This is a genomic window from Gilvimarinus chinensis DSM 19667 (genome assembly GCF_000377745.1).
Taxonomy (GTDB): domain Bacteria; phylum Pseudomonadota; class Gammaproteobacteria; order Pseudomonadales; family Cellvibrionaceae; genus Gilvimarinus; species Gilvimarinus chinensis.
This window is the reverse complement of sequence record NZ_KB898706.1, coordinates 945,298-1,002,968: the sequence shown is the minus strand read 5'-3', so window position 1 is coordinate 1,002,968 and position 57,671 is coordinate 945,298. Positions and strand designations below refer to the sequence as shown.

At 51.1% G+C, this 57,671-nt stretch carries 50 protein-coding genes (2 of these 50 only partly in view); 8 read left to right on the top strand and 42 right to left on the bottom strand.

From position 1 onward, the window contains the following. The 16 genes from D568_RS0104685 to sbcB all read right to left on the bottom strand — a co-directional run. On the bottom strand, positions 1–171 hold the 5' end (the start) of the coding sequence (locus tag D568_RS0104685) for a Spy/CpxP family protein refolding chaperone (protein WP_020208421.1). Its footprint begins 264 nt before the window's first position; only the first 171 of its 435 coding nucleotides appear in the window; its start codon is at positions 169–171; the stop codon falls past the left edge of the window. 85 nt (positions 172–256) lie between these two features. After that, on the bottom strand, positions 257–1,549 hold the full coding sequence (locus tag D568_RS0104680; protein WP_020208420.1) for a DUF945 family protein: 1,293 nt from the start codon (positions 1,547–1,549) through the stop codon (positions 257–259). Between the two features lie 111 nt (positions 1,550–1,660). Next, positions 1,661–2,485: a type 2 periplasmic-binding domain-containing protein gene (locus D568_RS0104675; RefSeq protein WP_020208419.1), complete on the bottom strand. Its 825-nt coding sequence runs from the start codon at positions 2,483–2,485 to the stop codon at positions 1,661–1,663. A 436-nt stretch (positions 2,486–2,921) separates the two neighbouring features. Further along, complete coding sequence (locus D568_RS0104670; protein ID WP_026286853.1) at positions 2,922–3,833, bottom strand: MBL fold metallo-hydrolase; 912 nt, start codon at positions 3,831–3,833, stop codon at positions 2,922–2,924. Between the two features lie 53 nt (positions 3,834–3,886). Continuing rightward, the gene (locus D568_RS0104665; RefSeq protein WP_157497616.1) at positions 3,887–5,554 is read right to left on the bottom strand and encodes a BamA/TamA family outer membrane protein; all 1,668 of its coding nucleotides are present in this window, start codon (positions 5,552–5,554) and stop codon (positions 3,887–3,889) included. A 178-nt stretch (positions 5,555–5,732) separates the two neighbouring features. Beyond that, positions 5,733–6,482 carry a sulfite exporter TauE/SafE family protein gene (locus D568_RS19290; RefSeq protein ID WP_020208416.1) on the bottom strand — a complete coding sequence of 250 codons (750 nt, stop codon included), beginning with the start codon at positions 6,480–6,482 and terminating at the stop codon, positions 5,733–5,735. Further along, a complete protein-coding gene (gene ccoS, locus D568_RS0104655; RefSeq protein ID WP_020208415.1) occupies positions 6,475–6,690 on the bottom strand; it encodes a cbb3-type cytochrome oxidase assembly protein CcoS in 216 nt (71 codons plus the stop codon). The genes D568_RS19290 and ccoS overlap by 8 nt, the downstream gene beginning before the upstream one ends. Positions 6,691–6,704: 14 nt before the next feature. Beyond that, positions 6,705–9,083, bottom strand: coding sequence for a heavy metal translocating P-type ATPase (locus D568_RS0104650; RefSeq protein WP_026286851.1), 2,379 nt, complete (start codon positions 9,081–9,083; stop codon positions 6,705–6,707). Between the two features lie 3 nt (positions 9,084–9,086). Beyond that, positions 9,087–9,611: a FixH family protein gene (locus D568_RS0104645; RefSeq protein ID WP_020208413.1), complete on the bottom strand. Its 525-nt coding sequence runs from the start codon at positions 9,609–9,611 to the stop codon at positions 9,087–9,089. A 4-nt stretch (positions 9,612–9,615) separates the two neighbouring features. After that, complete coding sequence (gene ccoG, locus D568_RS0104640) at positions 9,616–11,028, bottom strand: cytochrome c oxidase accessory protein CcoG (RefSeq protein WP_020208412.1); 1,413 nt, start codon at positions 11,026–11,028, stop codon at positions 9,616–9,618. 60 nt (positions 11,029–11,088) lie between these two features. After that, positions 11,089–11,997, bottom strand: a complete 909-nt coding sequence (gene ccoP / locus D568_RS0104635; protein ID WP_020208411.1) for a cytochrome-c oxidase, cbb3-type subunit III — start codon at positions 11,995–11,997, stop codon at positions 11,089–11,091. A gap of 2 nt (positions 11,998–11,999) precedes the next feature. Further along, positions 12,000–12,203: a CcoQ/FixQ family Cbb3-type cytochrome c oxidase assembly chaperone gene (locus tag D568_RS0104630; RefSeq protein ID WP_020208410.1), complete on the bottom strand. Its 204-nt coding sequence runs from the start codon at positions 12,201–12,203 to the stop codon at positions 12,000–12,002. Beyond that, positions 12,204–12,815: a cytochrome-c oxidase, cbb3-type subunit II gene (gene ccoO, locus D568_RS0104625; RefSeq protein ID WP_020208409.1), complete on the bottom strand. Its 612-nt coding sequence runs from the start codon at positions 12,813–12,815 to the stop codon at positions 12,204–12,206. Positions 12,816–12,826: 11 nt separating this feature from the next. Further along, positions 12,827–14,275, bottom strand: coding sequence for a cytochrome-c oxidase, cbb3-type subunit I (ccoN, locus tag D568_RS0104620; RefSeq protein WP_020208408.1), 1,449 nt, complete (start codon positions 14,273–14,275; stop codon positions 12,827–12,829). Between the two features lie 202 nt (positions 14,276–14,477). After that, positions 14,478–15,698 carry an argininosuccinate synthase gene (locus D568_RS0104615; RefSeq protein WP_020208407.1) on the bottom strand — a complete coding sequence of 407 codons (1,221 nt, stop codon included), beginning with the start codon at positions 15,696–15,698 and terminating at the stop codon, positions 14,478–14,480. 147 nt (positions 15,699–15,845) lie between these two features. After that, the gene (gene sbcB / locus D568_RS0104610; protein ID WP_020208406.1) at positions 15,846–17,309 is read right to left on the bottom strand and encodes an exodeoxyribonuclease I; all 1,464 of its coding nucleotides are present in this window, start codon (positions 17,307–17,309) and stop codon (positions 15,846–15,848) included. Positions 17,310–17,408: 99 nt separating this feature from the next. Here sbcB and can point away from each other — a divergent pair, with 99 nt between their 5' ends. Continuing rightward, on the top strand, positions 17,409–18,038 hold the full coding sequence (can, locus tag D568_RS0104605; protein ID WP_020208405.1) for a carbonate dehydratase: 630 nt from the start codon (positions 17,409–17,411) through the stop codon (positions 18,036–18,038). 31 nt (positions 18,039–18,069) lie between these two features. Here can and D568_RS0104600 read toward each other — a convergent pair whose 3' ends face one another. From D568_RS0104600 to D568_RS0104550, 10 genes are all read right to left on the bottom strand, one after another. Beyond that, complete coding sequence (locus D568_RS0104600) at positions 18,070–18,654, bottom strand: hypothetical protein (RefSeq protein ID WP_040516057.1); 585 nt, start codon at positions 18,652–18,654, stop codon at positions 18,070–18,072. Positions 18,655–18,727: 73 nt separating this feature from the next. Further along, positions 18,728–19,489, bottom strand: coding sequence for a sulfotransferase family 2 domain-containing protein (locus D568_RS0104595; RefSeq protein ID WP_020208403.1), 762 nt, complete (start codon positions 19,487–19,489; stop codon positions 18,728–18,730). Positions 19,490–19,609: 120 nt separating this feature from the next. Further along, a complete protein-coding gene (locus D568_RS0104590; RefSeq protein WP_020208402.1) occupies positions 19,610–19,945 on the bottom strand; it encodes a 4a-hydroxytetrahydrobiopterin dehydratase in 336 nt (111 codons plus the stop codon). 73 nt (positions 19,946–20,018) lie between these two features. Continuing rightward, complete coding sequence (locus tag D568_RS0104585; protein ID WP_020208401.1) at positions 20,019–21,539, bottom strand: fumarate hydratase; 1,521 nt, start codon at positions 21,537–21,539, stop codon at positions 20,019–20,021. A 76-nt stretch (positions 21,540–21,615) separates the two neighbouring features. After that, positions 21,616–22,428, bottom strand: coding sequence for a coiled-coil domain-containing protein (locus D568_RS19285; RefSeq protein ID WP_020208400.1), 813 nt, complete (start codon positions 22,426–22,428; stop codon positions 21,616–21,618). Positions 22,429–22,568: 140 nt separating this feature from the next. Next, positions 22,569–23,150 carry a superoxide dismutase [Fe] gene (gene sodB, locus D568_RS0104575; RefSeq protein ID WP_020208399.1) on the bottom strand — a complete coding sequence of 194 codons (582 nt, stop codon included), beginning with the start codon at positions 23,148–23,150 and terminating at the stop codon, positions 22,569–22,571. A gap of 183 nt (positions 23,151–23,333) precedes the next feature. Further along, on the bottom strand, positions 23,334–24,983 hold the full coding sequence (gene groL, locus D568_RS0104570; RefSeq protein WP_020208398.1) for a chaperonin GroEL: 1,650 nt from the start codon (positions 24,981–24,983) through the stop codon (positions 23,334–23,336). Between the two features lie 50 nt (positions 24,984–25,033). Continuing rightward, a complete protein-coding gene (gene groES / locus D568_RS0104565) occupies positions 25,034–25,324 on the bottom strand; it encodes a co-chaperone GroES (RefSeq protein WP_020208397.1) in 291 nt (96 codons plus the stop codon). 234 nt (positions 25,325–25,558) lie between these two features. Then, positions 25,559–26,050, bottom strand: a complete 492-nt coding sequence (locus D568_RS19280) for an FxsA family protein (RefSeq protein ID WP_020208396.1) — start codon at positions 26,048–26,050, stop codon at positions 25,559–25,561. 4 nt (positions 26,051–26,054) lie between these two features. Next, complete coding sequence (locus D568_RS0104550) at positions 26,055–27,086, bottom strand: DUF481 domain-containing protein (RefSeq protein WP_020208395.1); 1,032 nt, start codon at positions 27,084–27,086, stop codon at positions 26,055–26,057. A 32-nt stretch (positions 27,087–27,118) separates the two neighbouring features. Between D568_RS0104550 and D568_RS0104545 the strand changes: the two genes are divergently transcribed. Continuing rightward, complete coding sequence (locus D568_RS0104545; protein WP_020208394.1) at positions 27,119–27,421, top strand: MGMT family protein; 303 nt, start codon at positions 27,119–27,121, stop codon at positions 27,419–27,421. 8 nt (positions 27,422–27,429) lie between these two features. Here the strand turns inward: D568_RS0104545 and D568_RS0104540 are convergent, their stop codons facing one another. The 13 genes from D568_RS0104540 to urtA form a co-directional block, all read right to left on the bottom strand. Then, positions 27,430–28,782 (bottom strand): AmpG family muropeptide MFS transporter, encoded by a 1,353-nt coding sequence (locus D568_RS0104540; protein WP_020208393.1) that lies wholly within the window; start codon positions 28,780–28,782, stop codon positions 27,430–27,432. A 100-nt stretch (positions 28,783–28,882) separates the two neighbouring features. Beyond that, positions 28,883–30,523, bottom strand: a complete 1,641-nt coding sequence (gene rhlB, locus D568_RS0104535) for an ATP-dependent RNA helicase RhlB (RefSeq protein ID WP_020208392.1) — start codon at positions 30,521–30,523, stop codon at positions 28,883–28,885. Positions 30,524–30,609: 86 nt separating this feature from the next. Continuing rightward, positions 30,610–31,863, bottom strand: coding sequence for an MHYT domain-containing protein (locus tag D568_RS0104530; RefSeq protein ID WP_020208391.1), 1,254 nt, complete (start codon positions 31,861–31,863; stop codon positions 30,610–30,612). A gap of 168 nt (positions 31,864–32,031) precedes the next feature. Beyond that, positions 32,032–32,400 (bottom strand): zinc ribbon domain-containing protein, encoded by a 369-nt coding sequence (locus tag D568_RS0104525; protein ID WP_020208390.1) that lies wholly within the window; start codon positions 32,398–32,400, stop codon positions 32,032–32,034. Positions 32,401–32,406: 6 nt separating this feature from the next. Further along, positions 32,407–33,639 carry a formamidase gene (gene fmdA / locus D568_RS0104520; protein ID WP_020208389.1) on the bottom strand — a complete coding sequence of 411 codons (1,233 nt, stop codon included), beginning with the start codon at positions 33,637–33,639 and terminating at the stop codon, positions 32,407–32,409. Positions 33,640–33,798: 159 nt separating this feature from the next. Next, positions 33,799–34,806 carry a formamidase gene (locus tag D568_RS0104515; RefSeq protein ID WP_020208388.1) on the bottom strand — a complete coding sequence of 336 codons (1,008 nt, stop codon included), beginning with the start codon at positions 34,804–34,806 and terminating at the stop codon, positions 33,799–33,801. Between the two features lie 389 nt (positions 34,807–35,195). Beyond that, positions 35,196–36,245: an AAA family ATPase gene (locus D568_RS19275; RefSeq protein WP_020208387.1), complete on the bottom strand. Its 1,050-nt coding sequence runs from the start codon at positions 36,243–36,245 to the stop codon at positions 35,196–35,198. 1 nt (position 36,246) lies between these two features. Further along, the gene (locus D568_RS0104505; RefSeq protein ID WP_020208386.1) at positions 36,247–37,287 is read right to left on the bottom strand and encodes an aliphatic amidase; all 1,041 of its coding nucleotides are present in this window, start codon (positions 37,285–37,287) and stop codon (positions 36,247–36,249) included. Between the two features lie 27 nt (positions 37,288–37,314). Next, positions 37,315–38,004: an urea ABC transporter ATP-binding subunit UrtE gene (gene urtE, locus D568_RS0104500; RefSeq protein WP_020208385.1), complete on the bottom strand. Its 690-nt coding sequence runs from the start codon at positions 38,002–38,004 to the stop codon at positions 37,315–37,317. Between the two features lie 10 nt (positions 38,005–38,014). Beyond that, entirely contained in the window at positions 38,015–38,764 is a 750-nt protein-coding gene (gene urtD, locus D568_RS0104495) for an urea ABC transporter ATP-binding protein UrtD (RefSeq protein WP_020208384.1), read from the bottom strand. After that, positions 38,751–39,908: an urea ABC transporter permease subunit UrtC gene (gene urtC / locus D568_RS0104490; protein WP_020208383.1), complete on the bottom strand. Its 1,158-nt coding sequence runs from the start codon at positions 39,906–39,908 to the stop codon at positions 38,751–38,753. The genes urtD and urtC overlap by 14 nt, the downstream gene beginning before the upstream one ends. A 12-nt stretch (positions 39,909–39,920) precedes the next feature. Beyond that, positions 39,921–40,847 carry an urea ABC transporter permease subunit UrtB gene (gene urtB, locus D568_RS0104485; RefSeq protein ID WP_020208382.1) on the bottom strand — a complete coding sequence of 309 codons (927 nt, stop codon included), beginning with the start codon at positions 40,845–40,847 and terminating at the stop codon, positions 39,921–39,923. A gap of 88 nt (positions 40,848–40,935) precedes the next feature. Further along, positions 40,936–42,114, bottom strand: coding sequence for an urea ABC transporter substrate-binding protein (gene urtA / locus D568_RS0104480; RefSeq protein WP_245551606.1), 1,179 nt, complete (start codon positions 42,112–42,114; stop codon positions 40,936–40,938). Between the two features lie 469 nt (positions 42,115–42,583). On the opposite strand from urtA, the gene D568_RS0104475 reads away from it, so the two are divergent. Both D568_RS0104475 and D568_RS0104470 read left to right on the top strand, forming a co-directional pair. Next, positions 42,584–45,946, top strand: coding sequence for a hybrid sensor histidine kinase/response regulator (locus D568_RS0104475; protein WP_020208380.1), 3,363 nt, complete (start codon positions 42,584–42,586; stop codon positions 45,944–45,946). Next, a complete protein-coding gene (locus D568_RS0104470; protein ID WP_040516055.1) occupies positions 45,933–46,871 on the top strand; it encodes a response regulator transcription factor in 939 nt (312 codons plus the stop codon). The genes D568_RS0104475 and D568_RS0104470 overlap by 14 nt, the downstream gene beginning before the upstream one ends. 14 nt (positions 46,872–46,885) lie before the next feature. On the opposite strand, the gene D568_RS0104465 is transcribed toward D568_RS0104470, so the two are convergent. Genes D568_RS0104465 through D568_RS19270 form a run of 3 tightly spaced genes read right to left on the bottom strand, consistent with a single transcriptional unit; the run spans position 46,886 to position 51,772 of the window. After that, the gene (locus D568_RS0104465) at positions 46,886–47,416 is read right to left on the bottom strand and encodes an NADPH-dependent FMN reductase (protein ID WP_040516314.1); all 531 of its coding nucleotides are present in this window, start codon (positions 47,414–47,416) and stop codon (positions 46,886–46,888) included. A gap of 13 nt (positions 47,417–47,429) precedes the next feature. Then, positions 47,430–50,591 carry an efflux RND transporter permease subunit gene (locus D568_RS0104460; RefSeq protein WP_020208377.1) on the bottom strand — a complete coding sequence of 1,054 codons (3,162 nt, stop codon included), beginning with the start codon at positions 50,589–50,591 and terminating at the stop codon, positions 47,430–47,432. Further along, entirely contained in the window at positions 50,591–51,772 is a 1,182-nt protein-coding gene (locus D568_RS19270; protein ID WP_020208376.1) for an efflux RND transporter periplasmic adaptor subunit, read from the bottom strand. Before D568_RS19270 ends, D568_RS0104460 begins: the two co-directional genes overlap by 1 nt. A gap of 403 nt (positions 51,773–52,175) precedes the next feature. Here D568_RS19270 and D568_RS0104450 point away from each other — a divergent pair, with 403 nt between their 5' ends. The 4 genes from D568_RS0104450 to D568_RS0104435 form a co-directional block, all read left to right on the top strand. Further along, a complete protein-coding gene (locus D568_RS0104450) occupies positions 52,176–53,144 on the top strand; it encodes a hypothetical protein (RefSeq protein WP_245551593.1) in 969 nt (322 codons plus the stop codon). Between the two features lie 79 nt (positions 53,145–53,223). Then, entirely contained in the window at positions 53,224–54,255 is a 1,032-nt protein-coding gene (locus D568_RS19265) for a phospholipase A (RefSeq protein ID WP_020208374.1), read from the top strand. An 8-nt stretch (positions 54,256–54,263) separates the two neighbouring features. Continuing rightward, complete coding sequence (locus D568_RS0104440; protein ID WP_020208373.1) at positions 54,264–54,791, top strand: DUF3833 domain-containing protein; 528 nt, start codon at positions 54,264–54,266, stop codon at positions 54,789–54,791. A gap of 333 nt (positions 54,792–55,124) precedes the next feature. Further along, on the top strand, positions 55,125–57,671 hold the 5' portion of the coding sequence (locus tag D568_RS0104435; protein WP_020208372.1) for a monovalent cation/H+ antiporter subunit A. It continues 291 nt past the right edge of the window; the window shows 2,547 of its 2,838 coding nt (coding positions 1–2,547); it begins with the start codon at positions 55,125–55,127; its stop codon lies off the right edge, out of view.

Sequence of the window (57,671 nt, the reverse complement as noted above, 5' to 3'; positions counted from 1 at the left end):
CTGGATTTGGCTACGCTGCTCATCCGTCAGAGCAATTTTTTCAGCCATTCGTTCATGCAGTAAAAAAGTGTATTCGGGGCCATGCTTTGGACGCTCACCACGCTCCGCGTGTACCGCAAAGGGGGTGGCCACGACTGCGCAAAGAACTAAAGTAGAAACAAGTTTTTTCATTGGTTTATCTCCTGTCATTAAGGACAGTCTCAGAATAACCCAACCATTGAAAACCTCTGTCGCAATGCGTAAACAAATGAAAACCCTACCAATAACCCTCTGGCAACAACGCAGTGAGGGGGACCAGCTGCCCATTCACCTTTAAATCGCCATTATCTAATGTTGCCTTCATGACATAATTGGGGGGGGCAAGGTGCATATAAGTGGCTATCAGCTCTGCCATAAAGAAAAATAGAGGAGAACGAGTCAATACCTCTTCAGCCACTACCACCTCTCCATGTCCTTTTAAGAGTTTTATGAGATCGTAAGGGGTTGATGACTGCATTGAGGACGTGATGGGCACCTGCTGTGACGTCAGCTTGGCGCTGGCGGCCACATTTCCACGGGCCAGTGTCACCGCCATATCGAACTCTGCTTCTGCATCTGGGTGCAACAATAAACGAGCAGCCTTTAGTGCTTGAGCTTGCAATTGTGCTTTCGGAAGAGCGTTTGCAGCGTCGGATGAAAACGCGGCCCAGGCTCGAATCGCATCAAGCTTGACCTGGCGTAAGGAAAAAGCCAAAGACAGCTGTGTGAAGTTAATAAAACTTTCAGCATCAAGTAGGTTTAGCTCTACACGAGTATCAACTTTCTCGTTAACCAGCTTCTGCATTTGCAGATATTCAATACCCTGAAGCCGGGCTTTATAAGGCCCATCGACCACAACCTCAGCCACGTTCAGATTGATATTGGTCAGGGGAATATCCTCAGCAACAAAGCTCACTTCGGCCGTTAACAATGAGGGTGAAATTGCCACATCCACATCATCCCACTCGGCTTTAAATGCACCAAGGCTCATTCGTTGCTGGGCATCCAAGGAGTTAAACGTACCGTCCATACGTATATGTGATGGCTCCATGCGCAGTGATATGCCTGATTCATGGTAATGAATAAGAGGTATGTGCCAATCAAACTGATAAGCCCCATTAAACTGACCCCATAAATTCAGCGGCCCCAAACCTTGAGCAAAAGCGCGCTCGAACCTCTGTTGGTGCCCGGCATTTTTCAACTCTGGCTCTAAGGTACCGGTAGCGTAGAACCAACCCGGTTTAAACCCCTCAGCAAAAGTGAAGGGACCGTGCCAAAGCACAATATCAGCACCTAGCCGATCAGCCAGCGGCTGCGCCTCAGTTGCTTCATCCACCACCACTTTCAACTGACTCTTAAAAAAGCCCCGTTGATATTCACTTAAGGAAAGACGCAACTGATCCGCCCCAGCTTGTGTATTGTAAAGCGTCAGTTGCTGCTTAATGCTCCGTTCGGCCTCAATACCAGCATAAAAAGTCAGTAACAGATAGCTGCTTACGACCAGCAAAAATAATAAAATCCACTTTTTCATATTGATGTTTACCCGAAGAAATTCCGTGACGGTTAAAGAGTACTAATGCGATTTCAGTAAAGCACAAACTTCGCGCTTTACTGAAATATAGCCTGAGATCAGCGGTACAAACTACTCTGTGTTTGAAGGCATAAACAGTGGCTTATCCAACCCCAATGTAAGTTCAGACTGAGGGTGCTCTAGCACAATCACCTTGTGTGTACCCTTGCGTAGCCGGGCCAAGGTACTTGCGAAATGTTGCTGAAACAATTCTTCCAATTTACCAGAGCTTTGTAGCAATGCCATCCCTGCCTGCAGCTTTTTCGCCAACTGCGGCGCATTACCACTGACATAAAAAATCAATGGCTGAGGATAATAAACCACCAGATTGGGGAGAACTACGAGCGCTTGGCTGAACCCACTGCCAGCAAGAACAGGCTCAGCTTCTATAATCGCCAGAGCCAAAGCATCAAAGCGCCCTCTCGCGAGCATGCCAAGCAAAACACCATACCGGCCACTGTCATCTACAGGCACCTGGTTAAACTCATACACTTGCACATCAAGCCAGCCACTTCCCTGACCTATTGTAAGCTGCTGCAACTGCGCCAAGGTGGTAATACGTTTATAGTTATCAAAGTTATCGCGTTTAATTAACAGCTGACGATACCCAAGTAATCCATTTAGCACCGGTACTGGAAGCGCTATCAACTGTCCGCCAGATACAAGCTCGTCAACTCGATACCCCGACGCGTAAACATTGACCAACTCTCCCCGAGCCACCTCTTGACGCCCCCGCAAGCTACCCAACGATCGCTTAACCAAATTCACTTGCACCACATCACTCGATTGACTTTCTTCTAATGCGGCACGCAGAACGGCCAATTCATAATCAACCCGTCCAGGGACACCTCCCCAGTAATTGAGCTCAAGCGCCATGGCATTTAAAGAGATCGACATTGAAAGCAGGAAAATCAACCGATGCACACTACTTTTAACCCTATATTTTTCAAACACGTAACGTTACATCACCTTATTCAGCACCCTCTACAGCGCCTGGAGCCCCCTTAAAGCATTGGCTTCAATACACAAACACTTAAAGCCAGAGGTAAACATTGTAGATGCTCATTTACATCAACCTCTGCCTGCGACTGTATCAGACTAAAACACTAAAAGCGTGTATCAAAGGGGGATCTTTTAACAGGAATAATACGAGCAAAATACTCTGCTTGGGAGACGTATAAAGCTATCAAAATTATGGTAGGTAAAGTAGCAGCCTAAGTGAAAGTAATGGCCATCTATTTGGCTTAAATTGAACTCCCACCCAGGCTAAAAGAAAAGCCTCTGTCTTATGCTTAATATTCACCACCCCGCACATTTTACGGGATAGTGAAACTCAATGATGGTGATGCTCCCCATGCTGATGGGAGCCGTCCCCGTGCATATGTAAATCACGATGTAGTTGTCTGGTCATTTTTTCCGTCGTAATGAAATCCCAGCTCCAATCATTGTGATAATCCGCTAACGGATTAGCTGCAACAATTTCTTCTTCCTTTTTACCGTTCATAATCATCTTCGCCACTCGTTGTCTCGCATCGATGAGCATTTCATGACTACGGATGAGGTCCCCCCGGCGGGCCAAGGGACCATGGCCAGGTACAATGATGGTTTGCTCATCAGCAAGCTCTAACACACGCATTTGAGCGTCCAGATACCCCTGGACTGACCCACCATTATCCAGATCAATAAAAGGAAACAAGCCGTTAAATAGAATGTCACCCACATGCAGGACATTTGCATCGGGGAAATAGATGATTGAATCACCATCGGTGTGAGCACGAGCCACATGCATTACCTGGGCGCGCTGGCCATTAAGATAAAGTGACACCTCATCGGTAAACGTCAGTAATGGAAGGGATTGAGGATCTCTTTCTTCGTCTTGGGCCATCCGCTCACGAACATTTTTATGACCGATAATATTGGCACCCGTAGACGCAAAGCTCAGATTATTGCCTGTATGGTCATTATGAAGATGGGTATTAATTAAAAACGTTACTTCCTGATCCGTTACTTTTTTTATCGCTTCTCGTAACTTTCCTAACAGCGGTGCAACAGAGTCATCAATCATAACTGTGCCATCGTCACCAGTACTGATTAATACATTACCCCCAGCAAACCCACCTACGCCTGAAATGACGTATAAACCTTTGCCGACTTCGTTGGTTTTAAAATTTACTTCATCTTGCGCGCTGGCCAACAGAGCTAACGCGCCAGACATAATTATCCCGATCAATCCTATTCGCTTCATGCATCCTCCTAGTTATGTTGGTTATAGGCATTATTTTCTGGGCATTGGAGGCTCTAAAACTGTTGCTTTGCTTTAATTAAAAGTTGGTAATCGTCGATTCCATCGTTTTCGATAAGAGGCGTTGCAATATCTACATGCACTACGCTACCTACGCGGACTTTACTGGAACTGAATCGCAATCCGATACCTGCATCCGCCAGCATTGGATTGTCTTGTGCTCCGGGGCCATCCCAGGCTTTACCGGCTTCAATAAACGCTACCGCCCCAACCCTGACCAGGTTAAACCAGTGCCAATCGGAGTAATATCGACGTTCAATTGTCGATATAAAGCGCTTTTTACCTCGTTGGAATGAGGTCGGGTAACCGCGCATTCCGACAATACCACCCACAGTAAGCTCCTCATGCTGAAGCAAATCCTGCCCCACATCGTAACTAATACTGCCGTACCATCGGTTTTTATAATTCTGCATTAAATTGTAAGAAACTTGTGACGACCAGATCGCACTGTCAGCCCCATCAGAATCAAGATGGTCACGCCCATCCACCCCCAACTGAACGGCTAACAGATGCTTGTCATCGACGCTGTAAATGTGCTGATACTGACCAATGTAACGAACAGCATCCCCATGATTGGATAGATCTGCCTCGCCATAACCAACACGAAAACCGAATGTTATCCCTAAAGGCACATCTTCAGTGCGCTGTATTTGATTGAGGTTACGGAACACGGCGTACTTATCTTCCAGATACTGGTATTCCAGCCACGGGTAACTCATCCGGCGGCTGTCAGGAACACCTAAATCCGTAGTGTTTTCGTTGGCGTAGAAGGTATCTTCTTCAACGGTATACCCCCCAATCAAGCGTTGAGTCGCTGTAGGCGTTATGCTTAAGCTATGACCATAAAATATTTCTTGATTGATGTTTTGGTGCTGATATTCGTTAATTTCTTCATCATTAGAGCGAATAATCTCAGCCTCGGTAACATCTTGATAATGGCCACCGGCGGACCAGGGAATATGGCGTGAATAAAACGGACGTTGCAGCTCGAAGATAACATTTTCGCCGTCGGAATTATCCGCATAGGCTATACGCGTAGCCCAGCGGCTATCGAGCAGATGATCCGTACTGAGCGAGTAACGAACGCCTTTACGCTCTTCGTCTTGTTCATAACCGATTGAAAAGCTGGTTCCCGTGCCCAGAATATTGTCGTCACTAATACCAATACCCGTTGAAGAATCACCACCACTATGGCTAAACGAGCCCTCAATTTCCAATGACCAGCTGTCACGGGTGACGACAACCAAGTCCACGGTATCCTGGCAAATTTTCTCCGGGACGATAAAAGCCCCTGCAAAATAATCCCGGCTGCGCAATAAGCGCTCGGTTTCATGAACGACATCTGGATCTAGGGTATCGCCTGCCGCAAAAAGAATTTGCGACGACACTACGTATTCTTTCGTGTTGATGTGTAAGCGATTCAAAAACCGATAAAGAGAGTTATTTTCGTCTGGGTTTGTCTCGTCAAACACCCCCACTCGCATATACCGAATATTGCGTATAACCTTGCCACTAAGATCGTCAATATCCGATGTATCTAAACGGTTACTATCGCGGAAACGCGACAAAGCCGACTGCTCATAATCGAACAGATAGCACGTATCATCTTTGTTCGGCTCTGCCCCTAGTGTAAAAAGTGAGCAACCTGATAATACTGCTGCCAATCCTAATCCAATGACCCTGTTATTCATATAATGTAACCGCACTTTGCGGCTGGGTAACTCCATAGCTGAATGAACGAATAGTATTAAGCAATGCAACTAGCTTGCCACGCATTGATACAAAATACCATGCTCCTAAACTGGTACCGTAAAACTTTGTAATAACGGCTGTAAGCATTCGCTAATGGTGATGGTGGTGGTGCGATTCGGGGGCAGTTTCAGATGCAGGAGAGTGATCACTCGAGGGAGCATGATGATGGCTGTGGCCGCTTCCTAACGCACCATAAGCCGTCCAAGCTGAGAAAATGATCAGCAACAGAGCAGCCGCAATACGAACATAACGTGCCCGCATCAGGCGCATGATGGGTGCAGCGGCCAGGGCCACAAGCACTACGGCCGGCAAGGTTCCAACCCCAAAGGCCAACATAAAACTGGCACCCGCTGCACTGTTCGGTTGCAGCATGGCGTAGGCTAAAGCGGTATACACTAACCCACAGGGTAGCCAACCCCATATAACGCCAAGTAACAGCGCACGGCCTGGAGTTCGCACCGGCAGCAAGCGCTGTCCCCAGGGCTGTAGGAGGCGCCACAACCCCCCGCCTAAGGCTTCTAAGCGAGTTAAGCCGCGCCACCAATCCAATAAATACAACGCCATTGCAAAAAGTAAAAAAGCCGCGGCCAATCGCAGCCACATACCGGCCCCCATGGTAGTCAGCTGTTCACCCGCCAAAGCCACCAAGGCACCCATTAGGCTATAGCTGGCTATACGGCCCAGGTTATAACTGAAAACAATGAAAGCCCGACGTGCAGCAGAAACCTCGCCGACCGCCAAGGTTAAAGCCCCCATAATACCGCCACACATACCCACACAGTGGCTGCTACTGAAAAACCCTAACAGCACTCCAGTGACAATACTTAATGGTTCAGTCACGTCCAACTTGATCCTTTATGGAAGCTTTAGTCTTTTTATCATCAGGGCTGGGTTTGGGTTGAGGGTGGCGCTCATCATCAAACAGAATCCGATGAGCTTCGGTATCTAAATTATCGTACTGCCCAGAATTAATGGCCCAAAAAAACGCACGTATGGCAATGGCTACAAAAATAAGAGCAATGGGAATAAGAAAAAATAAACTATCCACAACCAAACTCCGGTTTACCGAGAAAGGCGCAAAGCATTAACCACCACCACCAGCGAACTGGTTGTCATGCCCAGCGCTGCGGCCCATGGCGCGATCAACCCGGCCGCCGCCAAAGGCAGTGCAAGCAAGTTATAAAGCAGCGATAGCCCCAGGTTTTGTCGTACCACCGTAGCTGTTCGTTTTGCCCTGCGAAGCGCCATAGGTAAAGGTTCAAGACTGTCAGACAACAACAGCGCATCGGCATGAGTTTGCGCCAGATCCGACGCTCTGGCCATAGCCAGGGACACATCAGCGGCCGAAAGCACTGGTACGTCATTAATGCCATCCCCGACCATCAGTACTTTATCACCTGCGCGCTGTCGCTGGCCCAGGTGCGACAGTTTGCCATCTGGCGTCGCCCCCGCACGAAATTCACTAATGCCCAGCAAGCGCGCAACTCTCGCCACATTCGCCTCAGCATCACCACTCAGCAGTTCCACGTTAATTCCTTGTTGCTGCAAGCGAGACACCACATCGGAAGCTTCGGGGCGAATAGGATCGGCTAAGCCGATCCAGGCCAACGGGCCTTTGCTGTCTGCCAATAGCAGCCATAAACAATCGCCAGAGGGGGCGCTGACACCGCTGTCGATGGTATCTGGGCGCCCCAATTGATAGCGCTCTCCCTCAACATACCCACTCACCCCGCGGCCCGTATTCTGTTTGATGGAGTCAGCCACACACTGGCCTCGCCACGAAGAAAAAGCACTGGCAATAGGGTGGGCACTGCCCTCTTCTAAGGCGGCGGCAATCGCCAAACACTTAGATTCCTGAGCACCATCGCACAGTACAATACAGTCCTCTACAGAGAGATGCCCACTGGTCAGGGTACCGGTTTTATCAAAAATCACCCTGTCAATCTGCTCCAGACTCTCCAGCACATGACCTCGGGTCATCAATACCCCCTGGCGACGTAGGTACTCTGTAGATGTCGTTAACGCTGTGGGCATGGCAAGCGCCAGGGCGCAAGGACACGTGACCACCAGTACCGACAACGCGATCCAAAGCGCTCGAGTGGGCTCAGTGCTATGCCAATACCAGTACACAACCGCGCACACCAACAGCACCGTGGCCACAAAATACCGAGCGACACGGTCGGCGATCAAAGCCCGTCTAGGCTTGTCTTTTTGCGCGCGGTCAATCAAACGCTCAATGGATGACAATCGAGTGTCGGTACCCAGAGCCGTTACCTCAAACTCCAGGGGGCTATCGATATTGCCACTGCCGGCGATGACGAAATCTCCAGGCTTTTTTTCCACCGGGCGGGATTCACCAGTCAGCAACGACTCATCAGTGCAGCTACTACCCGAACGCACAATGCCATCGGCACAAAAGCTTTGCCCCGCACTAACCCTTACCCGATCTCCAATGTGCAGCAACCGCACCGGAACTTGTTGCCATATTCCGTCATTTAGCCTTTCCGCCACCGGCGGTAGCAGCTGCGCAACGTTTGCGAGCCCAATACGACTGCGTGTGCGGGAGCGTAACTCCAGATAGCGCCCCACCAGCAGAAAAAAAACAAACATGGCAATGGATTCAAAATAAACATCGCCCACCCCTTTTAATGTTGCCCAGCAGCTGGCGCCGTAGCCGAGGCCAATGGCCAAGGCGACGGGGACATCCATCACCAGGCTTCCGCTTTTAATACTGCGCCAAGCGTTGTTAAAGAACGGCCAAGCACTGTAAAACACCACCGGTGTAGCCAACAGTAAGCTCAGCCAGCGCAATAAGTTCTGCCACTCATCCACCGCGCCCGTATACAGCCCAACCGCCACCATGCCGGCTTGCATCATGCCAAACCCAGCGACCCCCAAGCGCAATAAAGCGCGGCGATTTTCGCGGGCGTCAAGCTGCGCTTGTTGTTCATCGGTGGCAGGGCGCGGTTGGTAGCCGATCGCGGCGAGCTTGCTCATCAAGTCGCTCAGCTTAATTTTTGAGGGATCGTAAACCAGCTGCGCCCGATAACTGGTGACATTCACCCGCACCGACTCCACTCCGGGCAAAGGCTGCAAGTGTTTTTCAATCAGCCAGCTGCACGCAGCGCACGAAATACCCTCCAGCAATAAGCTGGCTTGGTGGCGACTTTCATGCAGAGGAAGAACAAACTCTTCCTGAATCTCAGGAAGGTCATAAATAGAAAAATCACGCCCGTTCTCTCCGGGCCTGTCGCTGAGCTCACTACGATATTGGTAAAACTGTTGAAGCCCACCGTTGACAATGGCAGAAGCCACGGCCTGGCAACCGGGACAACACATATAGCGTATCTCGCCATCGATATCGACAGGGTATTCTGCCCGCTTCGGTAATGGTAACCCGCAATGATAGCAACCAGACACCTCAGAAGAACCCGCGCTCATGAATTAAGGCACCGCAGGTGAGAGCGTCCACTGTTCCCTTTGATCAAAATTAATTTCTCCCCGCAGGCGCCAGGGTGAGTCGGTGCGCCCCTCATCGGCGCTACCTGGAACCAATGTCACATACCATTGATGTTCAAAGCCAGGGCTGTCGGCACGATAACCTGTAGCACTGACTTTTTTCAGCAGTACCCGGGCATCCATAGACTCTTCAAAGGGGTGATCTAACCATAACGTTAATTCTTCCGGCGCAGGGATCACCGGTGAATGGAGTTCAACCTCAACCCGACCTTCAGCACTATCCCAGCTAAGCTGAGCTTGCAGCTGCCAGTTGGCAGCCCGTTTGTCTTGCTCCAGGCTCTGGTTAATCATGCGTCCCTGTTTATAGTAATTATCAATAACCGTATCATCCGCGTGGCGCACCGCGACGGTGACGAAGCTTAATGACACTATCACTACAACTATCAATGGTGTGAGAACAAACCAGGCCCAGGGTTCACGGTACCAGGGGTTGGCAGAGCGATCTTGCATGAGGTTAGTGGTCTCTCAGTTGTGGGCCAATAAACGAGGTATCGTGCTCCGTCACAAGCTCAGGATTATCCTTGGCTTGTAAGGTAAAAGTCACGCTGGTTTTCACCTCGGTAAGCTGGTTGCGCTCAACGGCAACTCGTACCGGCATGGTAAAAACTTCACCGGAATTAACGGTGATAGGTCGAAAACCTTCGACACGAAAATCAAAGTCGCCGTCTACCTCCAATTGATACTGATGCGGCTTAGCGTCCATGTTGTTAATTTTAACAGTGTACACATTTTGGACATCTTTACCGCTGATGCGATACATTCGGACACCGCGATCCCTCAGAACCTCCATACCTAAAGCGGTACGGGTGGACAGGTTGTAAACGAAAACGCTGATCATAACCAGCAAGACCACTAAGTAACCAATAAAACGTGGCCTAAAAACATGTGTTTTACCGTGTTTAATATTGTCTTCGGTGGTAAAACGAATCAAACCGCGCGGGTAGTTCATTTTATCCATCACGGTATTGCATGCATCGACACATAAGCCGCAATCGATGCACTCTGACTGCATGCCATCGCGGATATCAATATCCACAGGGCACACCTGTACGCACCATGAGCAATCAATACAGTCGCCTTTACCGGCCGCCTTGTAATCCTCATTCGGTTTGCGTGGACCACGTTTCTCTCCGCGCACATAGTCGTAAAATACTGTGAGCGTATCGCGGTCATACATCACGGCCTGAAATCGGGCGTAGGGGCACATGTATTTACACACCTGCTGGCGCATAAATCCGGCATTGGTAAAGGTAGCTGCGGTAAAAAATAGCACCCAGAAAGCGGCAGCAAGTGAAGCATCCAAGGTTAACAAGCCGAGTATGAGCTCCCGGATAGGTACGAAATACCCCACAAAGGTCAGGGCGGTCACCAGGGCGATGACCAACCATAAGGTGTAAGTGCTTAATTTGCGAACAAACTTGTTGAAACTCATAGGGGCCGCATCAAGGCGGATACGCTTGTTACGATCCCCCTGACATAAGTATTCAACCCAAATATACATTTGCGTCCATACCGTTTGCGGGCAGGTAAAGCCACACCAGACTCGCCCCACTAACACAGTAACAGTAAACAACATAAAGGCAGCAATAATGAGCAGCCAGGCAAGATACATCCCATCCTGAGGCCAAAACGTGGTCCATAAAATATGGAATTTACGCTCAGGTAGATCGAAAAGCATGGCCGGACGCCCGTCAATCACCAACCAGGGCATCAATAGAAAACCTGCAATTAATGGCAGGCCCGTATAGCGGCGAAGCTTTTGGTAGAAACCGGTAATACGGCGGGTGTAAACCTTATCTTCCGCCTCATAGAGATTAACGTAACGAATGCCCTCTTGGGGTTCGTCGGAAGCAGGATCATGACTCACAGAACACCTCGATGTGAGTAAAGTGTGGCAGGCGCCGGGTTACCCCGGCGCGGGTAGAGATTACTCTTGCTCGTCGTAAGGTAAAGACAAGCTGTACACATAAGCCGCTAGCAGGTGAATACGGCTTTCCTTTAACAGCTCTTGTTGCGCAGGCATTACACCATTACGACCTAGACGTAATGTTTGACGAATATCAGCTGGCTCACCGCCGTACAGCCAAATATCGTCCGTTAGGTTAGGAGCGCCCATGGCTTGCACGCCTTCACCATCCGCTCCATGACAAGCAACACAGTTCTGTTTGAAATGTGTGGCACCTGCAGCGGCTAATTCGGCATCATGCTCACGCCCTGAAAGGCTTAAAACGTATTCAGCGGTTTCATGAACCCCGTCTTCACCCAAAATTGAGGCCCAGGGCGGCATTACACCTTTGCGCCCGAGGGTAATCGTTTGCTTAATGGTGGCGGGATTCCCACCGTATAGCCAGTCGTTGTCTGTCAGGTTCGGGAACCCATGATTACCGCCCCCGTCTGCACCGTGGCACACGGCACAGTTGTTTGCGAACAGACGCAATCCCATTTTCATGGCCTCGGGATCACGTGCTAACTCTTCAATCGGCATGGCATTGTATTTACCGAATTGCTCAGAATAGAGTGCATCAGCTTTTTGTTGTTGCTGGGCCAGCTGTTTTTCCTGAGTCCAACCCGCCAGACCTTCAAACGAACCCAGCCCTGGGTATATCGCTAAGTAACCGCCGGCAAATACAAAAGTAGCGATAAACATCTTGAACCACCAGCGTGGTAGAGGGTTATCGTACTCCTCAATGCCGTCGTAAACGTGTCCTGTGGTACGGTTTTCGGGTGACTCATCATCCCTTACCGCCACCTTGCGATTGGCCAGCAAAACCCACAACACCAAAACTAAGTTGGTGAGGGTCAGGCCGATAATCCAAAGGCTCCAAAAAGTACTCATAGTTAATTCCGCCTTGCTACATCATCGGTCGATGGAGTGTCTTTTTCTGCTTGTTGTTTTTGTCCGTTTTGCTCATCGGCAAACGGCAGGTTAGCGTCTTCTTCAAAACGTTTCTTGCGCTTTGGAGCAAACGCCCACCAGCACACCGCCGCAAATGCAACGGCCACTAATACAGTGCTAATAGCGCCCAGTGTGCCCTTGTCCACTTAGCGCTTCTCCTTCAACAGCGTACCTAGCTGTTGCAGATAAGCCACCAGAGCGTCCATTTCGGTCACACCTCGGACTTTATCTCCTGCGCCCTCGATATCTTCATCTGTGTAAGGGACACCCACCTTGCGCAAACCACGCATTTTGGACTCTGTATGCTTGCCATCCAGGGTGTTGTCATACAACCAAGGGAACGCAGGCATATTGGATTCAGGCACAACAATACGCGGATTGAACAAATGCACTTTGTGCCAATCGTCCGAGTAACGCCCACCTACACGCGCCAAATCAGGCCCGGTACGCTTGGAGCCCCATAGAAAGGGGTGTTCGTATACACTTTCACCGGCGACAGAATAGTGGCCGTAACGCTCTACCTCAGCACGTAATGGGCGCACCATCTGGGTGTGGCATACATGACAACCTTCGCGGATATAAATATCCCGCCCTTCTAGCTCCAGAGGCCCTAGGGGCTTCAAACCCGCAACTGGTTCAGTAGTCTCTTTCAGGAAAAATTGCGGAACTATCTCTACCAACCCACCAAAACTAATGGCAACGATCACCAGTACAGTCATCAAGCCAATATTTTTTTCGACGATATCGTGATTCTTCATTTCTCTACTCCCTATACCGTCTGTGGCTCAGCATCGGCTTGCGCGTCTTGCTGTTTAGGTGCCTTGGCCGTGCAGTAAGCGTTGTAAGCCATAAGCACCATACCGGTCAGGAAGAAGGCACCACCGAGGAAGCGAACAAAATAGCCTGGGTAGCTCGCCTGCACTGCTTCCACGAAGCTGTAGGTCAAGGTGCCATCGTCGTTAAAGGCGCGCCACATCAAACCCTGCATAATACCGTTTACCCACATAGAGGCGATGTACAACACCGTGCCTATGGTGGCGAGCCAGAAATGGACGTTAATCCATTTCACGCTGTACATCTCTTTGCGGCCAAACAAAATGGGCAACAAATGATAAACAGCACCGATAGAGATCATCGCCACCCAGCCCAAGGCACCAGAGTGCACGTGACCGATGGTCCAATCAGTGTTGTGGCTCAGAGCATTAACGGTTTTGATCGACATCATCGGACCTTCAAAGGTCGACATGCCGTAGAACGACAGAGACACCACCAAAAAGCGCAGAGTGGGGTCAGTGCGAAGCTTATGCCAGGCCCCTGACAAGGTCATGATCCCGTTGATCATACCGCCCCAGCTGGGCGCCAACAAAATCAGTGACATCACCATACCCAAGCTCTGTGCCCAGTCCGGCAATGCTGAGTAATGCAGGTGGTGAGCACCGGCCCAAATGTAGATAGAAATCAAGGCCCAAAAGTGCACAATAGAAAGCTGATAGGAATACACCGGACGATCAGCCTGCTTGGGCACAAAATAGTACATCATGCCCAAAAAGCCTGCGGTCAAGAAAAAACCCACCGCATTGTGGCCATACCACCATTGCACCATGGCATCGGCAGCACCCGCGTAGGCGGAATATGATTTAAACCATGAAACAGGAATAGCGGCACTGTTAACGATGTGCAGCACGGCCACGGTCAAAATAAAACCGCCGTAAAACCAGTTAGCCACATAAATGTGCGAGGTTTTGCGCTTTACAATAGTGCCAAAAAATACGGCCGCATAAGACACCCAGACAATGGCAATTAAGATGTCAATGGGCCACTCTAGTTCGGCGTACTCTTTTGCAGAGGTCAGCCCCAGAGGCAGTGTAATTGCCGCAAGCACAATCACCAGCTGCCACCCCCAGAAAGTGAAAGGCACCAACCAGCCGCCCCACAATTTAGTCTGGCACGTACGCTGAACCACATAATAAGACGTGCCGAAAAGCGCACAGCCACCAAACGCAAAGATCACCGCATTGGTATGCAGCGGACGCAGACGGCCAAAATGGGTGTAAGGCTGAAAAATATCATTCAGCTGAGGCCAGACAAGCTGAGCCGCGATTAGCACGCCAACCCCCATGCCGACGATGCCCCAGACAATGGTCATGATTGCGAACTGACGCACGACCTTATAGTCGTACACCGGGTGGTCGCCCGCCGCAACTAGGTTACTACTCATAGGATCTTCCCTATTTTTGGCAAAACACAATTGTAAGTGAATGTAGTTATTTGAAATGCACTTTGGCCCCGGTGACATTCTGTGCCACCCGAGCCAAGCAGTATTTGATTTTCATCAAATATAGTACAAAAGCCGGAGCCGCATACCGGCGAGGTATCTACTGGCAAATGGTCGAGGTGATTTCGCCTCGACCTTAAGATTGCTACAGTAAATTACGGCCTTTACTGGCAGCAATACGCATACGTAAAGCGTTCAGCTTGATAAATCCTTCGGCGTCTTTTTGATCATAAGCACCGGCATCGTCTTCAAAAGTTGCGACTTTTTCGTCAAAAAGACTGTCTGCAGAGCGACGGCCCACCACATGCACGGCACCTTTGTACAATTTCACTCGTACATCACCGTTCACCGGCTCTTGAGTTTCATCAATAGCGGTTTGCAGCATTTTACGCTCAGGGCTCCACCAGTAACCGTTGTAAATCACCTCGGCGTACTTAGGCATCAAACTGTCTTTCAGGTGAGCCACTTCACGGTCCAAGGTAATAGATTCTATGGCGCGGTGTGCCTTCAGAATGATGGTACCCCCAGGCGTTTCATAACAGCCGCGGGATTTCATGCCCACATAGCGGTTTTCTACAATATCCAAACGCCCAATACCGTTATCGCCGCCCAGCTTGTTGAGCTTTTCCAGTACAGTGGCGGGGCTCATGCGCTCACCGTCGATGGCAACAATATCGCCCTTCTCGAACGTCAAGTCGATGTAGGTTGGGGTATCCGGCGCCGCCTCAGGGGAAACGCTCCAGCGCCACATATCTTCTTCGGCTTCGGTCCAGGGGTCTTCCAGCACACCACCTTCGTAGGAGATATGCAGCAAATTGGCGTCCATGGAATAAGGCGATTTTTTCTTCTTGGAAGAGAAGTCCACCGGAATATTGTGTTGTTCGCAGTAGGCCATTAAGGTTTCACGAGAGGTTAATTCCCATTCACGCCACGGCGCAATGACCTGAATACCGGGTTTAAGCGCATAGGCACCCAATTCAAATCGCACTTGGTCGTTACCCTTACCGGTTGCCCCATGTGCAATAGCGTCGGCACCAGTTTCATTGGCAATTTCAATCAACCGCTTGGCGATCAAAGGGCGGGCAATAGAGGTACCCAGAAGGTACTCACCCTCGTAAATAGTATTCGCGCGAAACATGGGGAAAACGAAATCGCGTACAAACTCTTCGCGCAGGTCATCAATATAGATCTCTTTGACGCCCAAAGCCTCAGCTTTGGCTCGCGCGGGCTCCACTTCTTCGCCTTGACCAATATCGGCAGTGAATGTCACCACTTCGCAGTTGTAGGTTTCCTGCAGCCATTTAACGATCACCGAAGTGTCCAGACCGCCGGAATAAGCCAGCACAACTTTATTGATGGACGACATACTCTGCTCCTAATTGACTCGATTTTCACCCATTGTAGAGCACCAGAAAAGGTGCGGCGAAATTGTACCCGCAATCGCAGTCAATTCCCACACCAAATGTTACCGGATTACACAGATAAACCTTCAGAGCTTACCCTGTGGATAAGATCAAGCCCCCGCCTTCGACAGCAACTGCTCTGCAAAACCCTGCAATTCATCGAGCAACAGCTCTTGGGCTTGCGTCAGCTCGCCGCTTTGCCGCAGCTGGGCAAGCAGTGCATCGAAATCGGTCTTGATTAAAGATGCGCCCGCCGTCGAGTCGGTTAACCGGCGGTAACAAAACCGGCGCCAGCGCTCCTGCTCATCGGCGGTTAACGTTTGCGGGAAATTTCGCGCCCGATAACGAAACAGCAACTCAGGCAGGCGGCCATCCTGAAAATCGAATGGTTCGGCTAAAGCCTTCGGAGGTGACTGGCGAACCTTGCGCATCAAAGCTCTGTCGTGATCTGAAAAAAAACCTTCGTACAGCATCTGCTCAGGATCTGTACGAGGCTCAAACTGACTGAGTTGATACAATTGGCCAAGTTTATTTCGCAGGGCCTCAAGTTCTGTAACCGACAACTGATAAAAGCGCTGCCAATGCCTTTCACAGGCGTCGCGATCAATGCGCAAACGGGAGGCGGCGGCATCATCGAGCGCGGTCAAAGGCAACAACATTGGGCTTTTATTAAGATGGATCTCTTTCAATGCCAGGCGCTCTACCCCCTCCGGCAGATCGTTGCTGGCCACAAAGAGACGCTCAGCCAGCTTCTCAGGCTCAAGGGTCAATAACACCTCAGGGTCAGCGCTCAAATTATAGGCGATCACACTGTTTTTATTTTGCGGATGCCAGGCCAGGGGCACCACCAAAGCCGCATTGCCCTGGGCTGCTGGAAAGCGAGAGGAAATGTGCAGCACGGGCTTTAAACCATCCACATCCAACTGCCCTGCGACAAACCGTTTGTTACGCAACTTTAACGCATAATCAAACAACTTCGGCTGCGCAGATTTTAACCGCCGAGCAAGCGCGATGGTGGCGTAAACATCACTTAACGCATCATGCGCAGCACCATGCTCAAGATTATTGGCGGCGGTCAGTGCTTCGAGCTTAAAACAGGGAGTACCATCTTCGTAATCGGGCCACTGGATACCTTCCGGGCGCAAAGCGCGGGCCATCCGCATCACATCAATCAAGTCCCAGCGTGAGTTACCCGTTTTCCACTCACGCTCATAGGGATCATAGAAGTTGCGATACAAGTTGTAGCGAGTTACTTCATCGTCAAAGCGAATAGAGTTATAACCCACGCCACAAGTGCCGGGGGCCCCCAGTTCAGCGACTATTTTCCCCATAAACTCTGCCTCGCACAGCCCGTGTTCTTGCACCCTTTGCGGGCTTAATCCCGTGACGAGGCACGCGGCAGGCTTGGGCAGCAGGTCCTGCGGAGGCCGGCAGTAAATCATTAAAGGTTCACCAATAACATTCAGCTCGGCGTCGGTGCGCACACCGGCAAACTGAGAGGGACGATCAATGGCCGGCACCTCGCCCCAGGTTTCGTAGTCATGCCAATAAAAGCTGAAAGAGCCAGCGGCCATGTTATTTATCTCCTTTGGGGGGAATTCAGGTTTTCCGCCACTGTATCACCACGCCGCATTGAAATATAATTGCGCGACGAAAACAGCCGGGAGAAATTCATGTCGAATCTAGATCACCTATTCAAACAAAACGCCGAATGGGCGGAACGTATTAAATCTGAAGACCCTGAGTTTTTTGCCAAACTGTCCGAACAACAAACCCCTGAATACTTATGGATTGGCTGCTCTGACAGTCGCGTACCAGCCAACCAAATTGTCGATTTAATGCCAGGCGACGTATTCGTTCATCGCAACGTCGCCAACTTGGTCGTTCACACCGACCTTAACTGCCTCTCCGTTATGCAGTTTGCCGTTGAAGTCCTGAAGGTAAAGCACATTATGGTGACTGGCCACTACGGCTGCGGTGGTGTTAAAGCGTCAATGCAGAACCAACAGGTAGGTCTTGTCGACTACTGGATTCGCAATATTCGCGACGTTTACTACACCCACCAGGATGAGCTGGAAGCTATCGGCGATGAAGAGAAGCGCCTGGAACGCTTGGTTGAGCTGAACGTGATGCAGCAGGTGGCCAATGTCTCTCACACCAACATTGTGCAAAACGCCTGGGCACGAGGCCAGGAGCTTACCCTGCACGGCTGGTGCTACAGCATTAAGGACGGCATTATTCGCAACTTGATGAATTCAATTACCGGCCCTGAAGACCTGAGCGAAAGATACCGCTTGATTTAACCGAGTAAAGGGCGCGAAAGCGCCCCCTACCTCAGAAAGACTCACGAGCGTAAAAGCCTTTTTCAAAAAACCAGCGATTACGATCAAAGACCAGCTGCTCGGTCTCAGCATCATAAACATCCTGATACTTTTTATGCTTACTGACATTCTCAAAAGGAAGCTTATACCCCTCACTTAAATACGGGCTCATATAAGTTTCGATATCTGCATTCAAGTTTTCGAACTTCAGTACCGTCAAATTATCAGGCAAGGTACCGTTTAACGAGAAATACAAATTCAAGCGAGGGGGATTCATGCCAAAAAAAGGCGCCCGCTTCAAATACTCTTTGTAATCATGCTCGAGGGCAATCTTTTGGGCCGGCCCTCTATCCTGAGGTAAATCTTTGCGCAGATAAGCGTAACGAGACAGCTCCAGATCATAGGGATTACGCATCACCGCAAAAATACGCTCAAAACCGTACAGGTCCATATTCCGATAAGTAAAAAATGACTGAGCGTCAACCAATGTCTCATGCCGACGCCCGGGCAAATAAGCGACTCGGCCTTCCCGCTTTTGCTCATACGGTCCAGTTACAAAAACTTGTCCTTCCAATGACTGAACAAGCATTTTCGTCATACTCATACCAGCCGTTTTCGGCGTATGAATAAATAAAACTTTGTTATTCCAAATCACAGATTAAACCACCACGTTAAGAGCACTTTAACAGCGCTTTGTCTAATTTTTCATTTGCCAGCTGATAGACTTGCAGATCATCCTGATTTGCGTCTAAAAGCCTACTAAAAACAGGCGTGGCCAACTCACCTTCTATCGAAGCCAATCGCTGTTTCAAATTATTCTTGCGACCTGCTGTGGCATTTTGCCATGTTTCCTCAAGCTCTATGTCAGCATCAAGCACAGATTCGCGTTTCAACCAGGCCTGAAGCACCGCCAACGATTCTGAGAACCTGTCCACCACCCCAACAAAAGGTAATGCGTGAATAGCTTTGGTGGCTCGCTCAAGATCTGGGCCGTGCTTTTCACCGTACATAAAGGCCAGCTTCTGCGCGTGAAAGTTTCTACACTGCCGATCTAAGGCAATATCCAGCCGTGCAGCCAAATAACCGGAAAAACTGCATTGTTTTGCCAAGCTTGAACCAAAATCATCGCCCTCACGACGACGTTCAAATTCGTAAACAGAAGCAACTCTGTCCAGAGGGTGTCGCACAAAAATTATGGGCAGCACTTTTTTCAAAATAAACCTTGGCGGCGGCATATAGGCGGTATGAGAAGAAAAATAAACGCAATCTTTCTGCTCAGCAACCCACGACCTCACAGCGGCTCGATTACCTTTGAGATCGCTCGGAAATTCACGCTCCTGAAACGAATCACCAGGAAATAAGGGGCGAAAGATAGAATCCAACGAGGTGCCTGCATTTTTGAACAAATGATAGTGAAAAATTACTTTTCTCATCTATAGCCTTTCGTACACCTGCAAACACAAGGTTCATTCACGCCAGCGAAATACCACATCAATGCAAACCTAAAAATGACAAAGTGTATCGTCATCGAGCACAAGCGTTGTAATAAAACGTTACAAACACCTATTTGTCTTAGCCGCCATCACAAAATCGTTGCGATGCAGGCCTTTAATTTTGTGAGTCCACCACTGCACTTTGACTTTTCCCCATTCGGTGGTGATCGCCGGGTGGTGTTGATGCGCCTCGGCCAAGTCTCCCACCTTGTTGGTAAAAGCCAAGGCCTTGGCAAAGTCACTGAACGTAAACTGACGTGTGAGAACTGGCACATCCTGATATTCAACGACAGACCAGTCAGGAAGAGCCTTCAACAAATCGGCTATTTCTTTGTCATTCAGCTTGGGGGCATCAGCGCGACACGCTTCGCATTGTTGCTCGTAAAGTTCTGACATAGAAGTTCCTCCGTCACTCAACGGCTGGTACACCTTCAGGTGCAAAAAAGTGTGTACCAGCTGGATTCAAGGCTTAGCTTACAGTCACTACGCCCTCTTCAATTTTTGCGCGCCAAACTTGCGGACCGGTCTGATGCACGGACTCGCCCTTACTGTCTACCGCTACGGTCACAGGCATATCCTGGACGTCAAACTCATAAATAGCCTCCATGCCAAGTTCTGGAAAACCAAGCACTTTAGCCGACTTAATCGCTTGAGCCACTAAATAGGCCGCACCACCTACAGCCATCAGATAAACAGATTCGTTATCGCGAATCGCTTCAATAGCCGCCGGGCCACGCTCGGCTTTACCGATCATGCCTAACAGACCAGTTTGCTCTAACATCGTTCGGGTAAATTTATCCATACGTGTCGCCGTCGTTGGCCCGGCGGGGCCCACCACTTCATCACGCACTGGATCGACCGGGCCCACGTAGTAGATAAAACGACCGGTTAAATCCACCGGTAACGATTCGCCCTTAGCCAGCATATCCACCATTTTCTTATGCGCGGCATCCCGACCAGTCAGCATTTTACCGGACAGCAGAATAGTATCGCCGGGCTGCCAGGTTTTTACGTCTTCAGCGGTAACCTCATCGAGATTTACTCGACGTACAGTATCTGACACCTCCCAGCTTATTTCCGGCCAATCATCTAATGAAGGCGGAGTCAGCAAGGCAGGCCCATCACCCTTCAAAGTAAAGTGGGCGTGGCGAGTGGCGGCGCAGTTGGGAATGATAGCCACCGCTTTATTCGCCGCATGAGTAGGATAGTCCTTCACTTTGACATCCAGCACGGTCGTCAAGCCGCCCAGCCCCTGAGCGCCGATGCCCAGCTTGTTTACCTTCTCATAGAGCTCCAAGCGCAATTCTTCACTGCGATTATCGGCACCTTTAGCTTGCAGCTCCTGGATGTCAACTGGGTCTAATAAGGCTTCCTTGGCCAGCAGCATCGCCTTTTCGGCAGTGCCGCCAATGCCAATCCCCAACATACCTGGTGGGCACCATCCCGCCCCCATTTTGGGCACCATATCCAACACCCAGTCAACCACCGAGTCTGAAGGATTTAGCATGGCGAACTTAGTTTTAGCTTCGCTACCGCCACCTTTCGCCGCCACATGTACATCCACCTCATTACCCGGCACGATGTTGTAATGAATAACGGCGGGGGTATTGTCGCCGGTGTTCTTTCTGGCGCCGTCCGGGTCTTCTAAAATCGAGGCACGCAACACATTGTCAGGGTTGTTATAAGCCCGGCGTACGCCCTCGTTAACCATATCGGTCAGCGCCATGGTGGTATCCCACTGCACGTCCATACCTACCGTTACAAAGACCGTCACAATACCGGTGTCCTGACAGATAGGACGGTGCCCCATAGCACACATGCGCGAATTGATCAGAATCTGTGCCATAGCGTCTTTGGCGGCAGGATTGGCTTCACGCTCATAGGCCTGATTAACGGCCTGAATAAAATCGACGGGATGATAGTAAGAGATAAACTGAAGAGCGTCTGCGACGCTCTCGATAAAATCGGCTTCTTTAATCACGGTGGTCATAGCAAAATCTCTGAGTCTTTGGATTTTGCGGCGAATTTTACACCATGTGAGCCATTAATGCCTGACACATCAGCCGTTACGGGCTGGCAGTCGTGCCACCCATACTCTGTTTCAGCTGTAAAATATCACGATTGATGCTACGGCGATAAGCGTCGATGGCCGCAATAGCCTCTTCGTTGGCTTTAACTCGTGCGGCTAAGTCTTTTAATCCTGGCAACTGCTGCGAAACGCGCTGCACATCCATGCTTAAACTCTGCAAACGCTCACCATTGGCAGCCAAATCCTGCAGCACCCTTTGTGATTTTTGCAATTCCGCCGATGAAGCTGCGAGCTGCTTGTCCATAGCCGCCATACGCTTTTCCAATTCAGCCTTGATGTTATTAGCGCTAGCTCGCGCTGTAGCAGCGTCTTTTTCTGTCGCCGCCAACTGCTTTTTAAGAGCAGCTATGGCATCCCCATTAGCGGTAATTTTCTTCCGGTTGGTATCGTGAGAAACGCCCCATAGCTTGCGAATTTCCGAATCGGCCCAGTCGAGCTTATCGCGGATCTCATCTACCGTTTCGCTTGACTCATTGGAGTTAAGATCCAAACGCGCCTCAAGATTTGTAACACGATTTTGCGCAGCCACCAGTTCTTTTTGCGCTTCAGTAAACTTCCACGTCAGGTAACCGCCATACCCCAGAGAACCGATGGCCAGCACCAGGGCGAATATCGCTAAAAAGCTGGCACCTCCGTTGGAGGCGGGGGGAGGTGGCGGTGGCGTGCGACGACGTGACGCGCCACTTTTAGAAGATGCCTGCGGGCGCTCAGCCTGAGGCGCCACCTTGTCCAACGAATCGTCATCCCGCTCAGGCACAATGCCCGACAGCGTGGGTTCTTTACGTTCCATAAATTACCTATTACAGCCTATTTTTTAACGGTAGGAGTTATAACAGGTCTGCCGTTAAAAAAGAAGCCGGGTACTTGCACCCCCAGCCGGATACAAAAACGCCGGGCTGTGCCCGGCGTTTTTGCGAAGACTAGCAGAGATTATGCAAAATTTTGGTTCACAAAATCCCAGTTCACCAACGCCCAGAAAGCGTCCATGTACTTAGGACGAGCATTGCGATAGTCAATGTAATAGGCGTGCTCCCATACATCCACGGTCAACAACGGAGTCACAGACTCATCAGTCAACGGAGTTTCGGCGTTAGAAGTGTTTACAATCGCCACAGAACCATCGGCTTTTTTCACCAGCCAAGTCCAGCCGGAACCGAAGTTACCAATGGCCGAGTTAGTGAACTCTTCTTTAAACTTGTCAAACGAACCAAATGCGCTGTCAATTGCTGCAGCGACATCACCTGTGGCCGCACCACCACCGTTAGGGCTTAAGCAATTCCAATAGAAAGTGTGATTCCAAACCTGCGCAGCGTTGTTAAACACACCACCAGATGAAGACTTGATCACCTCTTCCAGGCTTTTGCCTTCAAACTCGGTACCAGGAACAGCGGCGTTGAGCTTATCAACGTAGGTTTTGTGGTGCTTACCGTAGTGAAATTCCAGGGTTTCTTCAGAAATATGCGGCGCCAAAGCGTCTTTCGCATAGGGCAGTTCAGGTAATTCAAAAGCCATAACAATCTCCTTAGATCACGGTGAAAAACGTACACCGACGCAGGCCGGTATTGTAAGGTTTGTCATCAGCAGGCCAACTGCTGATACCTTTTTTAGAATGGAGCAATATCGGGGCCAGTAGTATAGCCGCAATATAAAACAAAGGCACCTGCAACGCAGATGCCTTTGTCAGCGGGGGTGGGCTTACATCATGCCGCCCATACCACCCATACCACCCATGCCGCCCATGTCAGGAGCCGGTGCCGAGCCACTCTCTTCAGGCTTATCGGCCACCATGGCTTCGGTGGTGATCATCAGACCGGCAACCGAACCGGCGGCCTGCAGAGCGGTACGGGTCACTTTAGCCGGATCCAGGATACCCATCTCCAGCATATCGCCGTATTCGCCGGTAGCGGCATTAAAGCCGTAGTTACCTTCGCCCTTGCGAACCGCTTCTGCCACAACAGACGCTTCTTCACCCGCGTTGGTAACGATTTGACGCAGTGGCGCTTCCATAGCGCGACGAGCGATAGCGATACCGGCGTCTTGCTCTTCGTTGTCACCTTTCAGATCCAAGATGGCCGCAACAGCGCGCAGCAAAGCGGTACCACCACCAGGTACTACACCCTCTTCAACCGCAGCACGGGTCGCGTGCAGAGCATCTTCAACGCGGGCTTTTTTCTCTTTCATTTCGATTTCGGTAGCGGCACCAACTTTAATTACCGCAACACCGCCAGCCAGCTTGGCCACACGCTCTTGCAGTTTTTCGCGATCGTAATCGGAAGAAGTTTCTTCGATTTGGGTGCGAATTTGCGCTACGCGAGACTCAATCTCTCCAGCATCACCAGCACCGTCAACGATGGTGGTGTTCTCTTTGCTCATGGTAACGCGCTTGGCAGTACCCAGGTGCTCCAGAGTAATGTTTTCCAGATCCAGACCCACTTCTTCACTGATTACGGTGCCACCGGTCAGCACAGCGATGTCTTGCAGCATGGCTTTACGGCGATCGCCGAAGCCAGGCGCTTTACACGCAGATACTTTCACGATGCCGCGCATGTTGTTTACCACCAGAGTGGCCAGAGCTTCGCCTTCCACGTCTTCGGCTACGATTACCAAAGGCTTACCGGCTTTTGCTACGGCTTCCAGAGTTGGCAGCAACTCGCGGATGTTCGAGATTTTCTTGTCTACCAGCAGGATGAAGGGGTCGTCCTGCTCAACCATCATGTTGTCTTGGTTGGTGATGAAGTAAGGCGACAGGTAACCGCGGTCAAACTGCATACCTTCAACCACGTCCAGCTCGTTCTCAAGGCTGGTGCCCTCTTCTACGGTAATAACACCTTCTTTACCCACTTTGCCCATGGCTTCAGCAATGATGTCGCCGACGTGAGAATCGCTGTTAGCAGAAATAGTACCTACCTGAGCAATGGCTTTAGGAGTATCGCAAGGCTGAGCAATAGACTGAATGTGCGCAACAGCGGCCGTTACCGCTTTGTCGATACCGCGCTTCAGGTCCATTGGGTTCATGCCAGCAGCCACAGATTTCAAACCTTCGTTCACGATGGCTTGTGCCAGTACGGTCGCGGTGGTGGTGCCATCACCGGCATCGTCAGACGCTTTAGAGGCAACTTCTTTCACCATCTGCGCGCCCATATTTTCAAACTTGTCTTCCAGAGAAATTTCTTTGGCCACTGAAACACCGTCTTTGGTTACGGTAGGCGCACCGAAAGACTTCTCCAGCACAACGTTGCGACCCTTGGGGCCCAAGGTTGCTTTTACGGCATCAGCCAGAATGTTGACACCTTTGGCCATACGCTGACGAGCGCTATCACCAAACTTCACTTCTTTTGCAGACATAATTCAATTCCTTCCAATAATTCGTTCAACAACACAAGAAACAAGGGGGATTAAGACAACACAGCCTTAATGTCGGTCTCGCTCAGGATTACCAGCTCTTCACCGTCGATTTCGATGGTGTCACTACCGGCATACTTACCGAAAACCACAACGTCACCCACTTTTACATCTACAGCGCGAACTTCGCCGTTATCCAGCACGCGGCCATTGCCAACGGCAACCACTTCACCCTGGTTAGGCTTTTCTTTCGCCGAGCCTGGCAGAACGATACCACCGGCGGTTTTTTCCTCTTCTTCCTTGCGGCGAACCACAACGCGATCGTGTAAAGGACGAATATTCATGGATACTAATCTCCAACTAGCAGGTTGATATGCTTATACCAATATTAAAAAACCCGGATTTCCGGGATTTTGCTAAGACTCTGAAGTCAAAGCAAAAATTCTGTCTCGCGGCCAAGGTCCGCGCAGCTTGGAGAGAAGGTGGGGCTAGACGCGCCCTTTTCAATACTTAAGAACGAAAAAAATTGATTTTTTTATCATTCATTAAAAAAACCACCTCACAGAGCGCAAAAGCGGTTATTTTTTAGGCAGCTCTTTAGGGGAGTCCGTCGGTTCAGCGGAATCTGTCGATGAGTCGGTGCGCTGATACTCCCCCTCAAAGGTATGCTCCCCTTGCCCTTTAGCATAAGGCCCCCGGCCAGACATGGATGCGCCATGAACGCTTACGCGACTGCCAACAGCCTGCACCAACCAGCGGCGACCCTGTGGAATCAGTAAAAGAAAGCCCAGGGTATCGGTAAAGAAGCCGGGAGTTAAAAGAAAAGCACCGGCGATGGCCAGTAAAATCCCCTCAATCATTTCCCGCGCGGGCAGCTCACCACTGGCCATGCGGCTGCGCGCGCGCAATAAAGTGGCCAAACCCTGCCAGCGCAACAGCAGCACCCCGATGGCGGCGGTAAGAATAATCAGCCCCACGGTGGCAAGGGCACCAATCTCATCCCCCACCTGAATAAACAGGGCAATTTCGATCAGGGGGATAACAATAAACAACAGTAAGAATACAGGCATTAAATCACCACTCGTAGCTCACACCCACCATCACGCGGGTGTCTTCTCGGGTTTTATCCGGTTGAGGCTCATTGTCGACGTTGTAATCCACTTTTAACTCAGAATACAGCTCGCCGGCGATCAGCGTGCTCACCCCGGTATTGGTTACCAAGCGCCAGTCATTGCTGTCTTCCAGCGACTGGAACAACTCGTTTTCATGAAAAAAGGCAATCCCCAAAGGTAACTTATACCGAAAGTTAGTGCCCAACCGGCCAGCAAAACGCTCGTTCACCTCGTCAAAGTCATCAGCCGGCTCGTCGGGAATTTCGTAACGTTCGTTCAAGTAGCTCAAACCAGCGGTAAAAGCCAGCGCGCGAGCGCTGCTTTCCCACACCTGAAAACCGGTACCGCTACCGATTTGGGAATAGCGTTGTACCGCACGGGACTCATCTGCGCCAAATGAAAGATCGTTATTCCAGAACCAGCGCTCACGGAAAAACCAGTCGACAATATAACGAGCGGCCCAAATTTCATCTGGCGCCTCATTATCCGATGAGTAACTGGCATACTCCAGCGAACCATTATGACGAAACTCACTGCGGCGATACTCGGTACTGGCCTTGGATTTAATATCGCGGCGCACATCGTTACCCTCGGCGTAAAAGCCCGACAGACTGAATTTACCTTTGAGGGTGTACTCGCCTTCAATGTGACTTTCAAACGGCAGCATGATTTCTAAAGCAGCCAAAGGCGCACTGCGCTGATCGGGGTCGCCGCCACAACTGTAAAACAAATACTCCTGCTTCATGCCGTCTATCAGGCAGGGCGTGTCACTACCGCTGATTTTCATGGGCATGGTGGTGGTCATGTTTTTGATTTTGCTGCGGGCAATTTTCACCTCGCCAAAGTTGCCCGAAGACCAAACCAGCTTATCGCCATCCAAACGTACAAAATCACCCTCAAGACGATCGCCGTTAAACAGCTCAATGACACCCGCCTGGGCCATGGAAACCGAAAAAAATAAAAGCAAGAAACTGTGCTTTAATAATCGCTTCATAATTACTCATTTGGCTAATATCAACGCGGTCCATGCCAACTTCTGACGCTGCACAACAGCTCTACACTGCACTCGCCCAAATCCCTGAAGGCTGTGTGATTACCTACGGCCAGCTCGCGCGTCTCGCTGGTCGCCCAGGTGCCGCGCGCTGGGCCGGTAGCCTGGTGCGCAAGCTACCCAAAGACTCTCAACTGCCCTGGCACCGGGTTGTTAATGCCAGCGGATGTATTTCACTACCACCCGATGCCGGTGGACGCGAACAAAAACAACGCCTGCTGAATGAGGGTGTTCAGTTTACCGGTGAGCGGATCAAGCTCAGCCAGCACCAGTGGTAAAGCACACATCAGTCCTGCAGCTTTTTGCCAATAAACACCAATAACACCAAGCCAGGTATCACCATTACGGCCGTGAGGACAAAAAACAACGCCCAATTACCGTGTAACGCATCCACTAAAAAACCACTGCCGGAGGCCAGGGTGGTCCGCCCCAAACTGCCCAGTGACGCCAGCAAGGCGTACTGCGCGCCCGAAAAAGCCCGCCCGGTAAGCCAGGTCAGCAGCGACACAAAGGCCACGGTAGAAAAAGCCGCACAAAAATTATCCACCACAATAGCGGCTAAAAATAAACTCTCTTTGGGGCCTGCCAGGGCAATCCAGGCAAACATCAGATTACTGGCGGCCATGGCTATTCCACCAATAAACAAACCGCGCACAATACCGTAACGAATGTTAATGGTGCTGCCCAGCAGGGTAAACACAATGGTAAGCCCCCACCCCACCAGCTTGGAGTAGTGCGCGATTTGCTCGTTGGAGTAGCCAATTTCGCGGTAAAACACGATGGACATTCGCCCTAAAAAGGCCTCACCAATCTTGAACAGAAACACAAACAGTAAAATGGCTAACGCCAGCTTTACCCCATTGCGACGGAAAAACTCGGCAAAAGGCTCCACCACGGTTACCGTCAGCCACACCAGAGCTCGGCCCCAACCGGTGTTGCCCGCCTCAAGCATGCCCTGATAGCGCAGCTGCGCCTGCTGTTGCAGGGCCTGACGATCAGTGACAGGTTCGCGCACCAATAGAGTAAACACCATCAGTGCGCCAATGATCGCCGCCATCCACAAATACACGCCACTCCAGCCCACCGCATCAGCATTGGCAAACGCGAGATACCCGGGCAGTGAATAGCCGGTCCACCAGCCAACGATACTCACCGCCGAAGCCGCCGGCACCTTGCCTGCGTCTTTGCCGATCACTTCGATGCGATAAGCGTCAATCGCAATGTCATGAGTTGCCGAGCAGGTGGCAATCAGCAGCGCCAGTAAAGACAACACAAACAGATCATTGTTCGGACTGAGAGACGATAACGCTAAGGTGGCCAGCAACATGATCGCTTGCAGGGTAAAAATCCAACCGCGGCGCAACCCCAGCAAACGACAAATACCCGGCAACTGAATGCGGTCTAACAGCGGGGCCCAAAGAAAGTTAATGGCGTAAACCGCAAACACGGAATACAGCAAGCCCACTTGCGCGCGGGCAATACCACTATCGGTTAGCCAACCGCTTAAATTAGAACCAATAAGAACGAAAGGAAAACCGGACGAGCAGCCCAGCAAGAAGATATACAGCAGTCGCAGATCGCGGTAGTTATCAAGCGCCGCTAACCATGGGTGGCGGGCGCGGTTGGAATTATCCAGCATTGTGGCCTGTTATCGTCTGCGTTTTTTATCAAGCCGCAACGTTAGCAGAAAAGCCCGCAGGGCGCACGGCGCAGCCGCCGCCCTTGCAAAGAAAGATTCGTTAAGACCGACGTTGCCCCGAACGCTGATTGGCTCTGCCTCGCCCGCCGCGGCGGTTGTTATTGTCGCCACGGGGTTTCGGTTTAGCCGGTGCCATGGGCGGCGTTTCTAACAGCAAATCCTGCGGCGGTTGCTCGCAACGCAGCGGCTGGCCCAATAACTCTTCAATTGGCATTAAACGGAAAGCGTCGTCTTCACAGGCAAAGCTGATGGAGGTACCCGATCTACCCGCCCTGCCAGTGCGGCCGATGCGGTGCACGTAATCTTCGGGCTCTTCGGGCAGGGTAAAGTTAACCACATGGCTGATGCCATCAATGTGAATACCCCGACCAGCCACATCGGTGGCTACCAATACTTTCAGGTCGCCTTCTTTAAAAGCTTTAAGAGTAGAGACACGCTTGTTCTGCGCGATTTCACCCGAAAGCAGGCCGACCCGAATGCCGTGGCGCTGCAGTTTGTCTTCCAAACGGCGGCACTCATCGCGGCGGTTGGCAAACACAATCATGCTTTCGACTTCGGCATCCTGAATCAGGTTGTACAGCAAGGTGTACTTTTCTTCGGTGCTGGCGAGGTACACATGTTGCTCAACGGTGTCGGTCGCTACACTTTCCGGGGCGATTTCAACCGTGACCGGATTATTGGTCCACTGCTCAACCAAACGGTGTACTTCGTCGGTAAAGGTGGCGGAAAAGAACAGGGTCTGACGATCTTCGCGGCGCGGGGTCTGACGCACGATTTGACGCACCTGGGGAATAAACCCCATATCCAGCATACGGTCCGCTTCATCGATAACCAGCACTTCCAGCTGATCCAGATACACATCTTTGTTGCGACAAAAATCCAGCAGACGACCGGGAGTGGCCACCAGAATATCCACTAATGTGTTGTGCAAGCGACGTTGCTGCTTGCTGTAATCCATGCCCCCAACCAGGGTATGAATTTCCAATTCTGTGTGTTTACACAGCGCCTTGGCATCATCCGCAATCTGCATCACCAGCTCGCGCGTTGGCGCAATGATCAGCGCACGCGCCTCACCGGCAAACCGCTCTTCGGTTAATTGATGCTTTAGCAAGTCGTCGATGATAGCGGTTAAGAAGGCAGCGGTTTTGCCCGTACCGGTTTGCGCTTTACCCACCACGTCACGACCTGTCAGGGCGTAAGGCAATGACTGAGCTTGAATCGGCGAGCAGTATTCAAAGCCGCAGTCCGCAATGGCGTGCATCAGGTCATTTTCAAGCGACAGATCATGAAAGCGGGTTTTCCCCTCCACCTCTGGCACAGGAAACTCACTGATATCCCACTGGGGTTTAGGCTGACGCTTTTTCGGTTTGTGCTTTTTGCCTTTATTGGGCTTTTTGTTGTTAGGCTGGTTCAGCTGAGATGGGTCAGCACCAGCATGGCCGGTGGTAACCGCATCAGACGAATCGGATCTTTTTTTGCCACTGCGCCCCTTGCCTTTATTCGGCTTAGCGGCTTTCTCTTTATCGCTGCGCGCGTTTTTACCCTTTGCTTTGTTGTCGCCTTTACCCGCACGGCCCTTTTGTGACTGATTAGCCTGGCCCCGAGAGGTTTTTGTGGCCGAACGAGACGAAGAGTTGTCATCCGATTCTTGCGCAGTGGGGTCGCTGCTCCCGCCCACCATCTTCTTAAACAGCTTTGTGATCAAAACCTAACACCTGTTGACTAAAATGTGGGCGGAGTATACACGATTATACCTGCCACTGTGTGTCAGGCCATCTCAGCAGGAGCCGTGTCGGCGCTGTAATCAAAGCTGTATTTGGCCCGCTGCGCTTCGCGTACCAACAGCCGACTATTGCTGGCCGTAGCAGGATAATGGCTGAACCCCATACGCCATTTACCAAAGCGTTGGGTATGCTGCCCCCCTTCTAAGTCATGGCGGATAGCGCTCGCCAAGGCTTCAAGCTGAGCGGCCGTATGCGGCTCCAACAAGGCTATAAAACTGCTGCTCGAGTAACGCGCCAGTATGGAGGCTCCCGCTAAGTGAGCCTGCAGCACCGAAGCAACATGACGCATAAAATCGTCTGCACCGTTTTCGCCTTCTATATTCTGTAACTCACGAAACTGTACCAACTCAATATTCACCAGCGTAAATCGACTGCTTGAACCGCCTGCAATTCGCTGCATTAATTTCCGCTCGAATTCGCTGCGATTACCCAGGCCGGTAACGGCATCTTTAAAAGCAGCGCTGTGAATTTGCTGCTGCTTTTCTGTGTGTTCATGACGTTCACGCTCGGCCAGGCGAAAGTCTTGATACGCCACTACCAAAGCCACCAATAGAAACACGCTGGCCACAATGGCGGTAGGAATACCCATCCATTGCCCCCGCAACATATTAGCTTCGGCCATTTCTGCGCCCATGGGATAACTGGCGGCTGCCATTCCAGTGTAATGCATGCCACAAATCGCAGCCCCCATGACTAAAGCCGCAGCCGTTTTAGTCACTAAAGCGTATTTGGCTGGCACCACCCGTACCTGGCGGCAAATCACCAGTGCTGCGCCCGAAGCCACCACCGCAATCAACACCGACACCGCTACAATCAGTGGATCGTACTGAATGGCCGGAGTCATCTGCATCGCGTACATACCGCCGTAATGCATCGCTGAAATACCCGCCCCCATAATGATGGCACTGGCAATAATACTCAGCGCCTTCACTGTAGTTCGTGTAATGACGGTTAACGCTAATGCCGAGGCCAATACAGCCGGAATCCAGGAGGCAATGGTAAGAGGCAGACTGAAACTCATCTCCATATTCATTGGCATGGTATAGGCACTCATGCCTACAAAGTGCATCGACCAAATACCGGTACCAAGGCACACAGCCCCTACCCATAGCCAGAATTTACGGGCTGGCCCGGTAATTGAGAACAAGCGAGTACCAAAATAGATGGCGCTGTAGGCAGCGATAACTGCCACGCAATAAGAGGCGAACACCAACGACAGGTTATAACTACCCGACATGAATACTCCGTTTTCTAGGGATAAATGGAATATAATTCTATACGCCAAAATGGTGACAGAAAGCCCTCTCAGACAGTAAATAAATGTAAACTTTTCCGCTACAGACAAAAAAAGGGGGGCCGCAGCCCCCAAACCCTCAAACAAACGGAATCCGTCGTTCAGCAACTTTTAATGGCTGATCATCCACGGTCTGGCGGATGGAAACACTTTAGAGCCATCCGCGGTATAGATCACGTGCGACTGGCGGATGGGCTTTTCACCGCAGCCACAGCCTTTGCCGTGTTTATGTTCACGTCGTGCCAGCTGCTCTGCCCGAGACTCGGGCGTTGAAAAGGTCGGCTTATCGCGTGACTTTTCATTGCGCGCATGAGCTTCACGGTTAGCAGGTGCCATATCCAGTAACTGGGGCGACACCATAATTACCCGGGCACAGCTCTCAGCGCACACTGGGCAAGGCGCGGGTTCCGCGCTCTTGTCCATGGTGGCCAGATCACTGAATACGCCGTGGTCTTTACAGCGATAATCGTAAACCGGCATCAGCTATTACTCCTTATCGGGTGATTTAGGAATATCCACTGTGTTCTCAACTTTTACGGTTGGGCCTTCAGCGGTTGGGTTGAGGTCGATATCAAATATTTCGTTCGGCAACCACAAAGTGGCACAGGCATTGGGGATATCCACCACCCCGCTGATATGCCCCTGTACCGGCGCACAACCTAAAATAGCGTAGCTTTGTGCTTTGCTGTAGCCAAACTTGGTTAAGAATTCGATAGCGTTCAGACATGCCTGACGGTAAGCAACGTGCACATCCAGATAGTGCTGCTCACCGTACTCATCCACCGAGATACCTTCAAAAATAATGTAGTCGTTATACTTAGGTGTGATTGGGCTGGGCTTGAATATCGGGTTCTTAACGCCGTACTTTTCCATGCCGCCTTTCACCAGGTTCACTCGCAGGTGAATCCAGCCGGCCATTTCAATAGCACCGCAGAAGGTGATCTCACCGTCGCCCTGGCTGAAGTGCAAATCACCCACACTCAGGCCGCCGCCTTCAACGTACACAGGAAAGTAGATTTTCGAGCCGCGCGACAAATCTTTAATGTCGCAGTTACCGCCATGCTCACGGGGTGGCACAGTACGAGCGCCTTCAGCGGCAGCCTCTTTAGCCGCATCACCGCTTAAACGCCCCATGTGCGCGGTATCGGCATAGGGTAAGGTCGCTAATGCGGGAACGCGATCCGGCTCGGTGTCGTAGAGGCCTTTTTCACGTTTGTTCCAGGTATCCAGCATCTCTTTAGAAGGCAAACAGCCGATCAAGCCAGGATGAATCATGCCCGCAAATTCCACCCCGGGAATATGACGGGATTTGGTAAACATACCGTTGAAATCCCAGATAGATTTTTGTGCTTCGGGGAAGTGTTCGGTTAAAAAACCGCCGCCATTTTGCTTGGAAAAGAAACCATTAAAGCCCCACTGGCTTTCGTCAAAGGCGCCGATATCCAAAATATCCACCACCAGCAAATCGCCTGGCTCAGCCCCTTCTACACCGACAGGACCTGATAAAAAGTGAACCTGAGTTAAATCCACGTCGCGCACATCGTCAGCGCTATCATTGTTTTCAATTTGTCCACCGGTCCAGTCATAGCACTCCATAATGAAGTCATCGCCGGGCTTAACGGTGGCAACCATAGGGATATCCGGATGCCAGCGGTTGTGGATCATATCGTTTTCATAGGGCGACTTATTCAAGTCGATTTTTACAATGGTTTCTGCCATAACGCTAACTCCTCGGGGACTCATCTTGTTCAGGTAAACAACGCCGTCAGTATCGATGAAACCGAGAGAGACAAACATTCGTTAATAGCACCACTTGCCTACGTCATTTGACGTAAGCAAGTGGCAGCAAGCGAGATGCGTTTAAAGAAAAACCGTCGATTATTTGGGCATCGGCCCCAGTTTTACGCCATCGGGGTAATACTTCCAGCCGTCGCGAACCTTAATCTTGTCGTCCCAGGGCAACTTGTAATTACCCTCGGCCAGGTCTTTAACCCACGTCAGGTAGTTTTCTTTGCTGCCACCGGGCTGACCGACGTAGGCACGACAACCAAGATTAAAAATATTATTCTCCAGCGCCCAGTTTTCTCGAGCCTTGTCCACCAGTTTCGGGAATAGCTCGGCTGTCACGATCTCCCAGGGGTTCCTGTGGCCCTGCTGTACGACGTTACCATCGTAATTGCATACCGTACCTTCGCCGAAGTAGTAGAAAACACCGTCGTAACCGGCCAAATTAACTGAAATTGTGTACATCAAGTTTTGCCAGGCATTAGTACGGTTGGTCCATATCCACTGATCGTTTACCTGGGTCGAATAACCGGAAATACGAATATAGACATTAGCACCCTTGTAGGCCGCTTCGCGGGCCAGCTCGGGGAACATGCCATCATGACAAATGCAAACGGCGAGTTTTGAACCCTTAGGCCCATCACAAACTGGCATGCCGTAATTCCCCGGCGACCAGGGCTCAATCGGCACCCACGGCTGCAACTTGCGATAGTGCAGTGCAATTTCGCCCTTATTGTTAACAATAATTGCTGTGTTGTAGGGAGGCTTGGATGGGTCTTCATTTTTCTCCATTAACGAAAAAACGGCCCATACATCATTGTCCACACAAGCCTGCTTAAACTGATCAATCTCTGGGCTGTCGATCGTCAACAGCATTTCATCATAGGTCCAGATTGCCGTGTTTAAGCCCTGTGTTGAATATTCGGGAAATACGATCAGGTCAAGATCCGGGTAACCGGCTTTTGTAGAAGCTAGAGCCTTGCAAATTTGATCCACCTGCACCTGGATGTCTTCAGGCCCTTTAATAACTGGAACCGGATATTGAATCATTGCCACTAAAAGCGCTTCGTCCCAAGCGCTGACGCTACCTGTACTAGCCATATTAAAACTCCAGTATGAATGTAAATGAGCTGTCTGCAGACACAACTTATTATCGCAACGTTATAACATTACATATATTCGTTAAATGACGTATACATGGCGCGGCTTCTATAAATCGGCTTTAACGTAAAATCAGCAAAAGAAAACCAGTAAATATATGTTCAGCAATGATTCTTTACGGCCCCAGAAAAAAATGACTCTGCAACAGGGAGCTACACAGAGACTGTACTGCAGGAGGGATACTAATCACCTCGACAAAGATCGAAGGTTTCGCACAGGAGAATAAAAGAGACTTATCCACCGCAAGGGGCGGTTCATTCAGAATAGAAAAACCTGGGGCCCGTGTGCCTACAACAGGCAGAGCCCCATTATTAAATAAAATACACTCACTAAGTGCTACGTTGAGAAAACACAACAGCCCCTGCGTGCAATTCTCCATGAATGCTTATGAAGGCACTGTGTTCAGGTTTGGATACCGAGCCGGTCAGCAAAAACTTAGCCAAAGGCGTTTCCACGCAGTCTCGCAATACCCTGCGCACAGCCCTCGCCCCGTAACGCTGATCAAAACCTCTGCGGAGAATCTCATTGACGACTTCTGTGCTGAGGGTAAGAGTGACCGACTTCTTTCTCAATCTATGATTTAAAGCAGACAACGCCAAAGAGAAAATATCCTCAGCGGACTTCAGGGAAAGCTGCTCGTACACCAGAACAGCGTCCAGCCGATTAAAAAACTCCGGGGCAAAGAAAGCGTCCAACGCCGCTTTAACCGTGTTTTCAGCAGTGAGCTTTTGAAGCCGCAAACGTTCGCGCCACCCTTTTTTGCAGTCTTGGCTCCGGCTGCCTAGATTCGTGGTAAAAAAAATCAGGCTGTTGCGAAAATCCAACGTTTTACCAGAGCCAGTCAGGGTCAGCTTGCCTTCTTCCAGCACATTTAATAAGGCCCAAATAACCTCATCACTGGCTTTTTCAATCTCATCAAATAAAACAATTCCCGGGGTACTAAAATCGCCTTTAATCAGGGTTTCATCAAACAGGCTAACCCCTTCTTTACTGCCGACATAACCAGGCGGTGCGCCTGATATGGCCGCAGCATAATGAGATTGTGACAAGGTGTTCATATCAACGCGGCAATAGGCATCGGCCGAACCGGTTAACACCTCAGCCATGAGTTTGACACTGGAGGTTTTTCCCACCCCGGTTGGCCCCGCCAACAGCGCTGACCACAAGGGTCGCTCACTGTCAGCGATGTCTGCTTTGATAACCGCTAACGCGTCACAAAGTGTTTGGCAAACCTGATCCTGCCCAATTAAATGCCGCCGCAAATGATCACACCCTGCCTGCAAGTCAAAGCGAAAGCGGCTGGAGTAAGCTGTGGCAGCGTGGCTAGATTCACTACGCTGGCGTTGATTCTCCTCCAGCAAATCGTTAATAAAAACCACGTTAAACCGACTTTTCTTTTTCGCCTACGGGTAAATTACCAACCGGGCAATCGGCAACGCCAATCGTATCTCGGGTCAATGCCTCGACGTCCCGCTGAGTTTTTTCAGCGTCCATCACCCACGAGCGATAAAAATCAAAGGGGCAATCGGCAATACCCTTGTCGCCATCGCCCGAAGCGTGCACACCACTGTAACCACGGTGCAACAGCTTGAACAGATGGTTCTGCGATTGGTCGTTTTTGCGCGCATCACGAATTTGCGATACCGATAACTGCGCATACTGCACGCCCATATCTTCTTCGCCACACTCGCCCAGGGTACGGCCATCAAAACCAATCACGGCGGAGTGGCCAAAGTATGAATAAACACCGTCAAAGCCCGAAGCGTTTGCCACCGCCACATAGCAGTTGTTGGCCCAGGCCATGGATTTGGCCATCATAATTTGCTGCTCTTTCGCCGGATACATGTAGCCCTGGCAACGCACAATTAACTCGGCCCCTTTCATGGCACAGTCGCGCCAAATTTCGGGGTAGTTGCCGTCGTCGCAGATAATCAAACTGATTTTCATGCCCTTGGGCCCCTCGGTGACATAGGTTTTATCACCGGGGTACCAACCTTCAATGGGGCACCAGGGAATACACTTGCGGTACTTTTGGACAATCTCGCCTTTATTGTTGATTAACACCAGGGTGTTGTAAGGCGCTTTGTTGGGGTGGTCTTCATGCTGTTCCCCCGTTAGGGAAAACACCCCCCAGGTATCGGCCTCGCGGCAGGCCGCCGAAAATATTTCGGTTTCGGCACCGGGAATGGTAGCCGCTGTTGCCATCATTTCATCGTTGTCGTACATAATGCCCATGGTGCTGTACTCGGGGAACACCACCAAGTCCATGCCGGGCAAGCCCTTTTTCATGCCGATAATCATATCGGCAATGTTACGGGCATTGTCCAGCACTTCGGCTTTGGTGTGCAGGCGTGGCATTTTGTAATTTACCACCGCAACACCAACGGTATCGGGTGAGCTTGAAATATCACCGTGACGCATAACTAAACTCCAGCGTAATTCGAACGATTAAACAGAAAGATAAGAGGCGACTTTTGCCTCATCGACGTTCTCCCTAAGCTCCTCGTGAACGATCTCTCCTTTTTCGATCACCAAAATCCGATCGGCGATATCCAGTGCAAAGCTCAATACCTGCTCGGATACCACAATGGATAAGCCGCGCTGATCGCGAATCTCCTTCAATGTTTTCGCCATATCGCGAATAATGGATGGCTGAATACCTTCGGTAGGTTCATCCAGCAGCAGCATTTTCGGGTTACTCGCCAGCGCGCGGGCGATGGCTAACTGTTGCTGCTGACCACCAGACAGGTTACCGCCGCGACGGTTGCGCATTTCCAACAGCACCGGAAACAGATCGTACAAATCACGGGGCACGCTGCGCTTGTTGGTGGTGGTTAAACCCGTTTCGATATTTTCTTTTACCGTCATGCTGGAAAAGATCATCCGCCCCTGGGGCACAAAGCCAAAACCCGCCCCCACACGCTGATAGCTTTTCATCGACGAGACTTCTTTGCCTTCGAGGGTCACGCTACCGCCCTGAGAGGGAATAACCCCCATCAGCGATTTCATTAAGGTGGTTTTACCCATGCCATTGCGCCCCATAATGGCGACAATTTCATTGGGTTTAACCTCAAAGTTCATACCGTGAATGATTTCACTCTGGCCATAACTGACACGATAGTCGGATACATTTAACATTGGATGCTCCTTAATGGCCCAAATAAACTTCAATCACTTTAGGGTCGGCTTTCACCTCTTCGGCAGAGCCTTCGGCGAGAATTTTCCCCTGGTGCAACACTGTGACTTTATCGGCGATTTCCGCCACAAACTGCATGTCATGCTCGATCACAATCACCGAACGGTCTTTGGTGATACGACGCAACAGCTCAGCGGTTTGGCGGCGCTCTGATACCGACATGCCTGCAACAGGCTCGTCCAGCATCAAAAGTTCCGGGTCTTGAATCAGCAGCATGCCAATTTCCAACCACTGCTTTTGGCCGTGACTGAGCAAATCGGCACGCGACTCCAACAGCTCGCTCAAAAAGATCATGTCGGCAATTTCGTTCACTCGGTTAAGCACCTCGGCATCACGCTTAAACGCCAACGCACCAAACACCGAGCGGCCGCGAGGAAAAGAAATTTCCAAATTTTCAAACACCGTCAGGTCACCGTAAATAGAAGGCGTTTGAAACTTACGCCCCACCCCGGCACGAACAATCTGGTGCTCTTTCATTTTGGTCAGCTCTTTGTTGCGGAACTTAATCGAACCTTCCGTGGATTTAGTGCGACCGCAAATCAAATCCAGTACCGTGGTTTTCCCGGCCCCATTGGGGCCGACAATCACGCGAATCTCATCTTTATCCACGTAAAAGCTCAAATCGTTAACCGCTTTAAAACCATCAAAGGAGACGGTTAACCCTTCAACCGCCAAAACAAAGTCTGTATTACTGGCGCTCATGAGCCACCCCCTGGGTTCCAACAGTTGCTTTTGCGTTGTTCGACTTACCGGTTACCTTACCCAGTAGCTTTTCGATATGAGGGGCCGCGTACTTGTTGTACAAGCCTGCCAAACCGTTCGGGAAGGCCATCACCACGGCGATAAACAGCGCGCCCATGGCAAACAACCACAGCTCGGGAAAACTTTCAGAAAAGGTCGTTTTTGCCCAGTTGACCACCAAGGTGCCATACACCGCACCGAGAATAGACAAGCGGCCGCCTACGGCGCAGAAAATCACCATTTCAATGGAGGGCACAATGCCGACAAACGTAGGCGACATAAAGCCAACCTGCAGTGTGAACATGGCACCGCCAATAGCGGCAAACGCTGAGCCCAGGCAAAACACAAAGATTTTAAAGTTGGACACGTCGTAGCCCGAGAAACGAACACGGTCTTCCATTTCACGCATGGCCACCAGCAGTCGGCCCAGTTTGCTTTTGCGCACAAACTGCGCAATAAGCAGGCAGACAAACAACATAAACACACACAGAAAGTAAAAGACGTATTTAGCTTCGTCGGTACGGATGTCCCAACCCTTCAAGGTGCGCAGATCGGTAATGCCGTTTACACCACCGGTGTAGCCCTGCTGACCAATAATCAAAATAGTCAGAATAGCGGCCACGGCCTGGGTGATGATCGCAAAGTACACCCCGCCCACACGGCGCTTGAACATGGCAACGCCAATAATGTACGCAAAGATACTTGGCACCAGCACAATCGCGAGAATGGTAAAGCCAAGACTGTGGAAGGGCTCCCAGAACCAGGGCAGCTCGGTGAGCTGGTTCCAGTCCATAAAATCGGGAATACCCGGGGTGGATTGAATGGCGGTGTTTTCCGGTGACGATGCTTCAAGCTTTAAAAACATCGCCATGGCGTAACCGCCAAGACCAAAGAACACGCCCTGCCCCAAACTCAAAATACCGCCATAGCCCCAGCACAACACCAGGCCCAGCGCGACAAACGCGTAGGTTAAATATTTACCTATCAAATTGAGACGGAAAATATCCAAACTCAACGGCAGTACCACCACCAACAGCAGTGCAAGCACAGCAAAGCCGAGGAGGTCACTTTTTGGCAACAGCGAACGCAAGCCTTCATAAGACATAATAAGCTCCTCCTACTTACGCATTTTCAGCGAGAACAGACCCTGCGGACGCAGCATCAGAATAAACACCACAAACAGCAGCGTAAGAACTTTGGCCATAGAACCACTTAAGAAAAATTCCATCGTGGATTGGGCCTGAGAAATCGTAAACGCCGAGGCGATAGTACCCAACAGACTGGTGGCACCACCAAAGACAACGACTAAGAACGTATCAACAATGTACAGCTGACCCGAGGTCGGACCCGTTGAGCCAATCATGGTGAAGGCGCTACCGGCGACACCGGCAATACCGCACCCTAAACCAAAGGTCAGACGGTCAACTTTCGCGGTATTAATACCCACAGCACCTGCCATAGGACGGTTTTGCACCACCGAGCGCACTTGAATACCCCAGCGAGATTTGTACATCAGCGCGGCAATACCTACTGAAATACCAATGGCCAAGGTCATTACAAAAATACCGTTGATGGGTACTTCCACAATGTCGGTGAGCTGAATAGAACCCATCAACCAGTCCGGCAAGCTAACCCCCACTTCACGGGCGCCAAAAATGGTGCGATACAACTGCTGCAAGATCAGGCTTAAACCCCAGGTAGCCAGCAAGGTATCCAACGGACGGTGATAGAGGTGGCGAATCATTGCCCATTCGACCAGCATCCCAAGGGCACCGGCGGCAATAAAGGCCAATATCATGGCGACAAAAAAGTAAGAGCCAAACAGTGCGGGCATATAATCGGCAAACACGTTTGACGTTAGGTAAGTAATGTACGCGCCGAGAATCATAAATTCGCCGTGCGCCATATTGATAACACCCATCTGACCAAAAATAATGGCCAGCCCCAATGCCATCAACACAAATACCGAGAACAAAATCAGTCCGGCAAAGCCTTGCATGGCAAAAATTGACATTAACTCAGAGGTGGAATAATCGGCGAACATCGCTCAATCCTCGTGCTCAAAAATCTAACGAACCCCTATGAATCGGGAAAATACCCGCCGGAGAATCCGGCGGGTAGAAGAAGGCTGCTTATTGATAACCTTCGGGGAACGGATCGGGTTCGATCAGCTCGTCGGTCTCGTACACAATTTCATATTGACCATCGGTTTTAGCGTTACCGATGCGAGTCTTGGACCACAGGTGATGGTTAGGGTGAATTTTCACGTAACCTTCCGGTGCAGTGGTCAGCTCGATGCCTGGAGAAGCTGCGCGCACTTTATCCACATCGAAAGAGCCCGCTTTTTCCACCGCCGCTTTCCACAACCAAGGGCCAAGATAAGCCGCCTGAGTTACGTCACCGATCACGATGTCGTCGCCCCAGCGCTCTTTAAACGCTTTTACGAACGCCGCGTTGTTGTCATTGGGCAGGCTTTGGAAGTACTTCATAGAAGCGTAAGCACCTTCAATGTTTTCACCACCGATACCCAGAATTTCGTCCTCGGTTACGGAGATGGTCAACACCAGCGGTTTTTCATCGGTCATATCAATACCGGCCGCTTTCAACTGCTTATAGAAGGCCACGTTTGAGCCGCCCACAACAGAAGCGAAGATAACGTCAGGCTTTTTCAGCTTGATTTTGTTGATCACAGAGTTGAACTGAGTGTGACCCAGCGGATAGTACTCCTCACCCACCACTTTTAAGCCCAGCTTGTCGATGTGCTTACGCGCGATTTTGTTGGAGGTACGCGGCCAAATGTAATCAGAACCCAACAGGTAGAATGTTTTGGCCCCTTTTTCTTTAACGACCCAATCAATACCCGCCAAAATTTGTTGCGTGGCTTCCTGACCGGTATAGATAACGTTAGGAGATTGCTCCAGACCTTCGTAGAAGGTGGGGTAATACAGCATGCCGTTGTACTGCTCAAACACAGGCAATACCGCTTTACGCGAAGCGGAAGTCCAGCAACCAAATACGCTGGCGACTTTGTCGTTTACCAACAACTTGCGTGATTTTTCCGCAAAGGTCGGCCAGTCACTGGCACCATCTTCCTGGATGTACTCGATCTTGCGACCTAACACACCACCCATGGCATTGATTTGTTCAATCGCCAGCTTTTCTGCCTGTACCGAACCTGTCTCACTGATGGCCATTGTCCCGGTCACCGAGTGCAGGATACCCACAGTTACCGTGTCATCAGTCACCGCCAAACCTGTGGTATTAACTTCAGACGTTGCCGGTGCTGCGCTGACAACAGCAGACAGCGCCATAGTCGCGCCAGCCACAGCGCCAGCCAGGGTTTTCATTAACCCCGGCAACTTGCCCCCCAAGCCGCTTTGGCTTGCATGTTTCATCGTAGCCATGATCTTTCCTCGTGTGATTAGCAGATTCAGACAACCTGTGTCTCGCTATCCATTCTCAGGAAGATCGACCTCGGGGCCTATTCGCCAATCGCACCATGGGCATACGTCATTTACCCCATACGCGTGAAAGTCGCAAAAGCATAGGGTTGCGCGCGCTCATCAACAGGCACCTAAACTGGTACAGCTTTTGATAAGACAACTCACGTTGCCACACGGATAGTCGCTTCACTAGGATGCGCCTGCGTGCTGAGCCTTGCGGATGAAATTGGGTGCACCAAAAAAGAACCCTTGCGAAGTGCATCGCACCAAGTGCACGCACAAGCACACACCGTATCCGCCGGACTCATGAATCGACTGACCGTTAACTGAGCAAAGAATGACCGCAAAGCAACATATTTTCCGCGTTAGACGCAACTATAACCTTTGGGTAGCCAACCAAACGCTGGAAGACTACGCCCTGCGCTTTACAGCCAAAAGTGCACGCCGCTGGAGCGCGACCCGAGTTGCTCTCACCGCTTTAGGGGCAATTTCTTTTTTAGCGCTGGAAGCCATTGGTGCAACGGTTACCCTGCATTACGGCTTTGTGAATGCTCTGGCGGCAATTTTTGCAGTTGGACTGTTAATCTTTTTAACCGGCATTCCTATTAGTTATTACGCGGCTCGCTATGGTGTAGACATCGACCTGTTAACCCGCGGCGCTGGCTTTGGCTACATTGGTTCCACAATCACCTCTTTAATTTACGCCTCGTTTACGTTTATTTTTTTTGCACTTGAAGCCGCCATTATGGCCATGGCATTAGAGCTGCTTTTTAACATTCCCCTGGCCATCGGTTACTTAATCAGTGCCGCGCTGGTTATTCCTTTGGTGGTGTACGGCATAACGTTTATCAGCCGGTTTCAGGTCTGGAGCCAGCCGATTTGGCTGGTACTGCAATTAGCGCCCTTCGCTTTTATTATTTATGCCGACGCCAGTGCGGTGACTGACTGGACAGCCTTTACCAGCCCGCTACAAAGCGACGGGCATTTTGATCTGGTGCTATTTGGCGCTGCGGCTGCGGTTATGTTTGCCCTGATTGCACAAATTGGTGAACAAGTAGATTTTCTGCGCTTTATTCCTGAGCCTAAGGCCAACAATAAAAAACGCTGGTGGGTTTGTACCATGGCTGCCGGCCCGGGCTGGATTGTAGTGGGTGTGATAAAAATGTTGGCGGGCTCGTTTCTGGCCGTGCTTGCCCTAAAACACGGCATAGGCCTGGAGGATGCCGCCGACCCGACGCAAATGTACATGGTGGCGTTCAGCTACATTACCCAAACCCCGGAAGTAGCACTGGCCATTGCCGGTATTTTTGTTGTCTTGTGTCAGCTAAAAATTAACGTCACCAATGCGTATGCTGGGTCTATTGCCTGGTCTAACTTTTTTTCCCGCCTGACACACTCTCACCCCGGGCGCGTGGTGTGGCTGGTATTTAATGTTGGTATCGCATTGCTGTTAATGGAGCTCGGCGTTTATCAGGCGCTTGAACAAACTTTAGGCTTTTACGCTATTGTCGCCATTGCCTGGGTGGGCAGTATTGTGGCCGATCTGGTGATCAACAAACCTCTGGGTTTTTCCCCCAAACACATCGAATTTAAACGCTCTCATTTATACGACATTAATCCGGTAGGCTGCGGCGCGATGATTATTGCCGCCATTGTGGGAATGGTGTGCTACTCAGGCGCCTTCGGAGAAGCGTCTCAAGCATTGGCTCACTTTATTACTCTGGCGGCTGCGCTGATAGTTGCCCCCCTAATTGCCTGGCTGACTCGGGGGCGCTTTTATCTTGCGCGAGATATTATTAGCAGCGATGTCGAATTCGACAGCACTGGTCATCAGTGCGTCGAGTGCTGTATATGTGAGCACCGTTTTGAGCGCGAAGATATGACATATTGCCCGGCTTACGCCGGTAATATCTGTTCACTGTGTTGCTCACTGGATGCCAGATGTGGCGATTACTGCAAGCCCGGGGCCGGTTACTGGGATCAATTACGTCAGTTAGCACAACGTTTTTTACCTGTCTGGCTGGTGCCTAATATCAACTCCCGATTAGGTCACTTTTTAGGCTTGCAAACGGTTATTAACGGCTTTTCTGCGCTGTTGTTGTCACTTATTTATTTTCAGGAGCCCACCCCTCACACCGCCGCCACCTTATGGAAAGTGTTTTTTCTGTTGGTGATTATTACCGGCATTGTCAGCTGGCTTTTTGTTTTAGCGCACGAAAGTCGCCTGGTGGCGCAAGAAGAATCGCAACGGCAAACACGCCTGTTAACCGAAGAGATTCTCGCCCACGAACAAACAGACCGTGAACTGCAGCGCGCCAAAGAAGTGGCCGAGGCTGCTAACCAGGCGAAAAGCCGTTACCTCACAGGCATCAGCCACGAACTGCGCTCGCCACTGAATGCGGTGCTCGGCTACGCGCAACTCCTGGAGCAAGCCGAAGACATTCCCCCTGCCAGACGCGACGCCATCGGCGTCATTCGTCGCAGTGGTGAACATTTAGGCGATTTAATTGAAGGTCTGCTGGATATTTCGAAAATCGAAGCAGGCCGATTGGATTTACACAGCGAACAGGTGCGCCTGCCCGAGCTGATTGAACAACTGGCCAACATGTTTCGGCCCCAGGCGGAAGCCAAAGGCTTAGCGTTTGAATTTGTGCAACTGACCGGCCTGCCCGAGTTTGTCAAAACCGACGAAAAACGGTTGCGACAAATTCTGATCAACCTGCTGTCCAACGCCATTAAGTACACCAACAAAGGTCGGGTGACGTTTAAAATGCGCTACCGCTCCCAAGTGGCTGAATTTACCATTACCGATACCGGCGAAGGCATCGCTGAAGAAAATATTGAACGAATCTTTCAACCTTTTGAGCGCGTCAAAAGGCCGGGCAGTACCGCATCGGGCACCGGGCTTGGCCTCACTATCACCCGCTTGCTGACCGACATTATGGGTGGTGATTTAAGTCTACAAAGTCGCGTAGGCCGGGGCAGTGAATTCAAGCTTGCACTCATGCTTTCAAGCACCTCTCCGGTACACTACCCTCGCCAGTCAAACCGAGAGATTCAAGGCTACCAAGGAGCACCTCGATCACTGTTAGTGGTGGATGACGAAGCCAGCCATCGTGAATTAATTTATGCGGCGTTGACGCCTTTAGGCTTTATCGTCAACACCTTAGATAACTCTTTAAAGGGTGTGGCAACAGCGCAGCAACTGCAGCCCGACTTGATTATGCTGGATATTTCCATGCCTGCCATGAGCGGCTGGGAGCTTGCAGCGCAGCTTAGACAAGCCGAGATAGATTGCCCCATTGTTATGGTGTCGGCCGATGCACGCGAAAGCCATCCCGACCTGCCCGATCCACCTCACCATAACGCCTATGTGGTTAAACCGGTAAAACTCTCTACCTTACTGGAAAAGGTGGGCAACCTGCTGCAGCTTGAGTGGCGCTATAAATCGGCCAGCGAGCCTGCGCGAGCCGAAGCGGTCGATGCTGCCAACACACGACCCGATCAAGCCGCCTGCCAAGAGCTGTCATCCCTCGCGGCCATTGGTCATAAACGCGGCTTGAAAAAACTGCTTAATCAATTAATGAGCGAGCAGCGTTGCAGCCGCGCGTTTTACCAACAAGCCACGGATCACGTGGATAATTTTCAATTTGATTTACTGATATCCCTGCTTCAGGAACCCTCTAATGAAAGCGTCTAATAGTAGAGAAACGAACAATAGACAAACAGCAAACGAACAGGATGTCGTACTCGTCGTGGACGACTCGGTCGACAGCATTCGCATGATCAGCGATGTACTGGAAGACGCCAACATGACCGTGTTAATTGCCCTTGAGGGATCGCAGGCAATCACCATCACCAAAAACATCACCCCGGACATCATTCTGATGGACGCCATCATGCCCAACATGGATGGCTTTGAAACCTGCCGGGCGCTGAAAGAAAACCCTCGCTTGATTGATGTGCCCATTGTCTTTATGACAGGCCTTACCGACACCGAACACGTGGTGATGGGGTTGAAATCCGGCGGCGTGGACTACATTACCAAACCCATCAACGCCGCAGAACTGATCGCCCGTATGCAGGTACATTTAACCAACGCGCGCATGACGCAAAGCGCGCGTCAGGCGCTGGACGCCGCAGGACAAAACTTATTTGCCTGTAACCTTGCGGGGGATATTCTTTGGGCCACCCCAAGGGTGCATCAATTACTGGCGCCCTATCTCGATACCAACGTCGAACAACCTTTAGCGCAGCAACTGCACAACTGGCTTGAGCATAACCCGCAAAGCGGTCATAAACTAAAGGTCAGCAGCAGCGAATCGCTGGCGGTGGAATTTCTTACCTTTGTCGACAACAAAGAATACCTGCTCAGGCTTACCGACGCGCCCAGCGCTGAAAATCATACCGATTTACTGAGACAGCAATTTAGCGTAACCCAACGCGAAGCGGATGTTCTATTGTGGATTGCCAACGGCAAAACCAACCGTGAGATTGCGCAAATTCTCGAGATGAGCCCGCGCACGGTGAACAAACACCTGGAGCAGATCTTTAAAAAGCTGGGGGTTGAGAACAGAACCTCCGCTGCGGCCATGGCCATTCGCGCCCTGGCCGAGCGAGGTTAAAATAGCAGCAGCCGTTATACCCAGGCTAAAAAGTCGTTAACCAAGCGTTGCAACTTTTGTTGCGTGTCCGTATCGGTCAGCTCGCCATTGGTAAATTTGTTCTGTGCAGTGGCCACGGCAAACTCGGGCGCCGGAAATACCGGCGTTAACGTACCGGCCAAAATTTGCTTTAACTGACCCTGCGCACGCACACCACCCATCGGGCTCATTGAGGCGCTTAAAATAAGGGTCTTTTTGTGCGCCAGCACCGATTTATACGCGGGGCGCGACGCCCAGTCGATGGCGTTTTTTAAACCACCGGGAATGCTGTAATTGTACTCCGGGGTAGCAATCACCAAGGCATCGGCTGCTTCAATCTGCTTCTTGAGACGGTCAACCGATGCGGGCTTTTGCTCACCGTCGATGTCCTGGTTGTACAGTGGTATATCGTCTATTGCCGCTGTATCCCAGGTGACCTTATCCCCCGCCACAGACTTAGCGGCGTTTAACAATGACGTATTCAAAGATTCTTTTCTCAAACTTCCACTAATGGCCAATAGCTTCATGTAAACCTCCACCTCAGGCATCAAACGATTGAGTTTTCCGGTAGGGACAAAACCAATTTAGCATTCTGCGCCGGACAGAACTAAGGTCATGCATCACCAAGTACAACACAGGCACCAACACCAAGGTCACAAAGGTAGCGAACAAAACCCCGTAAGCCAGTGAAATGGCCATCGGAATCACAATTTTTGCCTGCAAAGACGATTCAAACATAATCGGTAATAGACCAATAAAGGTGGTCATGGATGTCAGAATAACGGCGCGAAAACGGCGTCGCCCACCCTGCAGTACCGCTTGCTGCAAACTGTCGCCTCTCTCGCGCGCGCCATTCACATAATCCACCATCACCAGCGAGTCGTTCACCACGACGCCGATGGCGGCAAAAATGCCAAACAGCGAGAGACTACTGAAATCAAACCCCATGATCATGTGGCCCCAAATCGCACCAATAACACCAAAAGGTATCACTGACATAATCATTAGCGGTTGTGTATATGAACGCAGAGGCAATGCCAAAAGCACGTAAATCATCAGCAAAATAGTGATGATATTGACGAAAAAATTGAATAGGGTTTCACGTTCATCCTGTAAATTACCGGACTCTTCCAATTCCAACTTGGGGTAATTATGCTCAATGTCTTTAAACACCCCTTCGCGCAGGGTATCCGCAACCGCTAATGGCTGAATTTTAGAAAAATCCAGATTTGCCCATACGGTGATGGTACGTTTGCCATCTTCGCGATAAATTTGGTTAACCCCGTCGACCAAATCTATCTCTGCGACTTCTTTCAGCGGCACTTTACTGCCAGAGGGTGTAGTAATTAACACATCGTTTACAGCGTCAATCGAGTTGCGTTCGCTTTCGGGGTAACGCACCATCACCCGAATTTCTTCGCCATCGCGGACAATACGCTGGGCCTCTATGCCGTACAAACTAAAAGCCGCCTGATTAGCGACATCGGCGGTGGTTAACCCCAAACTATAAGCCACGGGTTTTAAGCGAAAACGCGCCTCTTTTACGCCTTTTTGTTCGCTGTCCTGAATTTCGTAAACACCGTCAATTTTGCTCATCCCGGCGCGAATATCCGCAGCGGCCAGGCGCAGCTGTTCCAGGTCGGTACCGACCACGCGAAAACTCACATCACCGTCATCACCACCGGGCGCCATCATCACACTGTCAACAATGTTCATGCTTTTCATACCAGTGAGATTGGGCATTTTCTCCCGCCAACGAGACGATAAGGCAAAGGTATCCATAGGGCGATCTTCCGGGTCCACTAACTTGGCCTGAATTTCAGCAGTGGTGCGCGACTGCATGGAGACATACAGTTTCTCTACCATGGGGGTCTCAAACTCGCGCTCGATGTCCGCCTCGACTTCGTTAATCATGTTTTCAATGGCGAGCATGGCATCCATAGTGGTCTGTTCGGGCACACTGGGATTCATTTCGAGATTAATAATGGCAAAATCATGGGGCACCTTGGGCATGCCTACAAATTTAAGAAAGCCTGCGGCAAACATACCGGCGGTAACAAAGATAATACCGGTGAAAATCGCCATCACAATGTAGCGATATTGCAGTGACCATTTCAGTCCCGGCGTGTAAGCGTTATCGATAAACCACTGCAGCCGGGTGCTGATAAAATTTTGCACCTTATAAATCGGGTTTGAATGATTCGTGGCGGCCACGGGCTTCATGTGCGCTAAATGCGCTGGCAAGATCAGTTTGGATTCCACCAGCGAGAAGAGTAAACACAGCACCACCACATAGCCAATGGAGTTGGCAAAAGCGGCATCCGGCCCGGACTCCAGCACCATAGGCATAAAGGCCGCGCAAGTAGTGAGCACACCAAAGGTGGCGGGTGTGGCCACTCTTTGCGCGCCGCGAATCACATTGTCAATACTTTGGCCGCGTTCTTCGACCTCGCTGTGAACACTCTCACCAATCACAATGGCGTCGTCCACCACCACCCCCAACACCATAATAAAGGCGAACAGGCTGGCAACATTGATGGTTACATCAATCCAGCTTAAAGGTAAAAGCGCCATAGCGCCCAGAAAGCTAACCGGCAAGCCCAACATGACCCACATGGCGAGCTTCATGCGCAAAAATAACGCGAGAATGGCAAACACCAATAAACCGCCCCAAAACATGTTGCTCAGCATCATGTTCAAACGGCCATTCAGGTAGTAAGTTAAGTCAACCCAGGGGTCGACCGAGACACCGGCGGGAAGGGTTTGATTGCGCTCATCAAGGTAGGTTTTTACCGTACTGGAAACATCGGTAATGCTCTGGTCTTTGGTGGCGCCGATAAAAAACGTGACCGCGTTGTGGCCGTTGAGCTTGGTGTAGTTAATGCCCTCTTCAAAGCCGTCGTTAACTTTGGCTACATCGCCCAGCAACACCTTGGTGCCATCTTCGCCGGTGCGCAGCGGTAAGCGTTCAAACTCTTCGCCAATGTACGCCTGATCTTCCACACGCACCGAAATAAAACCGTCTTCGGCACGAATTTGCCCGGCCGATTGATTGGTGGACCAGTTGCGCACCGCCTGGGCGACTTCGTTAAAGGTAAAACCGTATTCATGCAGTTTGTCGCGGCTGACTTCAATGGCTATTTCGTAATTGGCACCACTGTAGTATTCAACAATATTGACATCGGGCAGAGCGCGCAGCTCATTGTAAATTTCTTCGCCCATGCGCTTTAAGTCAAAATTATTTAAGTCGCCGTACAGCGAGACGTACATAACTTCCTGGCGAAACTTAACGCGACTGATTCGAGGTCGCTCCATGCCGTCAGGAAAGCTGGAGATAGAGTCCACCGCTGTTTTGACTTCGTCCAGCACATCCTGGGCGTCGTAGTTTTCCATCACTTCAATGCTGGCGCTGGCCGCGCCGCGGTTGGAACGGGTAATCAACCGCTCAATACCCTGCACGGTAGCCAGTGCCTCTTCGAGCTTAACGGTAATGCCTTCTTCGACATCCTGTGGCGCCGCGCCCCGGTAGGTAATATCGATGTTAATCCAGTTAATTTCCAATTGCGGAAACATTTGCTTGCGGATTGTTAGTGCACTGAACAACCCCATTAAAATCAGCACTATCATCAACAAATTAGCGGCAACGCTGTTGCGAGCAAACCAGGCGATAATCCCCCGGCGAGTATCTTCTACGGTTTCCATTATTCCGCCTCCGCCTCGGCTTGAGACTCATTTGAAGCTGAAGCGGTTGTGCTGCGTATTTCCAAAGCCATACCCGGCACGGGGTAGTCCAGAGCCGTGGTTATTAACTTATCGCCCGGATTAATGCCCGAATCTATTACCGCCTGTCCCTGTGCCTCGCGTATTACATTCACCTCTCGCAACTCCAGCAGCCCCTCGTCATATAACGGGACCTGCCCATCCCGAACTAAACTTCGAGGCACGGTTACTGCCTGTTGCAACTGCCTTCCCACAATATCAGCCACCACATAAGTACCGAAGGCCAGGGTGCTTGCATCGCGCTGAGTCTCTAGCTGATACGGGTCGGCGATCTCGGCCACCAGATAGCGCATACGCGTCTCACTGTCCACAACACCTTCCCCGCGTACGATCTTGGCCTGCCAGGTTTGATCACCCGATCGCAGGTTCACCACGGAGCCAACCCCCTCCTGATGCAGATAACGAAACTCAGATTCAGCGATGGGTAAGCGCACCTGAGCCAGGCTGACATCCATCAGCTGTCCCATGGTGCTGCCAACGTTTACAAAAGAACCCAGACTGATGCTTCGCTCTGACACCAAAGCATCATAAGGGGCTATGATTTGAGTCCGCGCCAGGTCTTTACTGGCTTGCTTTAAAGCGGCCCGGGCGGCTGTTAGTTGCGCTTCAGCTTGAGCCAATTGAGGTTTACGCAACCCCAATGCGGGTGCAGGGCGATCGTTTATGTCCTCCCACTCTACTCGCGCCACTTCGCTTTGCGCTTGCTCTTGCTCTAACCCCGCTTCGGCACTGGCCAGGCTAGCTTTGGCGTTTTCTAGGGCCACTTCATAATTTGTGGGGTCAATCGTGGCGAGCACATCCCCTTTTTTGACAATGCCGCCACGCTCGAAAGCGGGGGCTAACGAAACAATTTCACCGCTAACCTGAGCCACCAATTCGGTAGTGTACTTGGCCGTTACCAGCCCCTGAGAGCGAACCGTTAACTGCATCGATGAAGGGGTTAGCGCTTGGACTTCAACCAGCTCGGCGGCATTTTGCGGCGGCCTCTCTGGCGGGGGTGTTCGCAGTGAAGCAAGCACCCCCAATAGTGCGGCAGATAAAACAATAATCAGCACAGGTGCTAGCCAGCGAATGTTCCTGCGAAAAAAGCCCGGTGTTTGCATTGAGTGTCTCTCCTGTGAACGATTAATGCTCACTCATTAAATAACTTTATTTGCCTCATACCGCTGGCGAGGCATTATTGTTTTGTGGCTGCAATATACGCAGAGGCACTCTTTTTGTCTCATACGTTTATGCCGCAAAATATGTCTCAAAATAAGGCGCTGTATTTCTCGCCTGCCCTGCCCTGAATCAGAGCTTTATTGCGATAGAGATTAACAGACGCCAAAACTGTGATAACAGTTGCACCACACTTTACGATTTCTGGTTTTTTCCCTTCTTGGTATAAGACTTGCTCAAGCAAAACAGTAAATTCGGTAAAACAGGCTGTGGACGCCGTTTACGCACCAGGCAGGAGCATAGTTAAACCGAAACCTGGCAAACGCGCCACTTACATGAAGTCACCACTTGAAATCAGGCACCATGAACGGGCAAACCAGCGTACACATTGCACCAACTGACAACGCTAATAGCGAAATTTACTGTCGCTATTACGCGGTTTATCGCCGTCGGCAAAACGCCCTCAATCTCATCCGTCAATTCAATCGCACCATCAAGACCGCGCAACGCCATCGCGGCATGAGTATGGGCATGCTTGGCGGAAACGAGTTTTTTCGTGAAGACTTCAACCAACTGCAAGCGCAACTTGAGCGCCGTATTTTACTTCTGCAAGCCATGGCTAAAAGCAGTGAAGGCCTGCTCAGTGAGCGCGACCAACAAAACCTGCAAAGCGCCTGGGTCACCATCAGCCGCGACTGGCAGGAAGACTCTGTCATTGATAATTACGAGCTGCATTGCCACATGATTGAGCAATCATTGGCGATGTTAGCGGCTCTTTCGCGCCAGCTTGAACAACCCATTCACCATCTGTTGGAGGATAACCCACCCGAGCCCGAGACAAGCAGCTACCCCAGCCGCTTTAAACATCTCGAGGTACTCCACTTTACCACTCGTCTGTTACCGGCAGTGGTTGAGCAGATTGGGCGAATTCGCGCATTGGGCACCTACGCCGCCGCCGTAGGGTTTCTGGATTCGCACCATGACAGCAAACTGCGTTATGTCATCCAGTGCACCCGGGTTAACAATGAAAAGCTTCGCCACCAGATCAAGCGCCTTGAAGGCATTCTCGATCAGGACATCGGTTTGCTCAGCCAGTTAAAAAGCTACGAGTTAAAGCTTATGTTTCTGCTCAACATGGTTGAAACAGATATTCTGCACGAAGGGGCGCTCAACGCAGACAGCAACCGCATATATAACCTCGCCAGCGATATTATCGATGTGTATTTATCGATTGTCGATAATGGTATCGATTTAATCAGCCAGTGGCACGATGCCGATATGGATCAGTGGCTTGTCAGTGGAATCGCCCCTGTGTAATCCCACACAGAAGGGCTTTTCAAGCCCACCAAGCCTAAGGCAGAATACCGCCTTGTCTCATTAAACAGGCTTGCGGCTCATGCTCTCTCGCATCTTTTCATTTATGCCGCTGGCATCTGTTCTGATAGCCGCAAACGTTTGTGGCTCCGAAGCTCCCATTAATGAAGCTGATTATCGGCAGTGTCTGGCTCGCATGAGCCTCAACGCCGACAAAGACATGACTCTGGAGCAGCTGCGAAGCGCTTGTAAAAATCTGGCCGAAGAGGATCCGGATAATATAGAAGCGCCTACCCCAGCCCCAGAACCGCAGAAGGCCGAAGAAGAGCCGGCGCTGGAAACCCGGCTGGAAATGGAGGCGCTGAACAGGTCGAACCGATTTGTTCTTACCCCCCATAACCGCAACTATTTACTTCCAGCCGTCTATACCGACACGCCCAATGAACGCCCATTTGAAGAAGAGTCAGGCGAAGACGTCAACTATCAAAATATCGAAATAGAATTTCAGATCAGTATGAAGGTTCTGCTGGCCGATGACATCTTCCATAACAACGGCAACCTGTATGTCGCCTATACCAATCAATCGTTTTGGCAAGCGTATAATACCGAGATCTCCCGTCCTTTTCGCGAAACCAACCACGAACCAGAACTGATTCTCTCTGTCATCAACAACTGGGAGATCTTTGGGTTCCGCAACGTGATGAATCAGCTGATCGTGTCTCATCAGTCCAACGGCCAGTCAGGCCTACTGTCGCGCAGCTGGAACCGAGTAAAAGGTCGCGCCATTTTCGAGCGGGGCAACCTCGCTTTTTCCATTACCCCTTGGTACCGCCTGCCGGAAGACTCTGAGAAGGACGACAACCCGGATATCGACGATTTTTACGGCCACTATGAACTGGCCGGCGCCTACACACGTAATGATCATATAGTGAGCTTTATGACGCGCCGCCCCTTTAGCGACAAAGGGGCCTTGCAGCTGGATTGGTCGTTTCCGATCAGCAGTACGGTGCGCGGTTACGTCAAGTTATTTGACGGCTATGGTGCCAGCCTGATTGATTACAACATACGCACACAATCTATCGGGCTGGGGGTTACGTTTACCGATATTTTTTAAGGTGTTATATGTCTCGCGCGCTGATTCTAACTTGCCTTTTACTGGTCCAGGCCTGCGCCGGGCCCGATATACAAACCTACCAGGGGCGCACCCCCGCCTTCGCACCCGAAGAGTTTTTTCAAGGTAAGCTCGTTGCCCACGGTGTAGTCAAAGATCGCGCGGGTGAAGTCACGCGCTCATTTCAGGCGGATATCAACGCCTCTTGGACGGACGGCATTGGCACCCTCGATGAACACTTTGTGTTCGATGACGGTGAAAAACAAACCCGAGTCTGGACCCTTACCCCCACCAGCGCCCATCAGTTCGACGCCACCGCGGGGGATGTGATCGGCACCGGTCATGGCGTGGTCGCCGGTAACGCGTTGAACCTGAAGTACACTCTCGAAATTGACTACCGTGGTGACAAACTAGCCCTGGCGGTAGACGACTGGATGTGGCGCGTCAGCGACGATGTGGTCATAAACCAATCAACCCTCAGAAAATGGGGTTTTACCGTTGGCTCAATCCAGCTGGTGATTCGCAAAACCGGCGAGTAATTTGGGGTAAATATTCACGCCGCCGGTGGCACTCCACAACAAGTTTGTGTATAACGTCTGTGCACTGAGCAGACATCAGGAATACACACTTAATGGCCTTCTCGCGTATAACAGCTACATTGCCGCGACCAGACCTCACCGCCAACGCGGCGGACTGTTCAGTCTGTAATCACTCCCATCGCCGCTATCAACCTTTCTATATGGATCCACCGGGCTGCCATCGTCTGGCATAGGCGTATTGCGCCCAATGCCCTAAGCCCGCCTGCGCGCGATAAACAATGACATAATCCGGCCCGAGGAAGCGGGCCCTGGCAACTGGGGTGTTACCACACCATGACATTATTAAGCATTATCCTGCTGCCCATGCTGGGCGCACTGCTGCCCTTTGCAACCGAGCGTTTTGGCCGCACCCTGTGCGCCTACTCCGCCGCCCTTGGCCCGCTGTGCGCTTTGGGTATTTTAATTGGCAGTGCCGCGGGCGTATTCAGCGGCCAAGTTGAATACGCCAGCTTCAGCTGGCTGCCGTCGCTGGGGTTAAACCTCAGTTTACGGCTGGACGGCCTGGGGTTGATGTTCGCCCTGCTGATTGTCGGCATAGGCCTTTTGGTGATTCTTTACGCTCGTTACTACCTTTCTGAACGCGACTCGCTGAGTAAGCTCTACGCGCTTTTGCAGCTGTTTATGATGGCCATGCTGGGCATTGTGCTGTCCAACAACCTGCTGCTGTTGATTGTGTTCTGGGAAATTACCTCGCTGGTATCCTTTTTATTAATCGGCTACTGGTCCGGCCAAACCGACGCCCGCAAAGGCGCGCGCATGGCGTTGGCAGTAACCGGTGCAGGCGGCCTGTGCTTACTGGCGGGTGCCCTGTTAATTGAGCGCGTGGTTGGCAGCTTTGAGCTGGGCGCTATTTTTGCGGCGGCCGATACCATTAAAGCCGACCCCAGCTACCCGGTGATTTTGGTCCTGGTACTGCTGGGCGCTTTTACCAAGTCCGCGCAATTCCCCTTCCAGTTTTGGCTCCCCCACGCCATGAGCGCGCCCACGCCCGTGTCGGCTTATTTACACTCGGCCACCATGGTAAAAGCCGGGGTGTTTTTGCTGGCGCGCATGTACCCAGCCCTGGCGGGCACCGATGGCTGGTTTTACATCGTCACCTTTACCGGCATGGCGACCTTGCTGTTCGGTGCTTACAACGCCCTGTTCAAGCACGACTTAAAAGGCCTGCTGGCCTACTCCACCATCAGCCACCTGGGCCTGATTACCATGCTGCTGGGCTTTAGCACCGAGCTGGCCGTGGTAGCGGCTATTTTCCACATTATTAACCACGCCACGTTTAAGGCCTCGCTGTTTATGGCCGCCGGTATTATCGACCACGAAACCGGCACCCGGGATATGCGCAAAATTAACGGCATGTGGAAGTACATGCCGCACACCGCCCTGCTGGCCATGGTGGCCGCCCTGGCGATGGCGGGTGTACCGCTGCTGAACGGCTTTTTGAGTAAAGAGATGTTCTTCTCTGAGGCGCTGCACATTGAATCCATGGGCATGTTCAGCTGGGTATTCCCGGTAATGGCAACCCTGGCCGGGGTTTTCTCGGTAGCCTACTCGGTGCGATTTATTCACGATGTCTTCTTTAACGGCGAGCCCATCGACCTGCCCAAGTACCCACCCCATGAGCCGCCACGCTATATGATTGTGCCGGTAGAGATTCTGGTGGCGCTGTGTCTGCTGGTGGGCATACTGCCCAACTTTACCGTGGCACCCTTTCTTGAGGCGGCAAGCCTCGCGGTGCTGGGCGAGAACAAGCCGGATTATCACATTGCCATCTGGCACGGTTTTAACCTGCCACTGATGATGAGCATTGTCGCCACCATTGGCGGGGTAATTATGTACACCCAGCGCTCGGGCCTGTTTGCCTTTTACGAGCGCAAATTCCGTCACGACGAAAAAATTGTGTTCGAATCGCGGGTGCAGTTGTCAGTGCGCATTGCGCAGCTGTTTACCGATTTTGTGCAAAACAACTCGCTGCAGCGCTATATGGCGTTACTCATCGGCGCAGCGGTGGTGGCGATTGCCTGCTCGCTCTACCCCATGTCTCAGTTTCAAGGCACTTTGGGCGTTTCCGAGATCGAACCGGTCAGTCTGTTAGCCGCCATCATTTTGATTGTGGGTGCGCTGGGTACGGTACTGCTACACCACAACCGCTTTGCTGCACTGCTGTTAATGAGCGTGGTGGGCCTGGTGGTGTCGTTGATTTTTGTGCGTTACTCGGCGCCCGATTTGGCGCTCACGCAAATATCCGTAGAAGTCGTCACCATTGTGTTGCTGATACTGGCGCTGTACTTCCTGCCCCAAATGACACCCAATGAATCCGGCGCTAAGCGTGTCGGCCGCGACATCGCGCTCGCCGCCGCTGCCGGTATTGGTATGGGCCTGATTACCTTCGCCATGATTACCCGCCCCTACGAAACCCTGTCCGAGTTTTACGTCGCCAACAGTGTTTCTGGCGGTGGCGGAGCCAATATCGTTAACGTGATTTTGGTGGACTTCCGGGGCTTTGATACGTTCGGCGAAATTACCGTATTGGCGGTAGCCGCCGTGGGCATTTATGCGATGCTTAATGGCCTTCACTTACCTCTGCCGCAAGCCGATGGTGAAGGCAGAGTCTGGGATAAACAGCCCCACCCGCCCATTTTGGCGGTAATGGCCCGCATTCTTTTACCCCTGGCGTTGATGGTCTCGGTGTACATATTTCTGCGCGGGCACAACGCGCCGGGCGGCGGCTTTATTGCCGGGCTGGTCACCAGCGTTGCGCTTATTTTGCAATACGTGGCCTCGGGCACCGGCTGGATGCAAGAGCGCTTGAAATGGAAGTAT

What these genes read in the sequence shown, in the direction of transcription:
- ccoO (WP_020208409.1), bottom strand. Translation starts at nt 12,815, where the DNA reads ATGAAGAATCACGATATCGTCGAAAAAAATATTGGCTTGATGACTGTA.
- groL (WP_020208398.1), bottom strand. Translation starts at nt 24,983, where the DNA reads ATGTCTGCAAAAGAAGTGAAGTTTGGTGATAGCGCTCGTCAGCGTATG.
- D568_RS0104595 (WP_020208403.1), bottom strand. Translation starts at nt 19,489, where the DNA reads ATGAGAAAAGTAATTTTTCACTATCATTTGTTCAAAAATGCAGGCACC.
- D568_RS0104540 (WP_020208393.1), bottom strand. Translation starts at nt 28,782, where the DNA reads ATGCTGGATAATTCCAACCGCGCCCGCCACCCATGGTTAGCGGCGCTT.
- D568_RS0104505 (WP_020208386.1), bottom strand. Translation starts at nt 37,287, where the DNA reads ATGCGTCACGGTGATATTTCAAGCTCACCCGATACCGTTGGTGTTGCG.
- D568_RS0104680 (WP_020208420.1), bottom strand. Translation starts at nt 1,549, where the DNA reads ATGAAAAAGTGGATTTTATTATTTTTGCTGGTCGTAAGCAGCTATCTG.
- ccoP (WP_020208411.1), bottom strand. Translation starts at nt 11,997, where the DNA reads ATGAGTACTTTTTGGAGCCTTTGGATTATCGGCCTGACCCTCACCAAC.
- D568_RS0104600 (WP_040516057.1), bottom strand. Translation starts at nt 18,654, where the DNA reads ATGACGAAAATGCTTGTTCAGTCATTGGAAGGACAAGTTTTTGTAACT.
- can (WP_020208405.1), top strand. Translation starts at nt 17,409, where the DNA reads ATGTCGAATCTAGATCACCTATTCAAACAAAACGCCGAATGGGCGGAA.
- urtC (WP_020208383.1), bottom strand. Translation starts at nt 39,908, where the DNA reads ATGTCTTATGAAGGCTTGCGTTCGCTGTTGCCAAAAAGTGACCTCCTC.
- D568_RS19280 (WP_020208396.1), bottom strand. Translation starts at nt 26,050, where the DNA reads ATGCCTGTATTCTTACTGTTGTTTATTGTTATCCCCCTGATCGAAATT.
- D568_RS19265 (WP_020208374.1), top strand. Translation starts at nt 53,224, where the DNA reads ATGCTCTCTCGCATCTTTTCATTTATGCCGCTGGCATCTGTTCTGATA.
- D568_RS0104545 (WP_020208394.1), top strand. Translation starts at nt 27,119, where the DNA reads ATGCCAACTTCTGACGCTGCACAACAGCTCTACACTGCACTCGCCCAA.
- D568_RS0104590 (WP_020208402.1), bottom strand. Translation starts at nt 19,945, where the DNA reads ATGTCAGAACTTTACGAGCAACAATGCGAAGCGTGTCGCGCTGATGCC.
- D568_RS0104475 (WP_020208380.1), top strand. Translation starts at nt 42,584, where the DNA reads ATGACCGCAAAGCAACATATTTTCCGCGTTAGACGCAACTATAACCTT.
- D568_RS0104515 (WP_020208388.1), bottom strand. Translation starts at nt 34,806, where the DNA reads ATGGCTAGTACAGGTAGCGTCAGCGCTTGGGACGAAGCGCTTTTAGTG.
- D568_RS0104550 (WP_020208395.1), bottom strand. Translation starts at nt 27,086, where the DNA reads ATGAAGCGATTATTAAAGCACAGTTTCTTGCTTTTATTTTTTTCGGTT.
- urtA (WP_245551606.1), bottom strand. Translation starts at nt 42,114, where the DNA reads ATGGCGCTGTCTGCTGTTGTCAGCGCAGCACCGGCAACGTCTGAAGTT.
- D568_RS0104670 (WP_026286853.1), bottom strand. Translation starts at nt 3,833, where the DNA reads ATGAAGCGAATAGGATTGATCGGGATAATTATGTCTGGCGCGTTAGCT.
- D568_RS0104645 (WP_020208413.1), bottom strand. Translation starts at nt 9,611, where the DNA reads ATGCAAGATCGCTCTGCCAACCCCTGGTACCGTGAACCCTGGGCCTGG.
- D568_RS0104470 (WP_040516055.1), top strand. Translation starts at nt 45,933, where the DNA reads ATGAAAGCGTCTAATAGTAGAGAAACGAACAATAGACAAACAGCAAAC.
- D568_RS19270 (WP_020208376.1), bottom strand. Translation starts at nt 51,772, where the DNA reads ATGCAAACACCGGGCTTTTTTCGCAGGAACATTCGCTGGCTAGCACCT.
- D568_RS0104675 (WP_020208419.1), bottom strand. Translation starts at nt 2,485, where the DNA reads ATGTCGATCTCTTTAAATGCCATGGCGCTTGAGCTCAATTACTGGGGA.
- D568_RS0104440 (WP_020208373.1), top strand. Translation starts at nt 54,264, where the DNA reads ATGTCTCGCGCGCTGATTCTAACTTGCCTTTTACTGGTCCAGGCCTGC.
- fmdA (WP_020208389.1), bottom strand. Translation starts at nt 33,639, where the DNA reads ATGGCAGAAACCATTGTAAAAATCGACTTGAATAAGTCGCCCTATGAA.
- groES (WP_020208397.1), bottom strand. Translation starts at nt 25,324, where the DNA reads ATGAATATTCGTCCTTTACACGATCGCGTTGTGGTTCGCCGCAAGGAA.
- ccoN (WP_020208408.1), bottom strand. Translation starts at nt 14,275, where the DNA reads ATGAGTAGTAACCTAGTTGCGGCGGGCGACCACCCGGTGTACGACTAT.
- urtD (WP_020208384.1), bottom strand. Translation starts at nt 38,764, where the DNA reads ATGAGCGCCAGTAATACAGACTTTGTTTTGGCGGTTGAAGGGTTAACC.
- sodB (WP_020208399.1), bottom strand. Translation starts at nt 23,150, where the DNA reads ATGGCTTTTGAATTACCTGAACTGCCCTATGCGAAAGACGCTTTGGCG.
- D568_RS0104465 (WP_040516314.1), bottom strand. Translation starts at nt 47,416, where the DNA reads ATGAAGCTATTGGCCATTAGTGGAAGTTTGAGAAAAGAATCTTTGAAT.
- sbcB (WP_020208406.1), bottom strand. Translation starts at nt 17,309, where the DNA reads ATGGCCGCTGGCTCTTTCAGCTTTTATTGGCATGACTACGAAACCTGG.
- D568_RS0104530 (WP_020208391.1), bottom strand. Translation starts at nt 31,863, where the DNA reads ATGTCGGGTAGTTATAACCTGTCGTTGGTGTTCGCCTCTTATTGCGTG.
- D568_RS0104525 (WP_020208390.1), bottom strand. Translation starts at nt 32,400, where the DNA reads ATGCCGGTTTACGATTATCGCTGTAAAGACCACGGCGTATTCAGTGAT.
- D568_RS19285 (WP_020208400.1), bottom strand. Translation starts at nt 22,428, where the DNA reads ATGGAACGTAAAGAACCCACGCTGTCGGGCATTGTGCCTGAGCGGGAT.
- D568_RS0104460 (WP_020208377.1), bottom strand. Translation starts at nt 50,591, where the DNA reads ATGGAAACCGTAGAAGATACTCGCCGGGGGATTATCGCCTGGTTTGCT.
- D568_RS0104650 (WP_026286851.1), bottom strand. Translation starts at nt 9,083, where the DNA reads ATGAGCGCGGGTTCTTCTGAGGTGTCTGGTTGCTATCATTGCGGGTTA.
- urtB (WP_020208382.1), bottom strand. Translation starts at nt 40,847, where the DNA reads ATGTTCGCCGATTATTCCACCTCTGAGTTAATGTCAATTTTTGCCATG.
- urtE (WP_020208385.1), bottom strand. Translation starts at nt 38,004, where the DNA reads ATGTTAAATGTATCCGACTATCGTGTCAGTTATGGCCAGAGTGAAATC.
- D568_RS0104585 (WP_020208401.1), bottom strand. Translation starts at nt 21,539, where the DNA reads ATGACCACCGTGATTAAAGAAGCCGATTTTATCGAGAGCGTCGCAGAC.
- rhlB (WP_020208392.1), bottom strand. Translation starts at nt 30,523, where the DNA reads ATGGTGGGCGGGAGCAGCGACCCCACTGCGCAAGAATCGGATGACAAC.
- D568_RS0104615 (WP_020208407.1), bottom strand. Translation starts at nt 15,698, where the DNA reads ATGTCGTCCATCAATAAAGTTGTGCTGGCTTATTCCGGCGGTCTGGAC.